This is a genomic window from Devosia sp. (assembly GCF_036676215.1).
Lineage (GTDB): Bacteria > Pseudomonadota > Alphaproteobacteria > Rhizobiales > Devosiaceae > Devosia.
In genome coordinates, this window is record NZ_JAKFDJ010000045.1 from 1 (window position 1) to 45,023 (window position 45,023).

The window sequence follows — 45,023 nt, forward strand, 5'->3', positions numbered from 1 at the left end:
CGCCTATCTCGGGCGGGTCGGCGCGCAGTCCGGGCTCATGGACGTTGCCGAATATACCAACTCGCTGTTCGCCAATGCGCGCATGGCGCAGATGGGGGTGGACTTGACCTGGCTCCCGATGAACGGGGCGCATCACCGGCCGTTGATGGCGCAGGGCCGGGTCGCGGATGACAGCTGCCTGTGGAGTGTGAGCGATCTTGCCCAACGCAATGACGGGGGCATGGGGCTGACCGAGGTGGGTGCGTGCGGCGCGCTCGGTGATGGCAGCGTGACGGCCGGCCTGGGCGTTGGTGCCAGTACGGCCTGGCAGGGCCTGGCGCTGGGTGGCAGTGCGCGGATGAGCGGCGCCTACGTGATGGGCGAGGTGGACTGGCAGCCCGATGGCACGCCCTTGCTGCTATCGCTGACCGGCATGCTGGGCGGTTGGGAGGCCAATGTGGCCCGGGCCTATTCCAACGGGGCGGCTACCGACATTTCCACTGGTTCGACAGCGGTTGGCGCCGGCATGGTGCGGGCGCGGCTCGATTGGCAGGAAGCGCTGGTGTTCAGCAGTGTCAGCATCAATCCATGGGCTTCGGTGTCGGTGGGCCGGACGGATATCGGCGGCTACACCGAACAGGGTGGGGCTTTCCCTGCGCAGTTCAATGGCCAGCAGATCGTGCAAAGCGAGGTGCGGCTGGGCGTGACGGCGGTTGCCGAACTGACACCGGAGACGCGCCTCAGCGGGACGCTGGAAGTGGCGCATCGCAGCGGTACGGCGCCTGCGGCCAATGGACAGGTGGCTGGCCTGTTCGATTTCGGGTTGGGCGGCGGCGGCCTTGGGTCGACCTGGGCTCGTGCGGGTCTGGACCTCGATCACCAGCTAACCGATACAGTGCGCTTTTCTGGATCGCTGCATGCGGCGACGCAGGGGCAGGATGCCAGTGTTTCCGGTTCGCTGGGGCTGAAGGCGGTGTTCTGACATTCCCGCATCGCCCGGCCCAGGCAGAAGGCGTCGCCCTCATGGGCGGCGCCTTCTGTACTCTTGCACGTACTAGTAAACGCGGACGGAGGTCAGGTTGCGATGCAGGTACTGGTCCAGGACCGGCTGGGAGGCGATGATGCGCTCGCAATAGCTCTGGAAGAAGCGGTCGCGGCAGGCGGCGGCGGAGACGTTGCCATCGATGCGGACCGAGGAGAAGCTGTTATCAAGGCCGAGCAGGGCCAGATCCGGAATGACGCGGCCCGAACTGACGCAAAGCGCGGAGCCGGTATAGTTGGTGCCCTGATAGAAACATACGCTGCCGGGGCCGCCGGCGGGGTAGTCGGGGTTGACGCCGCCGGGCCAGCGGGTGGGCGACTTGCCGAAGGAAATGTGCCGCTTATAGGTCCAGCCGCGACCGCCATGGCCATCGACGAGGCACCACAGTTTCTGGCAGCGCAGCACCTTGATTTCCATCTTGGCGGCGATCTCGCCAGTCAGATCATAGGCGGTGCCCGGACCGTTGCGCAGGGACAGCGGGTCCGTGCTCCAGGCGTGGGTGCCCGATAGGGATGCGGCCATGGCGGGCGCCTGGCCGAGCGCGAGGATGAGCAGGAAACTGGTGAGGGCGGTCAGCAGGCGGCCGAAGTGATGCATCGCAAAATTCCTGTGCCTTGATGGTGCTTACAGTATCGCGGGAAGGGTTGGCCTCATAGGGGACAAAAAAGGGCGCAGCCGAGGCTGCGCCCTTGTGGTCTGGAGTGCGGAGCTTAGCGCACGCGGATGGAGACGACGTAGTCGTCGAAATCACCCAGGGACGAAGCGCTGGTGGTGTAGGTGCGGCAATTGCGGAAGCTGCTCTCCGAGCAGACCTGAACCTGCAGGCCATCCTGGTTGTCGATCGAGGAAATCCGGTCAGCCCAATCACCAAGGTTGCGGATGCTCTCGCCCTCTTCGAGGCAGAAGCTGGCGCCGCGGAAGCGGGTGCGATCATAGAAGCAGGCTTCGCCGAAGACCGGCTGGACGACGGGCGGGCGAATGACCGGCGGTTGCGGCTGCTGGCCGATGCCGAAGCTGAAGGTCGGGCCGCCAGGGCCGGTCGAGAAGCCGAAGGACAGGCCGGGCTGCGCCGGATTGACGGGCGAACCGCCGCCGGCACTGAGATAGCTGGCAGAAATCCAGCCGTCAGGGCCCGGCTTGGCAATATAGCACCAGGAGCCCTGGCACTGCTGCACATCAACGGCGGTGCCGCGACGCGCGACGTCGACGACGGCATAGTTGGTGCCCGGGCCGGAGCGCACATTGACATTGCCGGTGACGGTGCCCGGCGCCGCATAGGCGGCCGGCAGAAAGACCACGACGGCGGTGGCCGCGACGGCGACACCGGTGGCGATGTTCAACAACATCCTGCGGGTATGGCGGTTCATTTTCAGACGCTCCTCTGTGCTGGACCGGCCAGTCCCGGGTGGGACGACGCTTGGTGACCGAATCCAGCCTTGTTTGTTAACGAAACGGGGAGTCGGATAAAAGAGTTCCGGCTCCCGGGAAATTGATCTGGCGAGGTTAATAGACGTCGATGGACGATGCTTTGCGATCGAGCTCGCTCGGCAGGCGCGACGTGTCGCGGCGCAAGGTTACGCAGTTGCCGCGATAGTTGGAGTCCGAGCAGAGATCGACGCGGACGCCGCCGAACACTTCGACCGAACGGATTGCATTGTTCCAGTTGCGAAGGCGGGCGAAGGATTCGCCTTCGTCGACGCAGAAGCTCGAGCCGCGGAAATTGCGCTCACTGTAGAAGCAGGCACCGGGAACGTCATCGAAGACCGGCGGAGGGGCAGGCCGTGGCGGCTGCGGGAGGGGCTGCGGCCAGGGCCAGCCGGGATTGGGCTGCGGCTGGGGTTGCGGTTGTGGCTGGGGCGCCTGGGCAACATATTGCTGCTCGACCCAGATTGTCTGCGTCCCATAATAGACCATGCAGAAATTGCTCTCGCAGTGATCGAGCGTGACGGGCGTATTCGCGCGAACCGTGCCGGCATAGCCGAATTCGAGACCCGGGCCTTTATAGGCGTCGATGTTCGCGGTGATCGTCACCGTTTGCTGCGCCATGGCGACAGCTGTGCCGGCGAGCACCAAGAGGGCGGAAAAAAGACCAATGCGAACCGGTTTCACGGACAGGACTCCGAAACTAAGCGGGCCAAATTCGACCTTACGTGCTTTGACCACACGCTAGCTGAACGCTGTCTGAACGGACTTGTCAGGTGCCCGGATCGATCCGGCGCTTGGAGCCGTCTTCGGCGAGCGCGACATAGACGAAGCGGCCGTCGGTGACCTTGACGCGATCGGCGATGCGGTTGCGGCGGGCCCAGGCTTCCATGCTGATGGTGATGGAGGTAGTGCCGACGCGCTCGACGGTGGTGTAAACGCAGAGGATGTCGCCGACCTTGACCGGGGCGATGAAGGTCATGGCTTCGACGGCCACGGTGACGACGCGGCCCTGGGTGCGCTCGACGGCGGCGATGGCGCCGGCGATATCCATCTGGCTCATCACCCAGCCGCCGAAGATGTCGCCGGCCGGATTGGTATCGGCGGGCATGGCCAGGGTGCGGATGGTGAGGGCGCCGGTCGGCTCTGTCGTCGTAGGCTGCATGATCAAGGTCCCTTCACCGGCCAGCGGCCGACCGCTTCTTCCCAATGCTTGCGGCAGAGGGAAACATAGACCGACTTTTCGATCGACACCTGCTCGCCGTCGGTCAAGACACGCCCCTCGGTATTCTGGCGCACCACCATGGTGGCCTTGGCACCGCATTCGCAGATGGTGCGAATTTCCCGCAGCTCGTCGGCGATGGCAAGCAGTTGCGTGGAGCCGGGAAACAGCTTGCCCTGGAAATCGGTGCGCAGGCCGAAGCACATGACGGGAATCTTGAGCCGGTCGCTGACGCGGGCCAGCTGCCAGACCTGATCGGCGGTGAGGAACTGGGCTTCGTCGACGAAGACGCAATCCACTTTGCCCGCCTCGGTCTCTTCGCGGATGGCCTGAAAGAGATCATCGTCCTGGGCATAGAGCGCAGCAGGCTCGGAAATGCCGATTCGCGAGGAAATGAGGCCGATGCCATTCTCGACATAGAGCGAGGAGGTGTAGAGCAGCGGCCGCATGCCGCGCTCACGGTAGTTATAGGCGGCCTGCAGCAGCAAGGTGGACTTGCCGGCATTCATCGCCGCGTAGGAGAAATAGAGCTTGGCCATGGCCTCGTTGTGCCGGAGCCAGTGTCAGTGCGCGAGGGGAAAGACCGGCGCTCCACAAAAAAGAGGCCGCCCAACAGGGCGGCCAAGATGCCGATCTGATCGGCGGAGAGCCGGGGTTGGCGGCCGAGCTCTCCAAAAAGCCGGGCGCGACGTTGGGGACGTGGGGCGCGGCGGGGTCCGGGCCAAGTGGGGGAGGCCGGGAACACGATGACGCTAGCGGGCTTGTATGACGCGGACGTGACGCTGTTTGCCGACTGTCGTTCAGGTGCAGTTCAGCTTGGCGATGGCAGCCTGGTATCCCCAGTATGGAGTTGTTGCGATGCGGAAAGCGGTTCTTGTTGTTGGTGCGCTGGCGCTGCTGGCCCAGCCGGCGACGGCCTCGCCCGAGGGAACCTGGGAAATCGAAATGCGCGATTCCCGCTATAGCGTGGAACTGTGCGGCGACGGCTCGGCGCTGTGCGGCACGCTGATCTGGCTGGGCAATGGCGCCGACAATGCCGAGAACCTGCCTTATCTCAATACGCTGATGATCGACCATGCGCGGCAGGTGAAGCCCAACCAGTGGAAGGGGGACCTCCACATCTATGGGCAGACGGCGGGCGGCACCATTACCCAGGTGAGCGCAGACCAGATCACGCTCAAGGGCTGCGTGGCGTTCGTGATCTGCAAGACGTACCAGATGTATCGGTACCAGGATTAGGGGCGTCCAAGCCATTCGGGCGCAGCCCTCATGGCCTTCTCACCCAAGATCGCTCCACCGGAGCGATCCTGCCCTTGGGCCGGTTCGAAGCCCCCGGTAGGGAGAGGTGAGAAAGGTCAGTTCGTCGTCCGCGCCACATGCGCCTGCCGTTTCGCCCATAGGGGCGGGATGGCTTCGACGGTCACGACGGCGGCGAAGATCAGCGCGGCGCCGGCATAGCCGATGGGCGGCAGGCGGTCACCCAGTAGCAGCGCGCCGCCGATGGCGGCGAAGAGGCTCTCGGCCGAGAGGATGATCGCGGCATTGGCGGGCGGGACATATTGCTGGCCGATGGCCTGGAAGGTGAAGGCCACCGCGGTGGAGAGGATGCCGGCATAGGCAATCTCCAGCCAGCCGACACCGATGCCGTGCAGCGTGGGTGTCTCGATGACGAAGGCGAGGCCCAGCGCCACTGCGCCGGCAAACAGGAAGCTGATGGCAGAGACGAAGATGGGCAGGCCGGTGGCGCGGGCGATGTAGCCGAGCAGGATTACATGCATGGCCCAGAATACGGCGCTGATGACGATGAGACCGTCGCCGCCATTGAAGCTCTCAAGCCCGCCGCCATTGAGATAGTAGATGCCGATCAGCGCCAGCGGTACGCCGGCGAAGATGATCGGGTGCGGGCGGTTGCGGAAGATTGCAAAGCCGAGCAGGGGCACGAAGAATACGTAGAGCCCGGTGAGGAACCCGGCATTGGTGGCCGTTGTGGTGGCAAGGCCCGATTGCTGCAGCCAGGAGCCGATGAAGAACATCAGACTCATGGCGATGATCAGGGCCCAGTGGGTGGGGCTCAGTGGTGCGGGGCGGCGGCGGCGTTCCCAGAAGGCCAGGGGCAGCACCAGCAGGCCGCCCAAGAGATAGCGGACGCCGGCAAAGGTGAGCGGCCCCATGCTTTCCATGGCGGATTTTTGCGCCACGAAGGCAAAGCCCCACAGCATGGTGCAGATGAGGAGCATGAGGGCGGCGAGTGGGCGGGACATGGGGTTCGCCTTGTCTGAAAGGGTCGGGCACTTCACCTCTCCCTTTGGGGGAGAGGTCGACCCGTCTTCGGGTCGGGTGAGGGGGCCTTGCTGCGGTGTGATGGGAAGGCCCCCTCACCCGGCCTTCGGCCGACCTCTCCCCCAAAGGGAGAGGTGAAGAGGGGTCTACTTCAGTTCGGCATCCAGTGCTGCAATGAGCTGCTGGACTTCCTCGGGGCTGGTGTAGTGCACGAAGGACAGGCGGAGCACGCCGTGATCGGGCGCGATGCCGAGGGCTTCGAGCAGGCGGTAGGCGTAGAAATGGCCGCCGGCTGCCATGACGCCGTGCCGGGCCAAGCGCGCGGCGACGGCGGCGCCGGGTTCGGCGAGGCCGAGGGCGATGGTGGGCGCGCGGCTGGCGGGGTCGTCGGGACCGATGATGCGGATGGCGTTTTTCTGGCGCAAATAGTCGAGCAGGGGAGTCGCCAGGGCGACTTCCTGCGCGCGCATGGCGGCATGGGCGCGACGGAAGGGGTCGGCACCTTCGACATTGTCGCCGGCAATGGTGGCGACGGCTTCGAGATAGTCGACAATGCCCGAGCAGGCGGCAATCTGGGCGTGGTCGGGGCCAGCCGGGGTCAGGCGATAGCGGAGCTTGGTGTCGTTGAAATAGTGGCCCTGATTGGGCAAAGCCAGCGCCAGTTCGGGGCGAATGGCCATGATGCCCTGATGCGGGCCATAGACCTTGTAGGCGGAGAAGAAATAGATGTCGGCGCCGAGCTCAGCCAAATCGGGCAGGCCATGCGGAGCGTAGCTGACGCCGTCGATGGCGGTGACGGCACCGACGGATCTGGCGCGGGCGGCGATTTCGGCGATGGGGTTGATCTCGGCGGCGACATTGGAGCAATGCGGCGCTGCGATCAGTTTGACCTTGCGGTCGAGCAGGGCATCCAGCGCGGAAAGCGAGAGGCGGCCGGTTTGCGGATCGACCTGCCATTCACGGATTTCGACGCCAACCTTGGCGAGCTTGCGCCAGGCGCCGGTATTGGCCTCGTGATCCTGATTGGTGACGATGATCGCATCGCCCGGCTTGAGCCAGCCGGCAAAGGCACTGCCCAGCACGTAGGTATTGGCTGAGGAGGACGGGCCGAAATGGATCCAGTCGGCGGTGACGTTGAGGGCCTGGGCGAGGCGCTGGTAGCTGAGGTCCATCGCCGCGCCAGCGTCCCGGGAGGCCGGATAGACACCATAGGGCTGCACTTTGGTGGCGCGATAATAGTGGTCGAGCTTGGTGAGCACAGCCTGAGACGTATAAGAGCCACCGGCGTTTTCAAAGAAGGCCTGGCCCTGGAGGGACGGCTCGGCAAAGGCAGGGAATTGCGCGCGGATGCGGGCCGGATCGAGGGGCAGGGCGGTCATGATATATCCAGTCGGTGGGTCGCCGATTGGTAGAGGATGAACGGGCAAAAGCAAACCCCGGCCGTTGAGAGCCGGGGCTTGCACGACGCCAGTCGAGGGGGCAGGCGTCGCAGGGCGGGTCCACAGCCGAGAAGGAGGTCGGCAAGCAGCGGCGGACCCGAAGCGGTTAGCCGTTGGTCGGGGCTTCCGGCGCGGGAGCGGCACCCATGGGGCCATTGTGCATGCCCTGATGGCGCATGCCACCCTTGCCAAAGCCGGGCATGCCGTCGCGGTCGGGACGCTGCGGCGTCAGTTCGGCCTTCTGCTCGTCGGTGAGGCTGTCGAAGAAGGCGGTTGCGGCCGGCTGCACGGCTTCGAGGGCGGCCAGCTTGGCAGTCTCGAAGGCAATGCGGTTCTCCAGGCGCTCGGACATGTCGGGACGCATAGCGGTTTCACCGGCTGCCGGCGCTGCGGGGCGCAGGGATTCGGTGGCTGTGGCGAAGTCTGCGGCGGCGCCGAGGGCTGCCGTCTTGAAGGCGTCGAACAGGCCCTGCTGCTCGGTGGTCAGCTCGATGGCGTGGCTGAGGCGCACGAAGGCGATCTCGATGGCTTCGGCACCACGCTCGAAGCCGAGGAAATCACCGCCGCCCATGTGGCCACCCTGGCGGGGCCCCTGATTGTGGTGGCGGAAATGGCCCTGATGTTCGGCCTGGACGGGCGCGGCCGTCTCCTGGGCATAAGTGGGGGCGATAGCAGTGAGGCCGATGGTGGCTGTCATCAGGGCCACAATGGCGGTCATGGGAAGCGTCTTCATGGTAGGTCCTTTGCATGGGAACCGGGTGATCCGGTATGAGGACCCTAGCGGGCGTCACCTCTTCACGACCTTGCGGGCGGATGAAGACTTGGAGAGGTTGGTAAGGTGGAGGCCAAAATGATCGACATCGTCATCGATCCCTTGCCAAGCGATGACGCCATGCGGCGGCTTTGGCTGGCGGCATGGGGCAGTGCTGGTCCGGCGAGCTTTGAGTCGATCCTGAAACGGAGCCTGGTGCATGTCGGCGCTTATGATGGGGCACTGCTGGTCGGCTTCGTCAATGTGGCCTGGGATGGCGGCATTCACGCCTTCATCCTCGATACCTGCGTCGACCCCGTCTATGGGCGGCAGGGCATTGCGCAGCGGCTGATCGCGCGGGCAATCGAGGTTTCACGCCAGCGCGGCGCGCAGTGGCTGCATGTCGATTTCGAGCCGCACCTGGAGGAGCTTTACCGCAAGGCCGGCTTCGGGCCGACCAAAGCGGGCCTGATGCGGCTGACACGCTAGCTGGCGATATATTCCTTGAGCACCTCGGCCTCGTGCTCTGCTTCCTCGATCTTGCGCTTGACCACGTCACCGATCGACACGATGCCGGCGAGCTTGCCACTGTCGGTGACCGGCATGTGGCGGATGCGCAGGCGGGTCATGCGTTCCATGACTTCGGCAATGTCGGTGTCGCGGGTGCAGGTGATGACGCCACGCGTCATGCAACTGGCAACCGGCAGGTCGAGGGCGCTGGCCGCGTCCTTGCCGATGCGGCGGACGATGTCGCGTTCGGAGAGGATGCCGGCGATGGTACCGCCAGCGCCGATGATCACCAAGGCGCCAATATTGTGGGCATTGAGCGCTCCAACGGCCTCGCCGAGCGTGGCGGTATCAGGCAGGGTGTGGACAGCGGCGCCCTTGGTTTGCAGGATGGTATCGACAAGCATGCTGAAGTCCTCCTTGGGCACAAGTGTGGACCTGTCGCGGGCGGGCGGCAATAGGCTGATGGTCTGAAGTAGCGGCAGAGAAAAGGGCCGGCGCAAGGCCGGCCCAGAAGTGACGTTGGTCAGGGAGACTGGAGATCAGCCCTCGCGCTGGACGGGGGACCAGTGGCGGAGGGGACGCCGGCGAGGCGGGGCAGCCTCTTCCGGCAGATTGCCGCGCAAGGCAATGCGCGCGACTTCATACATGACCGCGACAACCAGTATGGTCAGGGGGACCATGAACACCGCAATCTGGGTGTCCGGCTGGGTAGCAAGGTTGGCGGCGGTTGCCGGCGTTACGCCGGCCATCAGTGCCGCCGCCGCGCCTACCGACAGCAGAGCTGTGGAGACGATGGCAACGCGCCTGAAACTTTTCCGCCTGGGGGACGTAGATTTGTGCATGGGATCGACGTCGTCCTTGTCGTCACGATGACTGCAGTAAGCCATGTGAATGCGGTTCGAGTTTGCGTCGAATTTGGTCGTGCGGGTACCATTTGAGGGCGAAACTGTGGCGGCCGGCTGCGATAGCGCCGGCAAGGAGGCGAACATGCGCATGATTTTTGCAGTGATGTTGCTGCTGCTGGGGTTGGCCGCTCCCGCCCAGGCGCAGACCAACGAGGCGCCTTGGCAGGCCAGCATTACCGAGCAGGTCGAAGCGTTTCGCGCCGGCGATGGCGAAGCGGCGCTGGCCTTTGCCGGGCAGGGATTCCGGACGCAATTCGAAGGGCAGCCGCAGGCGTTCTATGCCGCCATCGTAGCGTCGGGCTATGGGGCGATCGCCGATTCACGGTCGCACAGCTTCGGCGAATTCAATCGGGTCAGCGACACCACCGTCTTGCAGGTGGTCAATTTCGTGGGGCGGGACCAGGGGCTCTATGAGGCGCTGTATCAGCTCGTCGATGAGCCGGGCGAGGGCTGGCGAGTACAGGGCGTGGCGCTACGCAAGGAAGCCGGCCTCGGCATTTGAGCCGCAAGCCGGCTAACACCATTCGTTATTCATAGGCATGGCGACGCAAAAGCCGGGTCAGCGGCTTACGGCGAGAGAATATTGCGGCGATGGCTGCAATCGGCGTCACCAGGCCATCGACGAAGCGGTGGCTTTTCTCGATGGCTGCAGGGGCCGTATCGGCCTCTTCCCAATGCTGCCGATAGATATCCTTGAACAGATAGCTGGCCGGGATCACTTTCAGTCTCCTTTGTTGAATCGATTCAAACTGTGATGGCGGGTGCCTGTTGAATCGGTTCAAAATGATCCTCGCCGAACCTGAAGTCAAGCCCAAATTGAACCGATACAAAAAACGTGCTAGGCCGAGGGCACTTGAGCCAACAGGACTGAATATGGGCAAACGGGGCGAGGTCAGCATCAAGCTCAAGGACGTGGCCAAGGCGGCCGGCGTGTCGCAGGGCACGGCCTCCAACGTGTTCAGCCGGCCCGAACTGGTACGCGAGGAAGTACGTGAGCGGGTTCACGCGGTGGCCAAGCAGCTCGGCTATGGCGGGCCGAGCCTGACCGGGCGACTGCTGCGTGCGGGAAAGGTCAATGCGGTGGGCGTCGCTGCCATCGAACCGCTGAGCTATTTTTTTGAAGATCTGTGGGCGCGCCAGCTCATGGCGCATATCTCGGAAATCTGCGACGCCAGGGGGGCAGGGGTTGCCTTGGTGTCGGCGCGCAGCGACGAGCGGCTGGACTGGAATATCCAGTCTGCGCTGGTGGACGGGTTCATCCTGCTTTGCGTGGAGGGAGGCGAGCGGCTGGTGGAGATCACGCAGCAGCGGCAGTTGCCCTATGTGGCGCTGGCCATCGGGGCCGCCGACTCGACCATTCCCGCCATCGGGGTGGACAATGTCGGCGGAGCGCGCATGGCCGCCGAGCATCTGATCGGGCTGGGGCACCGACGACTGGCCATCCTGGCGACATCGTTGAGTGACGGGCATTCCGGCAAGGTCGACGAGGCCTACGTGCGCGCCGGAATATATTCGACATCACGCGACCGGGCGCTGGGATATTGGCAGGCCATGGCGGAAGCCGGCATCGACCGCAGCAGCGTGCCGATCTTCGAAACGGCAGAGGACGAAGCCAGCACGCATGCGATGATGGCCCAAATGTTTGCCGCGGCCGAGCCGCCGACCGCCATCCTCGCCATGTCAGACAAGATAGCCATGCATGCGGTGGACTGGCTGTTCGGCCATGGTCGCACAGTGCCCGGCGACGTGTCGGTGGTGGGGTTCGACGGCGTGCCGGAAGCTGCCGTAGCCACGCCCAAGCTGACCACGATGGAGCAGCCCATGGCCGAGATTGCGCGCCGCGCGGTGGAGGCAGCGCTGGGCGGCGCGCAGGTGGAGGGTCGGCAGGTATTGCAGGCACGCCTGGCGGTGCGCGAAAGCACGGCCCCGCCATGCGAATGAACTATTGCCGGGCGTTCGGCGAGCCCGTATCTGTCTGCCCGGCAAAGCTGGGAGGTCGATATGGGGTTCTTGTCCGAGGCATTGGAGCGCGTGGCGCCGTCGGCGACGGTGGCAATCAGCCAGAAGGCGCGCACCATGGCGCAGGAAGGCCGAGATATCATCGCGCTTTCGGCCGGCGAGCCTGATTTCGATACGCCATTGCATGTGCGCGACGCCGCCAAAAGGGCGATGGACGCGGGCAAGACGCGCTATACCAATGTCGACGGCATTCCCGAACTCAAGGAGGCCGTTGCGGCCAAGTTCCGTCGCGACAACGGGCTCGACGTGACGGCGGCGGACTGTTTCGTCAGCTCGGGCGGCAAGCAGATCATCTTCAACGCGCTGATGGCGACGCTCAATCCCGGCGATGAAGTCGTAGTGCCGGTGCCCTATTGGGTGAGCTATCCCGAGATCGTGCGGCTCTGCGGGGCCGAGCCGGTTTTCGCGGTGGCCGACGCTTCGACCGGCTTCAAGCTCAAGCCGGAGGTGCTGGAAGCGGCGATCAGCCCCAAGACCAAGTGGCTGATCCTCAATACGCCGTCCAACCCGACCGGCGCGGCCTATACGGCCGAGGAGCTCAAGGGCCTGGCCGAGGTGCTGCTGCGGCATCCGCATGTGCATATTCTCACCGACGATATCTATGAAGTGCTGGTCTATGACGGCGGCACCTTCGCCACCATTGCCCAAGTGGAACCGAAGCTGCGGCCGCGCACGCTGACGATGAACGGCGTCTCCAAGTCCCATGCCATGACCGGCTGGCGCATCGGCTATTGCACCGGACCAAGGCCGCTGCTGGCGGCCATGCTGAAGCTGCAGAGCCAGTCGACGACCAATCCGAGCTCGATCTCGCAATGGGCGGCGGTCGAGGCGCTGAACGGGCCACAGGATTTCCTCGCCGAATGGCGGCAGGTGTTCCAGGGGCGCCGGGACCTGGTGGTCAAGGGGCTCAATGCCAATACCGGCCTCGACTGCCTGACGCCGGAGGGGGCCTTCTATGTCTTCCCATCCTGCAAGCGGCTGCTGGGCAAGACCAGCGCCGGGGGCAAGCTGCTGGCGACGGATGAGGATTTCGTCATGGCGCTGCTGGAAGAGACCGGCGTGGCGCTGGTGCATGGCACAGCCTTCGGCCTGCCGGGGCATTTCCGGCTGAGCTATGCGGCGAGCAATGCGGAACTGGAAGAGGCGGTAAGGCGGATCCAGGGGTTTTGTGCGGGGATTGGCTAAGGGGCTCTTCACCTCTCCCTTCGGGGGAGAGGTCGGCGCGTAGCGCCGGGTGAGGGGGCCTTTTCTTGACGCGGTGTTTGGGGAAGGCCCCTCACCCGACCCAAGAGGGTCGACCTCTCCCCCAGAGGGAGGTGAAGAAGAGCTACTTTCCCATCCAGCTCAGGAAACCGGTGCTGTCGCCGCCGGCGTCGGCGAACATCTGGGTCAGTTTGCTAGTCGATTCGTAGCTCGCCAGGGCGGCCTGGTAGAATTGGTCGCTCCAGCCGGCGGCCTGGCGTTCCTCGGCGCTCATCGAGGAATAGATCGAGATGATGTTCTGGCTGAAGGCGGTGGGATCGCTGGATTTGGCGGCGTTCTGGAAGCCGGCCAGCAGGGCGGCGCCGCTCTTGGCGCGCAGGGCGGTTTCGGCCTGGCGGACTTCTTCGGCGGTGAATTTGTCGCCGGTGTTGAGCGCAATGGCCGAGAGCGAGCGGCTGTCGAACTTTGACAGGTCGATATAAGTGCCGACGGTCGTCGCCTTGTTGAAGGTCGGCGCCTTGCCGGCCTTGATCGCGTCGGCATAGAGGCTGTCGAGGGTCTTGCGGGCGGTGGTGGCGACATCGGCGATGGTGGTGGGCTGAGCGGTCTGGCCGGCCTCGACCAAAGCGAGGTAGAGCGCGACCGGATCGTCCTCGCCCGCATCGGGCATGGTCTTGGGATCGGCCTGCAATTGCTTCTGCGCATCGGTGATGGCGGCGCGGCCAGCTATCCAGTCGGCGCCGGCCTTTTCCTCGGGGCCGAGGCTATCGAGATAGTCGGCGGCGGCCTTGTAGAGCCCGGTGAAATTGCCGGTGACATCGGCGAGAGCCGCGGGGCCGGCCAAGGCCGCTTCGAAGCGGCGCTGCATTTCGAGGCCGGCGGCCTCCTGCTCGCCTTCGGTGAAGCTGTCGTCGCTCGCCATGGCGAAAAGTTCGCGCGCATCGAGACTCGAAAGATCGATCGCTAGCCTGTCGCCTTCCAGCGGCGAGGTGCGGTCCGCCGCCTGCAGCAGCGCGGTCAGCTTGGCGCGGGTGTCGGCCACCACGGTGGCAAAATCCTTGGTCGCCAGCGCGGCCAGGGCTGCGTCCGACAGGGTGACCGAGGTCGCGGCCTGTTCGGTGCCGCCGGTGGTCGTGGCATCGGCGTCCGAGGTGGTGCTGGTCGTGCCGGCTGCCAGGATCGACGCTGCAGCCTGGTAGTAGGTTGTGGTGGAGTAGGCGGAGTTGATGGCAACCATCGGACGCTCCTGCGGATCGGTCACAGACCATCATGCAAGCTGCGTGCCGACAAAAAGCGCTGAAAAATCAATGGCGCAGCGCCAGTGACCTGCCGCGCCGCGGCAGAATTTGCCGAGGTTGGGAGGAAAGGGTTGCCGGAAAATAGAAAGGCCCCGCCCGAGGGGATGGGCAGGGCCCAGGGGTCATCAGCCGAAGCGTCTGACCTTGGAGGAGCGGCGCCACGATCGCCGCTGAACTGGTCGGACCCACTATCCGACGCCGCACGAAAACGCACAAACGCGCAATCGGAAGTGCTGCCATGCAGATTCGCGAACGGCCAAAAAAAGAGGCTCCAACCGAAGTTGGAGCCTAATGATAGGGCCGAAGCCAAATCGTAAGTATGGCCCTGCGCAAGGGAGGAGGATATGCGCCGAACCGGTTGGACCCAGGCCGAGGGAGGAGGATACGACCAAGATCCGGTGTCGCAAGAAGCGGGTCCGAGGGAGGAGGATACGGAGCGGCTTCACCAGCGACAAAGCCAATATAGGTTTTGACCGTTTGGTCAGCAATGCATAGGTCAACATGACTGCCATGCATTTTGCACAGCGACAATTTGTCAAGGTTAGGCGGGCGGTGGTTGGGGCCGTGGCCATTCGGCCATAGGCCTCAAGGCCTTCTCGCCTCGAATGCCGCTTCCACTCGACCGCAGGTCTCGGGCCTCCGTCACTCAAATCGCTCCACCGGAGCGATTTGCACTGCGTGACGTTCGGAGCTGGAGCGATTTCCCCCTTCGGGTCGCTCAAAAGACGGCGAGATATTTCAGCAGCGAGATGATGCCGATCACGATGACCACGATCTGCACGATCTGGCGCATACGCGCTTCGATGGGCAGGCGCTGGACCAGCCAGAGGATGAGGACGATTACCAGAAAGGTAATCAGGATACCGACAAGAACGGAAGTGCCCACGTAACTCTCCAACGCGCATTGATCGCGCGATAGGTAACGCGCCCATGGGCCGTTCGTTGCGACGCAGCCTGCCCTCTTCTCTCCGGGCCGTTCAGAAGGGCAAAAAAAAGCCCTGTCCGAAGACAGGGCTGATGACTGGGCCGAAGCCAAATCCAAAGTGGGGCAGAGAGCAAGGGAGGAGGATATGCGCTCTGCCAGTGAACCGGGACCGAGGGAGGAGGATACGATCCAGGTTCGGTGTCGCGATACGGGGTCCGAGGGAGGAGGATTCGGAGCACGCCTCAGCGACAGTCACAATATGAACTCTATCAGCCCGGTCGACAATACAATGTCTGACATGTCAGCCATGCAGTCGTTGCACAGGGCTGAAAAAGAATGTGGCCCCGCTCGAGGGGAGAGCGGAGCCACAAAGTTGCGGAAACGAGTTCCCGCAAGGAGGGAACGCAGCAGGGCGCAAGGGAGGGAGGAGAAGCACCCGCTGTGTATGGGGCCATATAGGGCGCCAGTTTCTGCCCAACAATTGGGCAGGTGACATACAAGCCATGCGCCTGATGCATGCGATTTGGAATAATCCTGAAAAATCAAAGGCGTGTGGATGAGACAGTCCATTTTGCCGCAGCACGAAAACGAATGCCGGCCGCGCTAGAGCATCGCCTCGAACCTGGCAATGGCGCCAGCGAGTTCGCCGAGATGACGGATACTGGCGTAACGGGGCTCGTCCACCGGCTCTTCGGCATGCTCGTAGGACCAGGTCAGGTCGTGCGGCACATGCACTGCAAAGCCGCCGGCCTGCAATGCCGGCAGGACATCGGACCGCAGGGAATTGCCGACCATGACGGTGTGCCCGGGGCCATCGGTATGGCGCTCGAAGATTCGAGCATAGGTCGCAGCGTTCTTGTCGGCAACGATCTCGATAGCAGCGAAGTATTCGGCGAGGCCGGAGGCCGCCAACTTGCGTTCCTGGTCGAACACATCGCCCTTGGTGACGAGGATCAAGCGATGGGTCTGCTGTAACTGATCGAGCGCCTGGTCGACATAGGGCAGGGTCTCGATCGGGTAGCTCAGCAGCTCGCGTCCGGCCGCCAGAATCTCGGCAATCACCGTGCCCGGCACGCGATGGTCGGTCACGTCGAGCGCGGTCTCCACCATGGAGAGCGCAAAGCCTTTCATGCCGAAGCCATAGAAGGAGAGGTTGCGGGTGACCGAGGCGATCAGGCGCTGGTTGAGGTCTGGCGCGTCCGTATAGTCCTTGAGCAGGTCGGCAAAGCGCTGCTCGGTGAGCCGGAAGAACTGCTCGTTCTGCCAGAGCGTGTCATCGGCATCGAGGGCTATGGTGGTGATGGGCATGAGCCGATGTCCAGCGTAGTAGAACGGGATATTTCAAGTCGACACGCTCTCCCTTGCGTGGGGTAGGTTGGTCCCGACATCCGAGCTCTCACCCCCTCCCGGCTCGATGACGGACTTAACGAAGGGCAAAGTCCGATCTCACTTCCCTCCCCGCAAGGGGAGGGTGGCCTCCGTTGGCGGGGCAGCTTCCAGCCATTCGGCCATAGGCCTCATGGCCTTCTTGGTTTGAAAGGCCCCACCGGAGCCTTTCATCTGCTGCGCAGAGCACCTGCGAAGCCTAAAATCGCTCCACTGGAGCGATTTTACCCTTGGCCGGCTAGAAGCTCCACTCGCGGGCCTTGGCGACGAGGAAGTCGCGGAAGACACCGACACGCTTGGAATTCTTCAGGGCCGGCGGATAGACGAAATAGGCCTCGTAGGCGGGCAGCTCGATCTCGGGCAGCACCTGGATCAGGTCATCTTCCTTCTCGGTGACGTAATCGGGCAGCATGGCGATGCCGATGCCGGCGCGGCAGGCCTGCATCATGCCGTAGATGGCGTTGACCTTGAGCGCGGCGCGGCGCGGGCTGGAATCGGTGCGGCCCATGCGCTCGAGGAAGTTGATGTCGCCCAGATAGGACGGCACCGGCTCGCCGAAGCTGATGACGCGATGGTTGTCGAGCTGTTCGGCGCTGGCCGGCATGCCGTGTTCGTCGACATAGGAATTGGAAGCGTAGAAGTGGTTGTGCACCGTGAACAGCTTGCGCTGGATCATTTCCGACTGATTGGGGCGGTGCAGGCGGATGGCCACGTCGGCCTCGCGCATGGCCAGATCGAGTTCGGCGTCGTTCAGGCGGATTTCGAGCTGGATCAGCGGATAGAGCTTGAGGAATTCGTCAAGCCGCGACGATAGCCAGGTCGAGCCGATACCCACGGTTGTGGTGACGATAAGCGGGCCCGTCGGAACGTCCTGGCTCTCGGACATCTGGGTTTCGACCTGCTGCAGTTCCCAATGCATGCGGTGGGCGGTGCGGAACAGCTGTTCACCCACTTCGGTGAGCACCAGGCCGCGGGCATGGCGGATGAAGAGCTTGAGGCCGAGGTCATCCTCGAGCGCGGAAATCTGGCGGGACACGGCCGACTGGCTCATACCCAGCTTTTCAGCGGCGTGGGTGAAACTGCCCGACTCGGCGGCGGTATGAAAGATCCGGAGCTTGTCCCAGTCGAGCATTTCTTTTGACGCTTTCTACTTGTCGATCAGCCGGGTTGCGGAACCTTGCCCGCCATCACGGCGGAGACATGGCAGGGTATGAAGTAAGCGACGCGTGGATTGCTCATCTCAGCAATCTACTCCGCAGCTTCGGCGAGTTCGTGTTCAGCCAGGTATCGTTCCGCTTCCAGCGCCGCCATGCAACCCATGCCTGCGGCGGTGATTGCCTGACGGTAAACATCATCGGTCACGTCGCCGGCGGCGAAGACGCCGGGAATGTTGGTTTCGGTTGTTCCGGCCTTCACCTGCAGATAGCCGCCCGGCTTCATGTCGAGCTGGCCGGCGAAAATCGAGGTCGCCGGTGCGTGGCCGATGGCGATGAAGATGCCGTCGATGGGCTGCTCGTAGACACGGTCCGTAGCGATATCGCGCAGGGTCACCGAATTGACCGAGGGCGGCATGGCCGAGCCGCCGATGTCGGCAATCTCGGTATTCCAGCGCACTTCGATCTTGGGGTTCCTGAACAGGCGATCCTGCAGGATCCGCTCGGCACGGAACTCGCTGCGGCGATGCACCAGAATCACCTTGGAGGCGAAATTGGTGAGGAACAAAGCTTCCTCGACAGCGGTATTGCCGCCACCGACGACCAGCACTTCCTTGTTGCGATAGAAGAAGCCATCGCAGGTGGCGCAGGCGGAGACGCCGAAGCCCTGGAATTTCTGCTCGTTCGGCAGGCCCAGCCACTTGGCCTGGGCGCCGGTGGCGATGATCAGGCTGTCGGCCGTGTAGATGTCGCCACTGTCGCCGGTCAGCACGAATGGACGGCGATCCAGATCGACGCTGACGATGAGATCGTTGACGATCTTCGTGCCGACATGCTCGGCCTGCGCCTTCATCTGGTCCATGAGCCATGGGCCCTGGATGACGTCGGCAAAGCCGGGATAGTTCTCGACATCGGTGGTGATGGTCAGCTGGCCGCCGGGCTGCAGACCCTGAATCATCACGGGCTCCAGCATGGCGCGCGCCGCGTAGATCGCGGCGGTGTAGCCGGCCGGACCGGAACCGATGATGATGACTTTCGCGTGCATCGCAACGCTCTCCGACAAATGCGAGTTCTCCTCGGGCGCTAGTTAAGTGCCGAAGGAGAACTCTTTCAAGGCAAACTGTTCCGTCGCAGGACAAGTCCTGTGGAACAGACCGAAATGTCACACCCAACTTGAGCAGATGCTCAAGTTTTGAGCGTCACGCATACTTTATCTTGATGATTTCATAGCTCCTGGCACCACCTGGAGCGGCAACCTCGAACGAATCGCCCACCGACTTGCCGATCATCGCGCGGGCGATGGGCGAGGAGATCGAAATGCGGCCGGCCGAGGCATCCGCCTCCGGATCGCCGACGACCTGGTAGGTTTTCTCTTCCTCGGTGTCCTCGTCGATATAGGTGACGGTAGCGCCGAACTTGACCACGCTGCCCGACAGCTTGCTGACGTCGATGACATCGGCGAGTGCCAGAATGGTCTCGAGTTCCTTGATGCGGCCTTCGTTCAGGCTCTGCTGTTCCTTGGCGGCCGAGTATTCGGCGTTTTCGGAGAGATCGCCATGGGCCCGCGCTTCCGAGATTGCCTCGACGATGCGACGGCGCTCGCTGGCAGTGCGGTGCTCATATTCGGCGGCAAGGACCTTTTGGCCTCCAACCGTCATCGGGATCTTTTCCATTTTCGTCGCCTCCAATCGGCACGGCAGTTCAATAGCGTATCCCCAGCCAAAATCCGTTCGGCGTGCGCTTCACGATTAGTTTTGAGGGGAGATGGGCCCAAATTGCCCGCCTGCCGCGTTCCGGTCAAGCGGTGTCGTCATGAAGATGGTCATGTCCACACGTGCATTCAAGATTCCGCCCCATAGCGTCGAAAGGCCCTACGCATGACCGACACCGGATCCATTGCCGCCGCCACTGCCCTTGCCACACTCCTGCTGGCCATGCCCGTGCGGGCGCAGACGGTACAGTCCAGCGCCGGTCCGTTGACTGCCACTGTCATCACCGGCGGGCTTGACCATCCATGGGGGCTAGAGTTCCTGCCGGATGGGCGGATCATCGTGACCGAGCGTAGCGGTCAGGTGCGGATCATCACCGACGGGGTGACGGGCGAACCTGTCGAAGGTGTGCCCGACGTGTTCAATGAAGGCGAAGGCGGGCTGCTCGACATCGCGTTGGCGCCCGATTTCCAAAGCAGCGGCCGGCTCTACCTCGCCTATGTCGAGCCGGCCGCAGACGCGGGCCTGCAGCGCGGACAGAGCAATGCGGTGATGGCGGCGACACTGGAGCAGGCGGGCGAGACCGGCCGCCTGGTCGACCAGGAGGTGATCTTCCGGGTTGAGAAGTTCACTACCCGGCGCAGCCATTTCGGCTCGCGCATCGAGTTTGATGCAAGCGGCAACCTCTTCGTCACCACTGGCGACCAGGGCGATATGGAGCGTGCGCAGGATTTTGCCGATACGGCCGGCGGCATCATCCGCATCGCGCCGGATGGCTCGGTGCCGGCGGACAATCCCAGACCGGAAGGCTGGGCGCCGGAGCTGTGGAGCAAGGGCCATCGCAATCCGCAGGGGTTGACGCTGCGCGCCAGCGACGGGGCGATTTTCACTGTCGAACATGGCGCGCGGGGCGGCGACGAGGTCAACATGCCGCGTGCGGGCGCCAACTATGGCTGGCCCATCATAACCTATGGCGTGGACTATTCCGGCGCGCCGATCGGGGAGGGCACGGCGAAGGACGGGCTGGAGCAGCCACTGCATTATTGGGACCCGTCCATCTCGCCATCGGGTCTCGACTTCTACGAGGCGGATCTGATCGGGGGTTGGGACGGCGACCTGCTGTCGGGCGGCCTCAGCGGGCAGGTGCTGGTGCGCCTCGATGTCGAGGGCGACGAGATCGTGGGGGAGGAGCGGCTGTTCGAGGGCCAGCTTGGACGCATCCGCGACGTGCGGGTAGGGCCGGATGGCGCGATCTATCTGCTGACCGATGAGGACAATGGACGGTTGATCCGTGTGGCGCCGGAGGGGCGTTAGGCCCTGACAGCCTGCCACGCCGCCTCGGCGAACAGGTCGGCAACGCGTGTTGCCTGATCAGGCGGCGTGGCGTGCGCGAGACGCAGGTAGGCGTAGGCAGGACCTAGCATGAGTGCGTGGGCTATAGCGAAGGGCAGGTTGCGCACGGCGCCGTCCAAGGTCATTCGCGCATATTGGGCTGCACCTAGGGCTCGCCCCTCGTCGAGTAGGCTCCGCACCGCAGCAAAGTCGGGATCGGCAGGAGCGAAACTGCGGACTTCTTCCATGAAACGGAACTGGGCGGGATGCTCGAACGCCCAGAGCATCAGTCCGCGCACCGATGCTTTGAGGGCCTGCTCTGCGGTTGCAGTCGGATCAAGAGCCGCCGCTGATAGGCTCGCCCAGCCCGAGACGGCCTCCCGCAGCAGGGCCTCTGCCAATCCGCCCTTGCCGGAAAAGAAGTGATAGATGCTGCCGGTGCTCGCGCCACTGCGGGTGCGAATATCGGCCACTGATGTGGCCGCGTAGCCCTTCTCAAGGAAGCAGGCGAGGGCGGCGTCGAGAATCTGGCGGCGGCGATCAGGGTTCATCAGAAAAGCACTAGACGAAACTAGAACGATGTTCTAGTGGTGTTTCTAGAACGTCGTTCTAGTTGGATGAGAAATGACCAATTCGGAAATTGTCCGCAGCTACGTTGCGGCCGTGCAGAACTTTGATGAAGCTGCTGCCTTTGAACTGCTGCATCCTGAGATACAGTTTCGCGAACTGCCCAACCGCATTCGGCCGAAAGGCGGTGTCGACGACCTCGCAGCCATGCGGGCTGGGTTCAAGCGCGCGGCCGAGGGCATGGTGCTGCGCGCGCAGCGCTACATCCTGGGCGAGGTGATCGAGGCGGCCGACCGCGTGGTGGTCGAAGCGCGGTGGGAAGGCGATCTTGTCGTTCCCGTCGGCAAGCTGCAGCCGGGTGACACGCTGGTCGCCCATATCTGCATGGTGTTTCGGCTGAGGGATGACCGCATTATCGAGCAGCGAAACTATGATTGCTACGAGGACTTTAGCGCCTAACACATTGGTGGCACCGGCCGCATCGCCGTGGGATGCGCCGAGGGCCGATCCGAGCAGCACTGGTGCAAAGGTGCCGGCGGCCAAGATTTTTCGTCGCATGGCTGATAGTTTTGATCGAAATGACGCAATTCTCCTTGTTTCGCCTGCGCCCGGCGTCGAAAGTGGCGCGCAAAAGGTGGGAGAGCAATCGTGGCCGATACCAGCCATATCGTCGGGGGCGGACCTAAGAAGGTTCTCTATACGCTGGCCACTATTGCCCGCATGGGCGTGGGCAAGGCGGGCAAGGCTCTGACGGCCAAGAATGCCTGCAAGGCCTGTGCCTATGGCATGGGCGGCCAACGCGGCGGCATGACCAATGAGCTCAACGAGTTTCCCTCGGTCTGCAACAAGAGCGTGCAGGCGCAATCGACCGATATCCAGCCGGCGATCCCGCACGAGGTGTTCGCCCATCCGATGGCCGATCTGCAGGAGTTGACCGGCCGCGAGATGGAGCATCTGGGACGGCTGGGCACGCCGTTGTTCAAGGCTGTGGGGGCGGACCGCTATGTGCCGGTGGACTGGGACTTTGCCATCGAATACGCGGCAAAGAAGCTGGCGGCGACCGATCCGCAGCGGAGCTTTTTCTATTCCTCGGGGCGCTCGTCCAATGAGGCCGGGTTTCTCTTCCAGTTGCTGGCGCGGGCCTATGGCACCAACAATGTCAACAACTGCTCATACTATTGCCATCAGGCGACGAGCGAGGGGCTGGCCACGACAATCGGCAAGGGCACGGCCAGTGTCGAATTGGAGGACCTCACCGGGGCCGACCTGATCTTTGTCATCGGTGCCAATCCCTCGTCTAACCATCCGCGCTTCATCCATATGCTGAAGAATTGCCGCGAGCGGGGCGGCGAGGTCATTGTCATCAATCCGGCCAAAGAGCCGGGGCTGGTGAAGTTTGCCGTGCCGAAATCGCCCAGTTCCATGCTCAAGGGCGGCAGCGAGATTGCGTCGGATTATGTGCAGCCGCGCATCGGCTCGGATATCGCCTTGATGAAGGGCATCGCCAAGGCGGTGCTGGAAATGGGCTATGAGGACCGGGCGTTCATCGCGGCGCATTCCAGCGGCTTTGCCGGTTTCGAGGCCGATCTCAAGGCGCTGAGCTGGGACGAGATCACATCGGCCTGTGGCATCTCCGTCGAAGACATCGAGCATATCGCCACCCGCTACGGGCAGGCCGAGCGGGTGGTGTTCGCCTGGGGCATGGGTATGACGCACCATATCCATGGCGTCGCCAATGTGGAGGCCATCGCCAATCTCGCCACTTTGCGCGGCATGGTGGGCAAGCGCTATGCCGGGCTGCTGCCGCTGCGCGGCCATTCCAATGTGCAGGGCATCGGCACGATCGGAGTCAAGCCGGTGCTGGCCAAGGATGTGCTGGCCAAGATGGAGGCCGAATTCGGGGTGAAATTCCCCGAGGAGAAGGGTTTCGACACCATGGCCTGCCTCAAGGCGGCTGAGGCCGGCGAGATCGACGCTGCCGTGATCATGGGCGGCAATCTCTGGGGCGCGACGCCGGACACGGCGTTTGCCAGCCGGGCGATGGAGGCCATCGGGTTCAAGCTGTTCCTCACCACCACGCTCAATATGGGCCATGTGCATGGGTTGGGCGATGGGGAGGTGCTGGTGCTGCCGGTGACGGCGCGCGACGAGGAGTGGGAGCCGACCACGCAGGAATCGATGTTCAACTATGTGCGGTTGAGCGATGGCGGCATCCGGCGGTTGGACAATGTGCGGCCCGAAAGCTGGATACTGGGCGAGCTCGGCCAGCGCCTGCTGCCCAATTCGCCGATCGAGTTCAAGGCGTTCAGCGCCCATTCCAAGGTGCGCAACGCCATCGCCGCGATCGTCCCGGGCCTCGAGGAACTAGCCGATATCGACGTGGCCAAGAAGGAATTCCACATCAAGCACCGGGTGATGCATACGCCCGAATTCGGCACGCCGGACGGCAAGGCGCATTTTGTGGTGACGCCGCTGCCCGTGCTGCAGCGCGAACGGTTGACGCTAGCGACCATGCGCAGCGAGGGGCAGTTCAACACCATCATCTATGAGGAAAAGGACAGCTATCGCGGCGGTGCCGGGCGGCATGCCGTGTTCCTCAATGGCGAGGACATGGCGGCATTCGGGGTGAGCGAGGGGCAGGCGGTGACGCTGGCCTCGGATACTGGGCGGATGACGGCGATCGCCACGCTGTTCGATCTGCCGCGCGGCAGTGCTATGGCCTATTACCCCGAAGCCAATGTGCTGGTGGGTACGGAAGTCGATCCGCGTAGCAAAACGCCAGCATTCAAGTCCGTGCCGGTGTGGATCGAGGTGTAATTACTGCCTAAATATTGGGCATATCAGTATTCCCGCCCTTGTTTACACAAAAGTTACCATAAAAGTGCAGCATCCCCACTCGGGAATGCATCGCTCCGCCGGATTGCCAGCCCGCTGACAATTGGCTGCTGGAACGAGCGTCGACCCACGGTGCAACTGGGATCAGGCATGAGCTCGAACGACAAGTCGGCCGTAAGCGCCTCGCCCCGCGCCATGCGGGTGGTCATGGATGGCATTAGCGGGGAATTGCAGAGCTACTCGAACAGCAATCTGCAGATCGTCAAGCAGACCAAGCTGCTGGCAATCAATGCGATTATCGAGGCGGCGCGGGCCGGCGACGCCGGCAAGGGCTTTGCCGTGGTGGCCGACGAAGTACAGCGCCTGGCCGACCGAGCCGCCGACATCGCGGTGCGCTTTCAGGATGTGCTGGTGGGACGGATATCGCTGAGCCGCACCATGAGCGAGACGCTGGTTGACGAGATGGAAGGCGTGCGCCTGATCGACCTGGCGCAATCGCTGGTACAGCTGATCGTACGCAATCTCTATGAGCGGACGGCCGACGTGCGCTGGTGGGCGACCGATACCGCCTTGTGGCAGGCGCTGGACGAGGGGGCGGACGCCGATGCCGTCGCCTTTGCCGCCGAGCGGCTGGCGACCATCAACAAGTTCTACAGCGTCTATTGCGATCTGGTGCTGACCAATGCGCAGGGCCGGGTGGTGGCCAGTGCCAATCCGGCCCATGCCCGCACCCTCCTGGGGGCCGACTTTTCGCGCGAAGCCTGGTTCCGCGCGGCCCGCGGAACGGCCTCGGGCGATGACTATGCCGTGGGAGACGTGATGGAAAGCGCCCATCACGACCGGCAGGACGTGCTGGTCTATAGCACCGCGGTACGGGCCAATGGCCGCGCCAATGGGGCCGTGTTGGGCACGCTGGGCGTCTATTTCGACTGGCAGAACCAGGGGCAATCCATCGTCGAGACGGAGGCGGCGCTGCCGCCCAAGATCGCCGAGCGGACGGAGGTAATGCTGCTTGACGGCAAGGGCAAGGTGATTGCCTCGACCCGACCGGAGAGCCGATTCACCAGTTTCGACCTGCGCCACGAAGACCGCCAGCGCGGCAGCTATTACGACGGCAGCGGCAATATCATCGCCTTCGCGCGGACGCTGGGCTACCAGGAATATGACGGGTTGGGTTGGTGGGGCGTCGTCACGCAACGCACCGAGCAGGACGACAGTATCCGCCAAGCTCTGGGCATGGCGCACAGATAGCCCTCGCGCACCCTCACGCGGGGACCGCGCTGCGCCGCGGCTTGCCCGTGTCGCGGTGCCGACCGGCCGCCCTGACAAGGCGCCTGAAGGTGGGGCACTCCAGGTGTGATTTCGCCGGACAATCGGCGACGTGGTGCAGCGTGTCACGAAGCGCGCTCAACCGCCGGATTTGCCGGTCGATGTCGTTGGCTTTCTGGTGGAGGACCGGGCGCGGCAGCTCGGGTTGGCCGTTCTGGCCGAACATGCCTGAAATTTCATCGAGCGAGAAACCTGCGGACTTGCCCATCGAGATCAGGGCCAATTGCAGAAGCACATCGGGCGTGAACTGACGCCTGAGACCCTTTCGAGCGACTGATGAAATCAGCGCGATCTCCTCATAATAACGCAGCGCCGAGGGGCTTATCCCAGCCTTCTCCGAGACCTGTCCGATATCCAGCAATTTCATGCTTGACCTCAAGTTGGCTTGAATTCGTAGAGTGCCTTCTCGAACGGATCAAGGCAAGGAAAACAGCGGAATGGGCGCGACGAAATCACAACGGAACATGAGAGGGTACTGGCCGGCGTTGGTGCTGGCGCTCGCCATGCTGCTGGCATCGCTCGGCACCAGCATCGCAAACATCGCGCTGCCGGTGCTTTCGCGGGATCTGTCCGCACCGTTTCAAGCTGTGCAATGGGTTATCATCGCCTATCTGGCGGCCCTTACCATCTGCGCGGTGCTCGTGGGCCGGCTCGGTGACCGGTACGGGCTGAAGCCCATGCTGCTTGTCGGGCTCGGCCTCTTCACCACGGGGTCGCTGTTTTGTGGCCTGGCCGTCGATCTCGGCATGCTCGTGGGGGCAAGGATGCTGCAGGGCGTTGGGGCGGCCTTTCTCATGACCCTGACAATGGCCCTCGTGCGCGAAACGGCGGAGGAGAACCGCATGGGACGCGCGCTGGGCCTGCTCGGGACCATGTCGGCGTTGGGAACGGCGTTGGGGCCGGCAGTCGGCGGCCTGCTCATTTCGACCACCGGCTGGCGTGGCGTTTTCCTGGTCCTGGTTCCTCTTGGCCTGCTCACGCTCCTGCTAGCTGCTCGCATACTGCCCGCTGGAACAGGCGGAGCGGGCGCGGCGCCAGAGCGCGTCGGTTCCCTGCCTGGCACGGGACTGCGTCTGGGACTGCTGTCCAACTTCCTGGTGGCAGCAGTGATGATGACGACGCTTGTCGTCGGGCCGTTCTATCTTGGCCAGGGCCTGGGGCTGGGTGATCTGTCTATCGGACTGGTCATGACCGTCGGTCCGGTAATCTCGATCCTCAGCGGGGTTCCGTCGGGACATGCGGTCGATCTTTGGGGATCACGGCGTGCCATCGGGACTGGACTCGCCATGCTGGCTGTCGGAGCGTTCTCGCTGGCATTCCTGCCCCAGGCTTTCGGCATCTGGGGCTACGCGCTCGCCATTGTCGTGTTGACGCCGGGCTATCAGCTGTTCCAGGCGGCCAATAATGCCGCGGTCATGAGCGCGGTCGCCCCGGATCGGCGTGGCGTCGTGGCGGGGCTGCTCGGTCTGTCGCGGAATCTCGGACTGATCCTGGGTGCTTCGGCGATGGGGGCGGTGTTTGCGTTTGGCGCGGGGACGGGCAATTTCGAGCAAGCAACACCCGCCGCGATCGGGGACGGACTGCGCCTGACATTCATCGTTGCAGGCATTATGGCGGTCATCGCCCTATGCTTGTCGCGCAGGGCCAACCGGGCGGCAGGCGAGGCCAGTGGTCAAGCGGCAGGATCCACCGGATAGGCGACATAGGCCAACCTCTTGCTGTCGGGCGCCCAGGAATTGACGTTGATGGTGCCCTGACCGCCAAGGAAGCTGGCGAGGTTGAGCATGGGGCCGCCCTCCGGCGCCATCAGGCGCAGCAGCACATCCTTGTCGGCGGGATGGCCAGTGGTGCCCTGCGGATAGCTCAGCACCGAGACATGCCGGCCATCGGGCGAGAGGTGCGGGAACCAGTTCACATAGCTGTCGAAGGTCAACTGTTCGAGCGTGCTGCCGTCGGCGGCGTTCATGCGGAAAATCTGAGCATGGCCGGGGCGGCTCGCCGCCAGCTCCGAGTTGAAATAGATCCAGCGGCCATCGGGAGAATATTCCGGGCCGTCATTGGGCACGGAATGGTCGGTCAGCCGCGTGTCGGGCCCGCCGGCGGCGGGGATGGTGAAGACGTTGACCCGGCGCTCGTCATTGCGCTGTTCCACCGCGACATAGGCAAGCGTCGCGCCATCGGGTGAAATGCCATGCAGATAGTAATGGAAGCGCGTGCGGTGGGTGTTTGAGACGCGGCGCGGCGTGCCGCCGGTGAAGGGCACGGCATAGAGATGGCCGTCGTCGGAGCTGACATAGATGGTGCTGCCATCGGGCGACAGCACATGGTCATTGTTGAGATCGGCCAGCGGGTCGGTGTCGATCTGCTCGGGTTCACCACCGTCTGGGGCAATGCGAAACAGCCTGCCGCCGGCATTGAACACCAGCCAGCGGCCGTTCGCGCTCCAGTTGGGGGCCTCGATCACCTCGTCGGTCGCATAGACCAGCTGCTGGTTGCCAGCCAGATCGATGACGATCAGTTCGGAACGCTGGCCGGGCGCAAGCGAGCGGCCACGGCGCGGAAATATGGGGGGCATGGAGAACCTGAAAACGCGGGTGAGGCAGGGGAGCCTAGAGCACAATATTTCTCCCCGCCAGTCATCAGCCCCATGGCCTTGCCGTTTACGCGGCGACGGCGCCGCCGTCGCCAAAGCGCTGCACGAGATCCTGGGCCGCGGCCTCCAGTTGGGCCACCTCTTCTGCGCCAAAGGCCCGCGGTTCGTAGTCGAGAAGCGCCAGGGCGCCTATGCAGGTACCATCCGCCAATATCAGCGGGACGGCTGCGTAAAGGTCGATGCCGTTGGTTTGCAGGTAGGCATTGTCGCCCACCAGGGGATGGGGGGACTGCGAGTGGACGATCAGCGGCTGGCGCGTTTCGGCGACGATGCTGGTCAGGCGGAAGGCAGCCTCGTCTTCGGCGTGGCGATCATCAAGCAGCAGGTTGATCGTGGCGAAGGGGATGCCGAAGGTGTCGGCGATGTGCTCGATGGCCTGGCCGAGTGCGTCGTCGCCGCGGCCGGCCCCGGCAAAGGGCTCGGTCTTGCCGCTGGCGTGCAACTCGCTGATTTCAAGCTGGCGCAGGCTGGTCAGCGCGCCTTCGACTGCGTCGTCGATTGAGCGATAGACGGTGTCCACGTGCAGGGTCTCGGTGGATTCCTGCGCGCTCAATTCGTGCAGGGCGCAGACAATGACGCGCGTGTCGGGGGCCATCCGGCCGATGCGGCGCGCGACATAGCGTGCCTGGGCCCGGATATCGTCGCCCATGAAGACCAGCATCACGGCCTCGACGCCGTCGAGATCGAGACGACCGATCGCCTCCTGCCGGACTGCCACCGGCGGCAGCACCCGGCTGGTGATGCCTTCATTGGCCAGGCGGATGCCCAGTAGCGTGGCGGCGCACTCGTCGATCTCGGTCCGGCCACCGATCAGCAGCAAGGTGCTGTGTTCAGGCCAGTCGACCTTGGCCACCTCGCCGATCAGGGCCTCGAACGACTGTACCAATTGGCGGCGTTGCGGCAGGGCCTCAGGGCCGTCAGCCAGCTCATTGCTGGCCAGGCGCAGCGCCGGCAGCATGACCTCGTCGAGGTAATGCTGGGTATCGTGCTCCTCGATATGATCTTCGGTCATCTCGATGGCGTCTTCCGTGTTACCCCGCAGCATGCGCTGGTAGAGCCGCTCGGGCGGCGACAGCACCGGCTCGCTGCCGAGCAGCGTATCGAGAAACTGGAACTGTGGCAGATGCCGCCCGATGACCACGAGACACACCGTCATGGGGGTGGCGAGGATCAGGCCGACCGGTCCCCACATGGTGGCCCAGAACATGGCCGAGAGCAGGATGGCGAGGGGCGATACGCCGGTGCTCGAACCATAGAGGCGGGGCTCGATGACATTGGCCGTGGTGAGGTCGAGCACGAGGAACAGGCCAACCGACAGCAGCAACATGTTCCAGCCGGGGTCGACGGCGAAGGCGAGCAGGAAGGGTACCACCGCGATGATCAGCGCGCCGACGAAGGGAATGTAGCGGAACAGGATGATCAAGAGGCCCCAGAGCACGGCGCTGGGCACGCCGATCAGCCACAGGCCGATGCCGAAAATGGTGCCGTAGGCAGTGTTCACGGCAAGCTGGATCAGCAGGTAACGTCCGACGCGCTCGCTGGCATCGGCGATAGCGATGTTGGTTTTCGAATAGCGGCCGGCGCTGACCAGGCGAATGAAGCGTTCCTGCAGGTCGCCGCGGCCCATCAGCAGGAAGATGAGGAAGACCGTCACGATGGCGACGGTAGCGACCGGGCCGATGATCGAGCCCAGCACCGAGCTCAATATGCCGAGCGGCCCGATCTCATTGGAGATGGTAACGGGGATGGGCGCGCCGGGTCGTGTCTCCTCGGCACCCGCCATCCGGTCGCTGAGGCCCGCAATGGCGGCATCGATCTGGTCGAGCAAGGTGTTGCTGCCGAACTGCTCCTGCAGGCCGGATATCTTGGCGGTGATGGTTTCCTGATAGCCCGGCAGTTCCGCGGCCAGCTTGACGACCTGGGTGCCGGCGATGAAGGCAAAGCCGGCCAGCGTGGCGAGCGCCAGTGCCACCGAGAGGATGACCGCCACCGGATCGGGCAGACGCAGCCGCCGATTGAACCAGGTTACCAGCGGCGCCAGGGCAAAGGCCAGCAGGATGGCCAGAACCAGCGGTACGAGTATTGCTGCGCCGAGATAGAGCAGGGCCGCCAGAAGCGCGAACGTCGCCACGCTCTCGAAAACGGGGCGGCGTGGAAGGTCTGACGGGAATGGCAGATGACGCTGAGGCAAGGCTGTAATCTCCCGGCCACAGGAAACGCGGCACTGGGGGAAAATGTTCCGGCTCGCCCGGCGTTGCGCGATTGCCCAATGTGGCAGGGTGCCCGTTGCCCCTGCGAGCCTCTTGGCCTACATAGACGGCCAAATCCACGGAAGTCTCGAAGAGGTCCGCAAGCCTATGGCTCGCCAGTTCATCTACCACATGCACGGAATGTCCAAAGCCTATGCCGGCGGCAAGAAGGTGTTGGACAATATCCATCTCTCCTTCTACCCCGACGCCAAGATTGGTGTCCTCGGTCCGAACGGCTCGGGTAAATCGACCCTGCTCAAGATCATGGCCGGCGTCGAGACCGAGTTCCAGGGCGAGGCCTGGGCCGACAAGGGTGCCAGGGTCGGCTATCTGTCGCAGGAGCCCGAGCTCGATCCGGCGCTCAACGTGCTGGGCAACGTCATGACCGGCGTCAAGGAAAAGAAGGCCATCGTCGATCGCTACAACGAACTGATGATGGACTATTCCGAAGAGACGGCCGATGAGGCCACGGCCCTCCAGGACAAGATCGACGCGGAGAATCTGTGGGATCTGGAATCGCAGGTTGAAGTGGCGATGGAAGCGCTCGGCTGCCCGCCGGCCGATGCCGATGTCACCAAGCTGTCGGGTGGCGAACGCCGCCGCGTGGCGCTTTGCGCGCTGCTGCTCAGCAAGCCCGATCTGCTGCTGCTGGACGAGCCCACCAACCATCTCGACGCCGAGACCACGGCGTGGCTCGAGCGCCATCTGCGCGAGTTCGAGGGCGCCGTGCTGATCATCACCCACGATCGCTACTTCCTCGACAATGTCACCGGCTGGATCCTCGAGCTCGATCGCGGTCGCGGCGTGGCTTACGAAGGCAATTATTCGGCCTATCTGGGCGCCAAGGCCAAGCGCTTTGCCCAGGAGAAGAGTGAGGACGCCGCTCGCGCCAAGGTGCTGGAGCGCGAAAAGGAATGGATGGGCCAGAGCCCGCAGGCGCGCCAGACCAAGTCCAAGGCTCGCCTCAAGGCCTATGACGAACTGGTCAAGATCAACGAAGCGCGGACCATGTCCGGCACGGCGCAGATCATCATTCCGGCCGGCGAACGGCTGGGCCACAATGTCATCGACGTCGAGGGGCTGTCCAAGTCCTATGGCGATCGCCTGCTGATCGACAATCTCAGCTTCAAGCTGCCCCCGGGTGGCATTGTTGGCATTATCGGGCCGAACGGCGCGGGCAAGACAACTTTGTTCAAGATGCTGACGGGGCAGGAAAAGCCGGACGGCGGCTCGGTCACGGTGGCCGAGAACGTGCATCTTGGTTACGTCGACCAGAGCCGCGACAGCCTCAACCCCAACAAGACCGTGTGGGAAGAAATCTCGGAAGGCGACGAGGTGCTGATGCTGGGCAAGCGCGAGGTCAATTCGCGCGCCTATACGTCCTCGTTCAACTTCAAGGGTGGCGATCAGCAGCAGAAGGTGGGCAATCTTTCGGGCGGACAGCGCAACCGCGTGCACTTGGCCAAGATGCTCAAGAGCGGCGCCAATGTGCTGCTGCTCGACGAGCCGACCAACGATCTCGACACCGAAACCCTCGCCGCGCTCGAAGAGGCGCTGGAGGAATTCGCCGGCTGCGCCGTGATCATCAGCCACGATCGCATGTTCCTCGACCGGCTGGCCACGCATATGCTGGCCTTTGAGGGCGACAGCCATGTGGAATGGTTCGAAGGCAACTTCGCCGACTATGAGGCGGACAAGATCCGACGGCTCGGTGCCGACGCGGTGAACCCGAAGCGCGCTACGTATAAGCCGCTGACGCGGTAGCAATATTGGAGGGCCGGCGGCGCAGCCGCCGGCCTTTCTGTTAACGAGCGCAGTCGATCTATGCCCCGAGAATAGTGCGGGATGGACAAAACTGTGCGACATAGACTTATCGATTGTGATGACTGCCGGGCGGACGCCAATGGTCCACCCGTTGCTGTGGGGGCAAAATGAGATTTCTGACAGCGACCCTGATCTGGGCCGCGATGGTGGTAGCCGCAGCGGCGGCGCCGGGGCAGTGTTCGGTGACGGGGTATGACAGCTTCGATTGCGACGTGGCGCTGGATGGCGGCGGGTTGACGTTCGAATTGCCCGATGGCGCTATTTTTGCCTTCGCGGTGATCGAGGATGGCATGGGCGAGGGCTATGTGATCGCCGCGGACGCCGCGCCGGGGCAGCCGCCGCAGGTGTTGCGCGACCTCCGCCCGGTGGACGGGCAGCCGGGATGCTGGGCGCGCGATGCGGACTATCAGTTCTGCGTGCTGCTCGAGCAATAGGAGGCTTTCGATGAAGGTCTTGATGGGAGCAGGCCTTGCGGCGCTGCTGCTGACCACGGGCGCGTCCGCCAAGGATGCGCTGTGCGAAACCACCGATGATCTGGCTTATCCCTGCACGTTCGAAGTGCTGGACGATGCCGGGAGTTTCGAAATTTCCTCGGAGGGCATGCCGACCTATCAGGTATGGGTGGACTCGCCCGGCATGGCCACGGTCGGCGCGGTCTTTGAGCCGGGCGGGCGCTCGGTGGCGCTGCCTGGACCCTATCGCCGGTCCGAAGAAGATGGCGCCTGCTGGGTGAGCGACGCCACCGGGACCCAGATCTGCGCATGGTAGGCCAGGCATTTTCCGTCGATGTGGGCCAGGCACGATTGGCCGGGCTGCACGCGGGCGAGGGCCTGCCGGTGGTGTTCCTGCATGCCGGGGTCTGCGACAAGCGGATGTGGGACGACCAGATGGCGGCGGTCGCCGAAGAGGGCTGGCAGGCCATCGCCTATGACCGGCGCGGCTATGGCGAGACGGTGAGCGCGGACGAGGCATTCAACCATGTCGACGATCTCGAAGCGGTGCTCAAGGCGCTCGATATTCATGCCGCGGTATTTGTCGGCTGCTCGATGGGCGGTGGGCTGGCCGTGGACTTTGCCCTGCGCCATCCGGGCCGGGTGATCGGGCTGGTGCTGATCGGTACCTCGGTGACCGGGGCGCCGTGGAGCGCCACCGATGCCGAGAGCCAGATCGAGGCGGCCGAAGAGGACGCCTATGAGCGCGGCGATCTCGACATGCTCAACCGCGTGCAGGCGCATGAATGGCTCGACGGCCCGCGCGCGCAAAGCGGTCGGGTGGGCGGGGTGGCGCGCGAACTGTTCATGGACATGAATGCCATCGTGCTGGCCAAGCCGGCGCTGACTCTGGAAGAGCGTCGGCCGAGCGCCTGGGCGCGCGTGGCCGAGGTTGGGGCGCCGACACTGCTGCTTGTGGGCGATGAGGATTTCACCGCGCTGATCGACCGGCACGAGCATCTGTCCGAGGAAATGCCCAATGCCTTTGCGGCGGTACTGGAGGGCGTGGCGCATATTCCCAGTATCGAGCGGCCGGAACTGGTCAACTCCATGCTGCTGGAATTTCTCGATGCCATCGAGGGTGGCGACGACGAGGAAAATATCGATGATACAGAGGATTAGGGCTGGGCGCTGGGCGGCGCGACGGTCGTGCTCGCGGACTGATTCAACGCGTTAAGTAAGTGATTCAAGGCATTGAAGGGCCGATTCAACTTGTTGGAAAGTTGAATCGGCTTTTGTCGTTACGGCGTTGGAAAATAATCGCAATTGTCTCCATTCCCCTCAGCACGGGGCTACTGCTACGGGCGACCGCCAACCTAAGCCGCGATGATGCCGTCGAGGTGCTGGTCGAGCTCTGCGGTGGGCAGATTGGTCAGGTCCTTGTTGAGTTCGGCGATGATGGCCTTCTTGACTGCCGCAGACACGGCCTTGCGGATTTCACCCAGCGCGTCCGGGCCGGCGGCAATCACCAGACGGTCGAAATCACCCTGCTGCTGATGGCGATCGAGGACGGCGGCCAGCGACTTGAGGAATTCGGTTTCGCGATGTTCGACCGGATCGGTCCTGGGCTCCATGGCGCTGCGGCCATGGCCGACGGAGGAGTGGCTGCGGCCGGGCCTGTCGGAGACGATATCCTGTGCGGAGAACGCGCCGATGGTCCAATCAAGTCCTCTAACCTGCTTGAGCCCCTTGCCCGGACCGGTGTTTTCGAGGACACGCGCCTGCGTGCCATCGGCGATCAAAACCCAGGTGACGGTCTTTTTCATGAGTGAGCTCCTGCTGGTTTGGTCGAAAGGTGGGAGCGCCGGAGGCGGCGCCACTCGATCAACGCCCTCGTGGACGAAAGGTTGGCCTTTCCCATCAGCTTTGCAAGGCCGCCGGATCACAAACTCTGATTGGCGGCGCGGCGGGCACCCTGATATCAGGCAGCTTTCAGGCACCTCATCTGGGGGTGCGGAGTTTTCAATGTCCCTTCCCGAATCCGCCCCGGAGGCCATCGCGCCGCCTGTCGTGGCCGCTCCATCCCATCCTGCCGGCACCGATGCGCGCAATGGCGTACTGGCGGCGCTGGCAGCCTATTTGTTGTGGGGCTTCCTGCCACTGCTGTTCAAGCAGGTTGAAGCGGCCGGCTCAGCGCTGATCGTGGCCGAGCGTACCGTGTGGTCGCTGGTGCTGCTGGCGGTGATCCTGAGGTTCTCTGGTGGCTTTGGCGATGTACGGGCGCTGTTCGCCGATCGGCGACGGGCGCTGGGCACGCTGCTGTCGGCGGTGCTGCTGGCCGGCAACTGGCTGCTCTATGTCTGGGCGGTAGAAACCGGACAGGTGCTGGAAGCCAGCTTCGGCTATTTCATCAACCCGCTGGTCAATGTGCTGATGGGCATGATCCTGTTGGGTGAGCGGCAGAACCGGCTGCAGACCGTTTCGATCCTCATCGCCGCCATAGCCATCGCCATCCAGGCCATTGCGCTGGGCACCATTCCCTTCATCGCGCTGGGCCTGGCGCTGTCATTCGGGTTCTATGGTTATTTCCGCAAGACGGCTCAGCTGGGGCCCGCCACGGGCCTGTTTGCCGAGACGGCGATGATGACGCCGGTGGCGCTGGCCTTTGTCGGCTATACGCTGATTACCTCAGGCCCCGGCGTGCATGCCGACCCGTACCTGATGACGTGGCTGGTGCTCACCGGCCCGGCGACGGCCATTCCGCTGCTGCTGTTCGCCTTTGCCGTCCGGCGACTGCGGCTGACCACCATCGGGATGTTCCAATATATCGCGCCGTCGATCCAGTTCCTGCTGGCGATCCTGGTGTTCGGCGAGCACCTCAACGGGCTGCGCCTGCTCAGCTTCGGGCTGATCTGGATTTCATTGATGGTGTTCAGCTATGACAGCTTCCGCAGGCGGGGGCGTGTGGCCGCAGCCTGAACTTGTGGTCAGGAGGCGGATTCTGCCCGCCTCCTGACACTGCGGCTATTTACTTGACGGCAGCGTCCCAATGTTCGTCGGCTTTGCCATCCACGATCCTCCAGGTGTCGTACCAGGTGGTGGTGTAGGTCTTGGTGGGGTCCTGGGGCTCTTGCTCCACGCGCACCGTGGCGACGGTTACAAGATCGCCTTCGGCGGTAACGAAGACCACGGGTGTCTGCAGCTTTGCCGGAATGGGGGTGGGCTCGGTCTTGAGCACCTGGGTGAAGAAATTGACCACCGTATCGCGGCCGGAGGGCACGGCCGGATTGTGCTGGATGTACCGCTCCGTGAGCAATTCGTCCGCCAGATCCCAGTGATTGGCCTCCAGCAGGTCGCGCATGATGCGGTACACAACCTGTTTGTTGGCGTTGAGTTGCGGGTCGGTGCTGGTAAAGAGCGCCTCCTTGTCCTCCGCGGCTACCACGGCCTCCTGTGCGTGAACCATTGAGGTTATCGGGGCAGCCACGGTCAGCATGATGGCGAGTGCGGCTCGCGTAAGCTTGTTTTGCATGGTGGGTATCCTTTGTGACGCATGTCATCGTGCCGGAGCGCATGCCCACAGCGCTGCGCAAATAGGCAGCGGCCCGATGAGCGGCAAGGAGGAACCCGGCGGGGCCATAGATACCCTCAGGTGACTGCCAGATCGGGTGTATGGCTGCGGCGCGTGGCCCGGATGACGCCGACCATCTTCTCGAAGGTTGTGCCGAACGGGGTCGCCTCGCGCCAGACCAATGACAGCACGCGACCCGCGCCGGGTGAGCCCAGCGGGTGAATGGCGATGCGGGGGTCGGTGGCTTCCTTGCGCAGCGCGATCTGCGGCAGCAGGGTGACCCCCTGACCATTGGCGACGAATTCCACAATGGTCGAGAGCGAGGTGGCGGCGAAGGTGCGGGACGAGGGATCGCCGTCGAGCCGGCAGGCGGCAATGGTCTGGTCGCGAAAGCAGTGCCCTTCATCAAGCAACAGGATGCGCTCCGGGTGCAACGCGGCCAGCGTCACGGGCCCTTCAGGGAATTCGGCGGCGCTGGTGGCCAGCATGAAGGGGTCATCGAATAGTGGCGCGCTGACCAGGCGCGGACCATCATTGGGGGCCTCGGTGCCGATCAGCGCGATATCGATGCTTCCATCGCCAAGCCCGACGATCAGCGCATCGGTGCGGTTTTCGCTGATGGTGAATTCCAGCGTCGGAAAATTGGCGGTAAGCGCGGGAAAAATCTGCGGCAGCAGGTAAGGGGCCACGGTGGGAATCAGACCGAAGCGGAGCGGGCGGCCCGGCTGGCCGGTATGACCGCGGGCGAAGGCGGAAAGAGTGTCGGCCAGCTCGACGACCTCCCTGGCCCGCCGGATGAATTCACCACCAAACGGGGTCAGTTGCGCGCCGGACTTGAGGCGATCGAACAGGGGCATGCCGCATTGGGCCTCGAGCGCCAGGATCTGTTGCGACAAAGCGGGCTGGGTCACCGAGCAATCCTGGGCTGCCTGGCCAAAATGCCCCGTCCGCGCCACTGCCACGGCATAGCGCATCTGCTTCAGCGAGATTTCCATGATAAGTAAATCCTATTGATGCCCGAGGAATTATCGATTGGTCTAATCGATATGGGCTTTCTATAGAAGCTGTGAGAAGCAATAGGAGCACCAAAATGGACGAAAAGCTAAACGCCGAAGCGCAGGGCGCACCCGCGGAAGGCAAGTGTCCTGTGAACCATGGTGGCGGCAAGAGCCGCGGGAACCGCGATTGGTGGCCCAAGCAGCTCGACCTGCAGATGCTGCATCGCAATTCGAGCCTGTCCGATCCGATGGATGCCGATTTCAGCTACGCCGAGGCGTTCAAGACGCTCGACCTGGAAGCGGTGAAGCGGGACCTCCGTGCGCTGATGACCGATTCGCAGGATTGGTGGCCGGCCGATTTCGGGCACTATGGCGGGCTCTTCATCCGCATGGCCTGGCACAGCGCCGGCACCTATCGCATTACCGACGGCCGGGGTGGCGCGGGGCAGGGGCAGCAGCGCTTCGCGCCGCTCAATTCCTGGCCGGACAATGCCAGCCTCGACAAGGCCCGCCGGCTGGTCTGGCCGATCAAGCAGAAATACGGCAACAAGATTTCCTGGGCGGATCTGATGATCCTGACCGGCAATGTCGCGCTGGAATCCATGGGCTTCAAGACCTTCGGCTTTGCCGGCGGCCGCGCCGATGTGTGGGAGCCCGAAGAGCTGTTCTGGGGCCCCGAAGGCACCTGGCTGGGCGACGAGCGCTATAGTGGCGAGCGGGAGCTGTCCGAGCCGCTGGGCGCGGTGCAGATGGGTCTCATCTATGTCAATCCCGAAGGGCCGAGCGGCAATCCGGATCCGGTGGCGGCGGCGCGCGACATTCGCGAGACCTTCCGCCGCATGGCGATGAATGACGAGGAAACGGTGGCGTTGATCGCCGGCGGCCACACATTCGGCAAGACGCATGGCGCGGGCGATCCGTCGCTGATCGCGGCCGAGCCGGAAGGCGCCGATCTCGAAGACCAGGGCCTGGGTTGGAAGAGCAAGTTCGGCACCGGCGTCGGCGCCGATGCGATCACCTCGGGCCTCGAAGTCACCTGGACGCAGACGCCGACGCGCTGGAGCAATTTCTTCTTCGAGAACCTGTTCAAGTACGAGTGGGAGCTGAGTGCCAGTCCCGCCGGCGCCAAGCAGTGGGTGGCCAAGACGACCGACGCCGTCATTCCCAACGCGTTCGACCCGACGCGGAAGCACTTGCCGACCATGCTCACCACGGACCTGTCGCTGCGCTTCGACCCGGCATATGAGAAGATTTCCCGCCGGTTCCTGGAAAATCCCGATCAGTTCGCCGATGCTTTCGCGCGCGCCTGGTTCAAGCTGACCCATCGCGACATGGGTCCCAAGGTTCGCTATCTCGGTCCCGAAGTGCCGGCGGAAGACCTGATCTGGCAGGACGTGATCCCGCCCGTCGACCATGCACTGGTGGGCGAGCAGGACATTGCCCAGCTCAAGCAGAAGATCGGTGCCTCGGGCCTATCCGTATCGGAGCTGGTTTCGACCGCCTGGGCCTCGGCCTCGAGCTTCCGCGGCTCGGACAAGCGCGGCGGTGCCAATGGCGCGCGCATTCGCCTTGCGCCGCAGAAGGACTGGGAGGTCAACCAGCCGACCCAGCTCGCCAGGGTGCTGGCGACGCTGGAGGCGATCCAGCAGGATTTCCAGGCTGGTGGCAAGAAGGTGTCGCTGGCCGATCTCATCGTGCTGGCCGGTGGCGTTGGCATCGAGAAGGCCGCGGCAGCTGCCGGGCGGAACGTGACGGTGCCGTTTACGCCGGGCCGCATGGATGCCTCTGCAGAGCAGACCGATGCCGCATCCTTCGCTGCGCTCGAACCGCGCGCCGATGGATTCCGCAACTATCTCAGCGGCCGCCAGTTCATGCAGCCCGAAGAGGCGCTGATCGACCGGGCGCAACTGCTGCGTCTGACCGGTCCGGAAATGACGGTGCTGGTCGGTGGCCTGCGCGTGCTCAAGGTGGGCGTCAACAACCACGGCATCTTCACCGATCGGCCGGGAACGCTGACCAACGACTTCTTCCTCAACCTGCTGGACATGGCCACCCAATGGGCACCCAAGGCAGGGGAAGAGGGCGTCTATGAGGGACGCGACCGCAAGACCGGGGCGATCCGCTGGACCGGTACGCGCGTCGATCTGATCTTCGGCTCGCATTCGCAATTGCGTGCGCTGGCTGAAATCTACGGCCAGTCCGACTCGACGGGCAAGTTCGTGCAGGATTTCGTTTCTGCCTGGGTGAAGGTGATGAACGCGGATCGGTTCGACCTGCGCTAGGGTCCCCGACAAGATCGGCTATGAAGGCCCCGCCACCACCATGGCGGGGCCTTTGCTTTGCCGGGCCCGACCTTCGTTAAAACTTGAATCAATTGCCCGCCTTTGCCTTCAGCCTGCGCAAGAAGGTCCCCATGCATCCTCGGGGTTCCTAGTACGGCAGAAGCCGGGAGTATGCGAATGAGCGAGCTTGACGAAGGCCTACGGGCGTTTTCGAGTTTTCGCGTATTGAATGGTGAGGACAACCATTCCGAACGCGAGCAGTTGTTCCGGAACATGGCACAGCTCTTCAGCTATGTGTCAGACCGGTGCGACGATGAGCAAGTCGCTCAATATGACGAGGTGCTGTGCCAGTTGGCGGCGCTGGTCGAGGTCGAGGCGCGGGTGCATGTCGCCAAGCTTCTGGCGCCACTCGAGCGAGCGCCTGGCACCGTCGTGGTCAAGCTCGCCAATGACGTCATCGAAGTGGCCAAGCCACTGCTCGAATTTTCCAACGTCCTGTCCGATGACGATCTGATCGACATCATCGCGAGCCAGAGCGAAGAGCATCGTCTTGCCATCGCCGGCCGCACCAATGTGCCCGAGCGGGTCGGCGAGGCGATCGTCGAGCATGGGGACCGCTCCTCGGTGGTTCGCCTGGTGCGCAATGCCAATGCCGAGTTCGACAAGGCAACGCTGGAAAAGCTGGTGGAACGCGCGGCTCGGGATGCCGAGATTGCCGCCGATCTGCGCAATCGCCACGATATCGACTGGAAGTCGCTGCGCGGGGAAATCGACACGGTGGCCAGCAAGGTGCTGGAGACGCTGGGCGACGTCGAGCGGCGCCTCGATCCGGTGGCTGCCGGCAAGATCAATGCCGTCGTCTACAACCGCATGCGCAACCGCGCCGGCTTCTCGGCCACCGAGTGGAAGGTGGCGTATAATCAGGTCAAGGCGCTCAGTGACCGTAAGCAGCTCAACGATCGGGCGCTGGCCCGCTTCGCGCGCTTCGGCTATGGCCACCACGCGGCGGCTGCGCTCACTGTGATGCTGAGCGTCGCGCCCGAAGTGTTCGTCAAATGGCTGGCCAGCCAGGACTATGTGGCGATCACCGTTGCCCTCAAGGCGGCTAGCCTGCAGCCGGACATGTTCGAGGCCATCGTGGCGACGCTGCCGTGGCGCGACCTGCCTTCGGAGGCTGACAAGAAGATGGTGGTCAGCCGCTTCGAGGCCCTTGATATCGACGAGGCCCAGGGCATTTTCGAACTGTGGCGCGCCCATGCGTTTCGCAAGCGGGCGGTCAGCGAAGATCGCGGCCAGGTGGTGGCTTAGGCGCCAGCGCCAACATCCCTCTGGACCTCCACTTCAACTAGATATAAAGACATCTTTATATCTAGTGAGGAGCGATGGCGAAGCTCGACGAATTGGTGACAGTGCTGAAGGCGGCGGGTGAGGACACCCGACTGCGCCTCCTGGCATTGCTTGCCGATGGCGACCATTCGGTCAAGGACCTCACCGAGATTCTCAAGCAGAGCCAGCCGCGCGTATCGCGGCATCTTAAGCTCCTGGCCGATGCCGGGCTGATCGAGCGCAATGCCGAGGGCGCCTGGGCCTATTATGGCCTGGCACAGGATGGCGATGCAGCGGCCCTGGCGCAGTGGCTCATCACCCGCGTCGACGACACCGATATTGAACGCAGCCGTGATATCGAGCGGCAGCAGGCGGCGCGGACAAACCAGCAGGCGCGGGCCAGCGAGTATTTCGCCAAGGTCGCCGGCAGCTGGGATCTGCTCAAGACGCTGCACGTGCCCGAGGAGGCAGTGGAAGCGGCCGTGGTGGATGCGCTGGGCGGCCGGCGGGTCGAGACGCTCATCGATCTGGGGACCGGTACCGGCCGTATGCTCGAGGTGCTGGCCGACTCCTATCGGCGCGGCATCGGCATTGATTCGAGCCGCGAGATGCTGGCCGTGGCGCGTTCCAGGCTGGCCAGCGCGGGCATCAATCATGCTCAGGCACGGCTGGGCGATATCGGGGATGTCGATCTGACGGCCGGGCCAGCCGATGTCATCGTCGTCCACCAGGTGCTGCATTATTTCGACGATCCCGGCCGCATGCTGGCGCAGGCGCGACGCCTGCTCAAGCCGGGTGGCGAAATGATCATCGTCGATTTCGCCCCGCACGACCTCGAATTCCTGCGCAGCGAGCATGCCCATCGGCGGCTTGGCCTGTCGCAGTCGCAGATGAGCGGCTGGGCCGCGGCGGCAGGTCTCGTTGTCGAGGCTGTGCGCGAGTTTCCCAGCCAGAGCAGTGAACGCGGACTGACGGTTTGCCTGTGGCGCCTCAGCGACAAGACTTGAACGGATATACCTATGCTTGACGACAATCTCCGAGCCAGCCGCCAGACGGCGGGCCAGCGCCCAGAGCTGCAGATCTCCTTCGAGTTCTTTCCGCCCAAGACCGACGTCATGGAAGAAAAGTTCTGGGAGAGCGTGCACAAGCTGGCGCCGCTCAAGCCCCGCTTCGTTTCGGTGACCTACGGCGCCGGCGGTACGACCCGCGAGCGCACCTTGCGCATGGTCAGCCGCATCAAGGCCGAGACCGGCGTCGATGCCGCCGCGCATCTGACCTGTGTTGGCGCCACGCGTGACGAGGTCGACGCGGTGGTGCGCGGCTATCAGGCCGCCGGCATCAATCGCATCGTGGCGTTGCGCGGTGATCCGCCGGAGGGCGTGGGCCAGCCGTTCACCCCGCATCCCGAGGGCTACCAGAATGCGGCCGACCTCGTGGGTGGGCTGCGCCGGATCGGCGAATTCGATATTTCGGTCGCGGCCTATCCCGAAAAGCATCCGCAGAGTCCGGACTGGGCGACCGAGATCGACAATCTCAAGCGCAAGCTCGACGCGGGGGCCGAACGCGCCATCACCCAGATGTTCTTCTCGAACGGCGACTATCTGCGTTATGTCGAGCGTGCCCGTGCCGCCGGCATTACCGCGCCGATCGTGCCGGGCATCCAGCCGATCCACAGCTTCAAGCAGATTGCCAATTTTGCCTCGCGCTGCGGCACCTCGATCCCGGGCTGGCTGGCCGAGCGGTTCGAGGGGCTAGACGAGGAGCCCGAAACCCATGCATTGGTGGCTTCGGCCGTGGCGGCCGAGCAGGTGACCGAACTGCTGGACGAGGGCGTCACTGAGTTCCACATCTATACCCATAACCGTTCGCCGCTGGCGCTGGCACTGGCGCGCATCCTGGGGCGGCGCTCCGAGCCATAACCGGGGCCCGTCTCGACCGATATTAACCTTGTGTTAGCCATGTTCTGGTGCCATCAGCTCTCGGCCCGCGCGGCTGGGAGCTCAGAAGGCGTCATTCAGCTTCGGTTCAGCTTGCGGGTGGCATTGCTGGCAAAGTGCGCCATTCCATAAAATGGCCACGAAAATCCGGCTCCATTCGCCAAGAGGGCGGAGCAAACGGGACGTAGGAACCATGACAATCGACCGCCGTATCACCAATGGCCTGGCCTGGGCCGGTGTTCTTCTCGTCGTTGGCGTGCCCACGGCAGACCTGCTGTCGGCGCAGTTTTCCGGCCCGTCCGCCACCCTGGTGCGGGAGCAGGTTGCCGTCATCGAACCCGTTGCGCCGGTGCCGGCGCCGCTGAGCCAGCGGCCCGCCGCGCCGGTCGCCAAGCCGGCGGCTCAGGTAGCTGCGGTCTCGCCGGTCAAGCCGGCGACCGAGGTGGCCGTGGTCGCTCCGGCAAAGCCCACTGTGCCGGTGGCGAAACCCGCTGTGCGGCCTGCCGCCCAGACGGCTGATATTGTCGACAGTTTCCTGCAGTCGGGTAAACCGCTGCCCAGCTACATCACCGACCCCAACGCTCCCGCCGCGCCTGCGCAAGCGGCTGTGCGCACTCCGATCGTGACAACGCCGGCAGAGCCGGTTGCAGTCGATCCGGTGCAGGTGGCTTCCATTCCCCAGAAGGTAGCACCCGTGCCGATGCCGCTTGCCATGCGGCCCCGGCCAGTGGCTGCGCTGGCACCGGCCGATGTCATCCTTCCGCCCGGGCTGGTTCGCCCGCCGGCCAATATCACGGCCGACGAACTGGCCGACTGGGAAGCCGGCCCGCTCTCCGAATTCCTGGCGGCACGCCAGCGGCAGGGCCAGCCAGCGGCAATCGTCGATCCGGAGTACGATCCGGACGGCTTCTTTCTCGACCAGGGCCCCAACCCGCGGCGCCGCGATCGCGTCATTGGCTGGCAGGAAGAATCCTTCTCCTTCTTCGCCGAGTAGGGCAAGGCGGCTATGCGCCGTCGGTGATGGACCGCAGGTTCTGCAGTCGATAGCATGCGCGTCCTGATCGGGCAGCGAGCCTGCACGATTCCCTCAAGTGGCGCTGCCGGTTCGGAAAAGCATGCGCGAGCCTGAAGAGAAAACCGACATGTGGCAGCGATTGAGCGACTTCGTCGGCTCGTTCAGCCAGCGCACCGGCCTGGCTGGCTCGCTGTGCAATGCGCTCGACCCGGACACCTGGCTGCCCGGCGGCCGTGACGCCGCCTTTACCCTGGCGCTGATTGCCCTGGCCGCCAAGATGGCAGTGGCGGATGGCGTGGTGACCGCCTCCGAGGAGCGCGCCTTTCGCGCCACGGTGGAGATCGCCGCCGGCCACGAGGAGCAGGTGGCGCGGGTGTTCAACCTGGCCAAGCAGGATGTTGCCGGCTACGATTCCTATGCCCGCAAGGTGACGCGCTTCTTCCAGGACAGTCCCGATACACTTGAGCACGTGCTCGACAGCCTGTTCTACATCGCCACCGCCGACGGCATGGTGCATGAGGCCGAGCTCGACTATCTCAAATCGGTCAGCGACATTTTCGGCTTTGACGATGTGCGCTTCGAGCAGATGGCCAGCCAGCATGTGCGGCTTGAGGCCGGGGTCGACCCCTATATGGTGCTGGGCCTTGCCCCCAATGCGCCGCCCGACGAGATCCGCCGGGTCTATCGCAGCCTCGTCGCCGAGCATCACCCCGACCGGCTGATCGCCAAGGGCGTGCCCGAAGATCTGATCGATGTGGCGACGGCGCGGATGAAGGTGATCAACCTGGCCTATCAGGCTTTGACCAAGCCCAAGTCGATGCCGCTGCTGACGGCCGATCCCGCGAGCGCTTGACACCCATTCTGGCGTCGGGGGCCGGCGCGCAGATGGACGGAAGTTAATGATATCGCTGAGCAAATGAAACGATCTCGCAATGCTGGGGCAATGTTGGGAGCGCTAATTTCATGTCGTCAACAAGGAGACATCACATGAAAAAGCTCATCGCCGCCGCTCTCGCCTCTGCCGTACTGGTTGCCGCAGTGGCCCCTGCCTTCGCCGCTCCCGCTCAGAATTGCGCGTTCAAGGACGCGTCGCTTTGCGAGAAGTGGACCGATTCTCTGTCGCCCACGACCTAAGCCAGCTCGCGACCGGCCAGTGGGACGGTCGTACCGCTGATCGATGGGTCTCTGGACAAAAGTCCGGGGACCCTTCTGCTTTTGACGCGCCATGAGACGCGGCCGAGCCCATCGGCCCATCGCTCGAATGTCGACTTGACGCATTTGCCGCTCTCCCGCACAACAGCGCCAGCCAGTTGACCGGGTGGCCGCTGGCAGTGGGGTAACCTGCTGCTGGAGGAAAGTCCGGGCTCCATCGAAACACGGTGCCGGGTAACGCCCGGCGAGGGCGACCTCAGGGAAAGTGCCACAGAAAG

General features: G+C 63.8%; 47 protein-coding genes. 23 read left to right on the forward strand and 24 right to left on the reverse strand.

The annotated features are described in order from the left end of the window. On the forward strand, positions 1-961 hold a 961-nt coding region (locus V6M52_RS03735; protein WP_332699590.1), incomplete at its 5' end, for an autotransporter outer membrane beta-barrel domain-containing protein. Between the two features lie 72 nt (positions 962-1,033). On the opposite strand, the gene V6M52_RS03740 is transcribed toward V6M52_RS03735, so the two are convergent. The 5 genes from V6M52_RS03740 to V6M52_RS03760 all read right to left on the reverse strand — a co-directional run bounded on the left by V6M52_RS03740 (position 1,034) and on the right by V6M52_RS03760 (position 4,204). Continuing rightward, on the reverse strand, positions 1,034-1,618 hold the full coding sequence (locus tag V6M52_RS03740; RefSeq protein ID WP_332699595.1) for an SH3 domain-containing protein: 585 nt from the start codon (positions 1,616-1,618) through the stop codon (positions 1,034-1,036). A 113-nt stretch (positions 1,619-1,731) separates the two neighbouring features. Beyond that, positions 1,732-2,388, reverse strand: a complete 657-nt coding sequence (locus V6M52_RS03745; protein WP_332688790.1) for an SH3 domain-containing protein — start codon at positions 2,386-2,388, stop codon at positions 1,732-1,734. A 136-nt stretch (positions 2,389-2,524) separates the two neighbouring features. Beyond that, positions 2,525-3,130 (reverse strand): peptidase inhibitor family I36 protein, encoded by a 606-nt coding sequence (locus V6M52_RS03750; RefSeq protein WP_332699598.1) that lies wholly within the window; start codon positions 3,128-3,130, stop codon positions 2,525-2,527. 85 nt (positions 3,131-3,215) lie between these two features. After that, a complete protein-coding gene (locus tag V6M52_RS03755; RefSeq protein ID WP_332688785.1) occupies positions 3,216-3,608 on the reverse strand; it encodes an acyl-CoA thioesterase in 393 nt (130 codons plus the stop codon). Between the two features lie 2 nt (positions 3,609-3,610). Then, a complete protein-coding gene (locus tag V6M52_RS03760; RefSeq protein ID WP_332688783.1) occupies positions 3,611-4,204 on the reverse strand; it encodes a thymidine kinase in 594 nt (197 codons plus the stop codon). A 319-nt stretch (positions 4,205-4,523) separates the two neighbouring features. Here V6M52_RS03760 and V6M52_RS03765 point away from each other — a divergent pair, with 319 nt between their 5' ends. Beyond that, positions 4,524-4,904 carry a DUF2147 domain-containing protein gene (locus V6M52_RS03765; protein WP_332688781.1) on the forward strand — a complete coding sequence of 127 codons (381 nt, stop codon included), beginning with the start codon at positions 4,524-4,526 and terminating at the stop codon, positions 4,902-4,904. Between the two features lie 116 nt (positions 4,905-5,020). Here the strand turns inward: V6M52_RS03765 and V6M52_RS03770 are convergent, their stop codons facing one another. From V6M52_RS03770 to V6M52_RS03780, 3 genes are all read right to left on the reverse strand, one after another. Further along, entirely contained in the window at positions 5,021-5,926 is a 906-nt protein-coding gene (locus V6M52_RS03770) for a DMT family transporter (RefSeq protein ID WP_332688779.1), read from the reverse strand. Positions 5,927-6,091: 165 nt separating this feature from the next. Next, positions 6,092-7,324, reverse strand: a complete 1,233-nt coding sequence (locus V6M52_RS03775; RefSeq protein ID WP_332699601.1) for an aminotransferase class V-fold PLP-dependent enzyme — start codon at positions 7,322-7,324, stop codon at positions 6,092-6,094. A gap of 166 nt (positions 7,325-7,490) precedes the next feature. After that, positions 7,491-8,117 (reverse strand): Spy/CpxP family protein refolding chaperone, encoded by a 627-nt coding sequence (locus V6M52_RS03780; RefSeq protein ID WP_332699604.1) that lies wholly within the window; start codon positions 8,115-8,117, stop codon positions 7,491-7,493. Between the two features lie 117 nt (positions 8,118-8,234). Here V6M52_RS03780 and V6M52_RS03785 point away from each other — a divergent pair, with 117 nt between their 5' ends. Beyond that, on the forward strand, positions 8,235-8,624 hold the full coding sequence (locus V6M52_RS03785; protein WP_332688773.1) for a GNAT family N-acetyltransferase: 390 nt from the start codon (positions 8,235-8,237) through the stop codon (positions 8,622-8,624). Here the strand turns inward: V6M52_RS03785 and V6M52_RS03790 are convergent. Beyond that, a complete protein-coding gene (locus V6M52_RS03790; protein ID WP_332688771.1) occupies positions 8,621-9,049 on the reverse strand; it encodes a CBS domain-containing protein in 429 nt (142 codons plus the stop codon). The genes V6M52_RS03785 and V6M52_RS03790 overlap by 4 nt on opposite strands. A gap of 135 nt (positions 9,050-9,184) precedes the next feature. Further along, positions 9,185-9,532 carry a hypothetical protein gene (locus V6M52_RS03795; RefSeq protein ID WP_332699607.1) on the reverse strand — a complete coding sequence of 116 codons (348 nt, stop codon included), beginning with the start codon at positions 9,530-9,532 and terminating at the stop codon, positions 9,185-9,187. A gap of 100 nt (positions 9,533-9,632) precedes the next feature. On the opposite strand from V6M52_RS03795, the gene V6M52_RS03800 reads away from it, so the two are divergent. Continuing rightward, positions 9,633-10,052 carry a DUF4864 domain-containing protein gene (locus V6M52_RS03800; protein WP_332699610.1) on the forward strand — a complete coding sequence of 140 codons (420 nt, stop codon included), beginning with the start codon at positions 9,633-9,635 and terminating at the stop codon, positions 10,050-10,052. 25 nt (positions 10,053-10,077) lie between these two features. Here the strand turns inward: V6M52_RS03800 and V6M52_RS03805 are convergent, their stop codons facing one another. Further along, entirely contained in the window at positions 10,078-10,269 is a 192-nt protein-coding gene (locus tag V6M52_RS03805) for a hypothetical protein (protein ID WP_332699613.1), read from the reverse strand. A 154-nt stretch (positions 10,270-10,423) separates the two neighbouring features. Between V6M52_RS03805 and V6M52_RS03810 the strand changes: the two genes are divergently transcribed. Both V6M52_RS03810 and V6M52_RS03815 read left to right on the forward strand, forming a co-directional pair. After that, positions 10,424-11,491, forward strand: coding sequence for a LacI family DNA-binding transcriptional regulator (locus V6M52_RS03810; RefSeq protein ID WP_332687824.1), 1,068 nt, complete (start codon positions 10,424-10,426; stop codon positions 11,489-11,491). 60 nt (positions 11,492-11,551) lie between these two features. Further along, a complete protein-coding gene (locus tag V6M52_RS03815; RefSeq protein ID WP_332699616.1) occupies positions 11,552-12,754 on the forward strand; it encodes a pyridoxal phosphate-dependent aminotransferase in 1,203 nt (400 codons plus the stop codon). Between the two features lie 142 nt (positions 12,755-12,896). Here V6M52_RS03815 and V6M52_RS03820 read toward each other — a convergent pair whose 3' ends face one another. The 6 genes from V6M52_RS03820 to greA form a co-directional block, all read right to left on the reverse strand. Then, positions 12,897-14,009, reverse strand: a complete 1,113-nt coding sequence (locus tag V6M52_RS03820; RefSeq protein WP_332699619.1) for a hypothetical protein — start codon at positions 14,007-14,009, stop codon at positions 12,897-12,899. Between the two features lie 779 nt (positions 14,010-14,788). Continuing rightward, a complete protein-coding gene (locus tag V6M52_RS03825) occupies positions 14,789-14,956 on the reverse strand; it encodes a Thivi_2564 family membrane protein (protein WP_332688185.1) in 168 nt (55 codons plus the stop codon). Positions 14,957-15,598: 642 nt separating this feature from the next. Next, a complete protein-coding gene (locus tag V6M52_RS03830; RefSeq protein WP_332699622.1) occupies positions 15,599-16,303 on the reverse strand; it encodes an HAD family hydrolase in 705 nt (234 codons plus the stop codon). Between the two features lie 316 nt (positions 16,304-16,619). Then, a complete protein-coding gene (locus V6M52_RS03835; protein ID WP_332688187.1) occupies positions 16,620-17,513 on the reverse strand; it encodes a LysR family transcriptional regulator in 894 nt (297 codons plus the stop codon). Between the two features lie 116 nt (positions 17,514-17,629). Next, complete coding sequence (gene trxB, locus V6M52_RS03840; RefSeq protein ID WP_332699625.1) at positions 17,630-18,580, reverse strand: thioredoxin-disulfide reductase; 951 nt, start codon at positions 18,578-18,580, stop codon at positions 17,630-17,632. Positions 18,581-18,734: 154 nt separating this feature from the next. Then, entirely contained in the window at positions 18,735-19,208 is a 474-nt protein-coding gene (greA, locus tag V6M52_RS03845; RefSeq protein WP_332688189.1) for a transcription elongation factor GreA, read from the reverse strand. A gap of 204 nt (positions 19,209-19,412) precedes the next feature. Here greA and V6M52_RS03850 point away from each other — a divergent pair, with 204 nt between their 5' ends. Continuing rightward, the gene (locus V6M52_RS03850) at positions 19,413-20,558 is read left to right on the forward strand and encodes a PQQ-dependent sugar dehydrogenase (RefSeq protein WP_332699628.1); all 1,146 of its coding nucleotides are present in this window, start codon (positions 19,413-19,415) and stop codon (positions 20,556-20,558) included. On the opposite strand, the gene V6M52_RS03855 is transcribed toward V6M52_RS03850, so the two are convergent. Continuing rightward, positions 20,555-21,127 (reverse strand): TetR/AcrR family transcriptional regulator, encoded by a 573-nt coding sequence (locus V6M52_RS03855; RefSeq protein WP_332699631.1) that lies wholly within the window; start codon positions 21,125-21,127, stop codon positions 20,555-20,557. The genes V6M52_RS03850 and V6M52_RS03855 overlap by 4 nt on opposite strands. A 73-nt stretch (positions 21,128-21,200) precedes the next feature. On the opposite strand from V6M52_RS03855, the gene V6M52_RS03860 reads away from it, so the two are divergent. The 3 genes from V6M52_RS03860 to V6M52_RS03870 all read left to right on the forward strand — a co-directional run bounded on the left by V6M52_RS03860 (position 21,201) and on the right by V6M52_RS03870 (position 25,229). Then, entirely contained in the window at positions 21,201-21,602 is a 402-nt protein-coding gene (locus V6M52_RS03860; protein ID WP_332688192.1) for a nuclear transport factor 2 family protein, read from the forward strand. Between the two features lie 189 nt (positions 21,603-21,791). Then, on the forward strand, positions 21,792-23,960 hold the full coding sequence (locus V6M52_RS03865) for an FdhF/YdeP family oxidoreductase (protein WP_332699634.1): 2,169 nt from the start codon (positions 21,792-21,794) through the stop codon (positions 23,958-23,960). 168 nt (positions 23,961-24,128) lie between these two features. Beyond that, positions 24,129-25,229, forward strand: a complete 1,101-nt coding sequence (locus tag V6M52_RS03870; RefSeq protein ID WP_332685904.1) for a methyl-accepting chemotaxis protein — start codon at positions 24,129-24,131, stop codon at positions 25,227-25,229. A gap of 13 nt (positions 25,230-25,242) precedes the next feature. On the opposite strand, the gene V6M52_RS03875 is transcribed toward V6M52_RS03870, so the two are convergent. Then, positions 25,243-25,674, reverse strand: coding sequence for a helix-turn-helix domain-containing protein (locus V6M52_RS03875; RefSeq protein ID WP_332685906.1), 432 nt, complete (start codon positions 25,672-25,674; stop codon positions 25,243-25,245). 70 nt (positions 25,675-25,744) lie between these two features. Here V6M52_RS03875 and V6M52_RS03880 point away from each other — a divergent pair, with 70 nt between their 5' ends. Continuing rightward, positions 25,745-27,004, forward strand: a complete 1,260-nt coding sequence (locus tag V6M52_RS03880; protein WP_332699637.1) for an MFS transporter — start codon at positions 25,745-25,747, stop codon at positions 27,002-27,004. Here V6M52_RS03880 and V6M52_RS03885 read toward each other — a convergent pair. Together V6M52_RS03885 and V6M52_RS03890 are read right to left on the reverse strand one after the other, a co-directional pair. Then, positions 26,980-27,882: a TolB family protein gene (locus tag V6M52_RS03885; RefSeq protein WP_332699640.1), complete on the reverse strand. Its 903-nt coding sequence runs from the start codon at positions 27,880-27,882 to the stop codon at positions 26,980-26,982. The two genes, V6M52_RS03880 and V6M52_RS03885, sit on opposite strands and share 25 nt — an antisense overlap. Before the next feature lie 85 nt (positions 27,883-27,967). Further along, the gene (locus V6M52_RS03890) at positions 27,968-30,151 is read right to left on the reverse strand and encodes an AI-2E family transporter (protein WP_332699643.1); all 2,184 of its coding nucleotides are present in this window, start codon (positions 30,149-30,151) and stop codon (positions 27,968-27,970) included. Between the two features lie 166 nt (positions 30,152-30,317). On the opposite strand from V6M52_RS03890, the gene ettA reads away from it, so the two are divergent. The 4 genes from ettA (at position 30,318) to V6M52_RS03910 (ending at position 33,646) form a co-directional block, all read left to right on the forward strand. Beyond that, on the forward strand, positions 30,318-31,973 hold the full coding sequence (gene ettA / locus V6M52_RS03895) for an energy-dependent translational throttle protein EttA (protein WP_332699645.1): 1,656 nt from the start codon (positions 30,318-30,320) through the stop codon (positions 31,971-31,973). A gap of 167 nt (positions 31,974-32,140) precedes the next feature. After that, positions 32,141-32,467 carry a hypothetical protein gene (locus V6M52_RS03900; RefSeq protein ID WP_332699647.1) on the forward strand — a complete coding sequence of 109 codons (327 nt, stop codon included), beginning with the start codon at positions 32,141-32,143 and terminating at the stop codon, positions 32,465-32,467. A 10-nt stretch (positions 32,468-32,477) separates the two neighbouring features. Further along, positions 32,478-32,801 (forward strand): hypothetical protein, encoded by a 324-nt coding sequence (locus V6M52_RS03905; protein ID WP_332685918.1) that lies wholly within the window; start codon positions 32,478-32,480, stop codon positions 32,799-32,801. After that, positions 32,795-33,646 carry an alpha/beta fold hydrolase gene (locus tag V6M52_RS03910; protein ID WP_332699649.1) on the forward strand — a complete coding sequence of 284 codons (852 nt, stop codon included), beginning with the start codon at positions 32,795-32,797 and terminating at the stop codon, positions 33,644-33,646. The genes V6M52_RS03905 and V6M52_RS03910 overlap by 7 nt, the downstream gene beginning before the upstream one ends. Positions 33,647-33,840: 194 nt before the next feature. Here the strand turns inward: V6M52_RS03910 and V6M52_RS03915 are convergent, their stop codons facing one another. Next, entirely contained in the window at positions 33,841-34,290 is a 450-nt protein-coding gene (locus tag V6M52_RS03915) for a host attachment protein (RefSeq protein ID WP_332685922.1), read from the reverse strand. Positions 34,291-34,489: 199 nt separating this feature from the next. Between V6M52_RS03915 and rarD the strand changes: the two genes are divergently transcribed. Next, on the forward strand, positions 34,490-35,443 hold the full coding sequence (gene rarD / locus V6M52_RS03920) for an EamA family transporter RarD (RefSeq protein ID WP_332699651.1): 954 nt from the start codon (positions 34,490-34,492) through the stop codon (positions 35,441-35,443). A gap of 49 nt (positions 35,444-35,492) precedes the next feature. On the opposite strand, the gene V6M52_RS03925 is transcribed toward rarD, so the two are convergent. Both V6M52_RS03925 and V6M52_RS03930 read right to left on the reverse strand, forming a co-directional pair. Beyond that, entirely contained in the window at positions 35,493-35,996 is a 504-nt protein-coding gene (locus V6M52_RS03925; protein WP_332685926.1) for a nuclear transport factor 2 family protein, read from the reverse strand. Positions 35,997-36,112: 116 nt separating this feature from the next. Continuing rightward, the gene (locus tag V6M52_RS03930; RefSeq protein WP_332699653.1) at positions 36,113-37,030 is read right to left on the reverse strand and encodes a hydrogen peroxide-inducible genes activator; all 918 of its coding nucleotides are present in this window, start codon (positions 37,028-37,030) and stop codon (positions 36,113-36,115) included. A 95-nt stretch (positions 37,031-37,125) separates the two neighbouring features. Here V6M52_RS03930 and katG point away from each other — a divergent pair, with 95 nt between their 5' ends. From katG to V6M52_RS03965, 7 genes are all read left to right on the forward strand, one after another. Beyond that, positions 37,126-39,315 carry a catalase/peroxidase HPI gene (gene katG, locus V6M52_RS03935; protein ID WP_332699655.1) on the forward strand — a complete coding sequence of 730 codons (2,190 nt, stop codon included), beginning with the start codon at positions 37,126-37,128 and terminating at the stop codon, positions 39,313-39,315. Positions 39,316-39,492: 177 nt separating this feature from the next. Beyond that, positions 39,493-40,623: a DUF2336 domain-containing protein gene (locus V6M52_RS03940; protein ID WP_332687795.1), complete on the forward strand. Its 1,131-nt coding sequence runs from the start codon at positions 39,493-39,495 to the stop codon at positions 40,621-40,623. 74 nt (positions 40,624-40,697) lie between these two features. Then, entirely contained in the window at positions 40,698-41,648 is a 951-nt protein-coding gene (locus tag V6M52_RS03945) for an ArsR/SmtB family transcription factor (RefSeq protein WP_332687794.1), read from the forward strand. Positions 41,649-41,660: 12 nt separating this feature from the next. Then, positions 41,661-42,560, forward strand: a complete 900-nt coding sequence (gene metF / locus V6M52_RS03950) for a methylenetetrahydrofolate reductase [NAD(P)H] (RefSeq protein WP_332699657.1) — start codon at positions 41,661-41,663, stop codon at positions 42,558-42,560. A gap of 211 nt (positions 42,561-42,771) precedes the next feature. Further along, on the forward strand, positions 42,772-43,572 hold the full coding sequence (locus V6M52_RS03955; RefSeq protein WP_332699659.1) for a hypothetical protein: 801 nt from the start codon (positions 42,772-42,774) through the stop codon (positions 43,570-43,572). A 121-nt stretch (positions 43,573-43,693) separates the two neighbouring features. Beyond that, positions 43,694-44,446: a molecular chaperone DjiA gene (locus tag V6M52_RS03960; RefSeq protein WP_332699661.1), complete on the forward strand. Its 753-nt coding sequence runs from the start codon at positions 43,694-43,696 to the stop codon at positions 44,444-44,446. Positions 44,447-44,580: 134 nt separating this feature from the next. Continuing rightward, positions 44,581-44,727: a hypothetical protein gene (locus tag V6M52_RS03965; RefSeq protein ID WP_332699663.1), complete on the forward strand. Its 147-nt coding sequence runs from the start codon at positions 44,581-44,583 to the stop codon at positions 44,725-44,727. Positions 44,728-45,023: the final 296 nt, after the last annotated feature.

Coding starts and splice junctions, on each gene's coding strand:
- V6M52_RS03740 (WP_332699595.1), bottom strand. CDS start 1,618: ATGCATCACTTCGGCCGCCTGCTGACCGCCCTCACCAGTTTCCTGCTC.
- V6M52_RS03745 (WP_332688790.1), bottom strand. CDS start 2,388: ATGAACCGCCATACCCGCAGGATGTTGTTGAACATCGCCACCGGTGTC.
- V6M52_RS03755 (WP_332688785.1), bottom strand. CDS start 3,608: ATGCAGCCTACGACGACAGAGCCGACCGGCGCCCTCACCATCCGCACC.
- V6M52_RS03760 (WP_332688783.1), bottom strand. CDS start 4,204: ATGGCCAAGCTCTATTTCTCCTACGCGGCGATGAATGCCGGCAAGTCC.
- V6M52_RS03765 (WP_332688781.1), top strand. CDS start 4,524: ATGCGGAAAGCGGTTCTTGTTGTTGGTGCGCTGGCGCTGCTGGCCCAG.
- V6M52_RS03770 (WP_332688779.1), bottom strand. CDS start 5,926: ATGTCCCGCCCACTCGCCGCCCTCATGCTCCTCATCTGCACCATGCTG.
- V6M52_RS03775 (WP_332699601.1), bottom strand. CDS start 7,324: ATGACCGCCCTGCCCCTCGATCCGGCCCGCATCCGCGCGCAATTCCCT.
- V6M52_RS03780 (WP_332699604.1), bottom strand. CDS start 8,117: ATGAAGACGCTTCCCATGACCGCCATTGTGGCCCTGATGACAGCCACC.
- V6M52_RS03785 (WP_332688773.1), top strand. CDS start 8,235: ATGATCGACATCGTCATCGATCCCTTGCCAAGCGATGACGCCATGCGG.
- V6M52_RS03790 (WP_332688771.1), bottom strand. CDS start 9,049: ATGCTTGTCGATACCATCCTGCAAACCAAGGGCGCCGCTGTCCACACC.
- V6M52_RS03795 (WP_332699607.1), bottom strand. CDS start 9,532: ATGGCTTACTGCAGTCATCGTGACGACAAGGACGACGTCGATCCCATG.
- V6M52_RS03800 (WP_332699610.1), top strand. CDS start 9,633: ATGCGCATGATTTTTGCAGTGATGTTGCTGCTGCTGGGGTTGGCCGCT.
- V6M52_RS03810 (WP_332687824.1), top strand. CDS start 10,424: ATGGGCAAACGGGGCGAGGTCAGCATCAAGCTCAAGGACGTGGCCAAG.
- V6M52_RS03815 (WP_332699616.1), top strand. CDS start 11,552: ATGGGGTTCTTGTCCGAGGCATTGGAGCGCGTGGCGCCGTCGGCGACG.
- V6M52_RS03820 (WP_332699619.1), bottom strand. CDS start 14,009: ATGGTTGCCATCAACTCCGCCTACTCCACCACAACCTACTACCAGGCT.
- V6M52_RS03830 (WP_332699622.1), bottom strand. CDS start 16,303: ATGCCCATCACCACCATAGCCCTCGATGCCGATGACACGCTCTGGCAG.
- V6M52_RS03835 (WP_332688187.1), bottom strand. CDS start 17,513: ATGCTCGACTGGGACAAGCTCCGGATCTTTCATACCGCCGCCGAGTCG.
- trxB (WP_332699625.1), bottom strand. CDS start 18,580: ATGCACGCGAAAGTCATCATCATCGGTTCCGGTCCGGCCGGCTACACC.
- greA (WP_332688189.1), bottom strand. CDS start 19,208: ATGGAAAAGATCCCGATGACGGTTGGAGGCCAAAAGGTCCTTGCCGCC.
- V6M52_RS03850 (WP_332699628.1), top strand. CDS start 19,413: ATGACCGACACCGGATCCATTGCCGCCGCCACTGCCCTTGCCACACTC.
- V6M52_RS03855 (WP_332699631.1), bottom strand. CDS start 21,127: ATGAACCCTGATCGCCGCCGCCAGATTCTCGACGCCGCCCTCGCCTGC.
- V6M52_RS03860 (WP_332688192.1), top strand. CDS start 21,201: ATGACCAATTCGGAAATTGTCCGCAGCTACGTTGCGGCCGTGCAGAAC.
- V6M52_RS03870 (WP_332685904.1), top strand. CDS start 24,129: ATGAGCTCGAACGACAAGTCGGCCGTAAGCGCCTCGCCCCGCGCCATG.
- V6M52_RS03875 (WP_332685906.1), bottom strand. CDS start 25,674: ATGAAATTGCTGGATATCGGACAGGTCTCGGAGAAGGCTGGGATAAGC.
- V6M52_RS03880 (WP_332699637.1), top strand. CDS start 25,745: ATGGGCGCGACGAAATCACAACGGAACATGAGAGGGTACTGGCCGGCG.
- V6M52_RS03885 (WP_332699640.1), bottom strand. CDS start 27,882: ATGCCCCCCATATTTCCGCGCCGTGGCCGCTCGCTTGCGCCCGGCCAG.
- ettA (WP_332699645.1), top strand. CDS start 30,318: ATGGCTCGCCAGTTCATCTACCACATGCACGGAATGTCCAAAGCCTAT.
- V6M52_RS03900 (WP_332699647.1), top strand. CDS start 32,141: ATGAGATTTCTGACAGCGACCCTGATCTGGGCCGCGATGGTGGTAGCC.
- V6M52_RS03905 (WP_332685918.1), top strand. CDS start 32,478: ATGAAGGTCTTGATGGGAGCAGGCCTTGCGGCGCTGCTGCTGACCACG.
- V6M52_RS03910 (WP_332699649.1), top strand. CDS start 32,795: ATGGTAGGCCAGGCATTTTCCGTCGATGTGGGCCAGGCACGATTGGCC.
- V6M52_RS03915 (WP_332685922.1), bottom strand. CDS start 34,290: ATGAAAAAGACCGTCACCTGGGTTTTGATCGCCGATGGCACGCAGGCG.
- rarD (WP_332699651.1), top strand. CDS start 34,490: ATGTCCCTTCCCGAATCCGCCCCGGAGGCCATCGCGCCGCCTGTCGTG.
- V6M52_RS03925 (WP_332685926.1), bottom strand. CDS start 35,996: ATGCAAAACAAGCTTACGCGAGCCGCACTCGCCATCATGCTGACCGTG.
- V6M52_RS03930 (WP_332699653.1), bottom strand. CDS start 37,030: ATGGAAATCTCGCTGAAGCAGATGCGCTATGCCGTGGCAGTGGCGCGG.
- katG (WP_332699655.1), top strand. CDS start 37,126: ATGGACGAAAAGCTAAACGCCGAAGCGCAGGGCGCACCCGCGGAAGGC.
- V6M52_RS03940 (WP_332687795.1), top strand. CDS start 39,493: ATGAGCGAGCTTGACGAAGGCCTACGGGCGTTTTCGAGTTTTCGCGTA.
- V6M52_RS03945 (WP_332687794.1), top strand. CDS start 40,698: ATGGCGAAGCTCGACGAATTGGTGACAGTGCTGAAGGCGGCGGGTGAG.
- metF (WP_332699657.1), top strand. CDS start 41,661: ATGCTTGACGACAATCTCCGAGCCAGCCGCCAGACGGCGGGCCAGCGC.
- V6M52_RS03955 (WP_332699659.1), top strand. CDS start 42,772: ATGACAATCGACCGCCGTATCACCAATGGCCTGGCCTGGGCCGGTGTT.
- V6M52_RS03960 (WP_332699661.1), top strand. CDS start 43,694: ATGCGCGAGCCTGAAGAGAAAACCGACATGTGGCAGCGATTGAGCGAC.
- V6M52_RS03965 (WP_332699663.1), top strand. CDS start 44,581: ATGAAAAAGCTCATCGCCGCCGCTCTCGCCTCTGCCGTACTGGTTGCC.